This is a genomic window from Bacillus sp. LLTC93, assembly GCF_002993125.1.
In the GTDB taxonomy this organism is placed as follows: Bacteria; Bacillota; Bacilli; order Bacillales; family Bacillaceae; genus Bacillus; species Bacillus zhangzhouensis.
Genome location: NZ_PVME01000003.1, coordinates 1 through 57,671, shown reverse-complemented (window position 1 = coordinate 57,671; position 57,671 = coordinate 1). Strand labels below are relative to the sequence as shown.

General features: G+C 41.4%; 48 protein-coding genes (1 of these 48 running past the window's edge). All 48 read left to right on the top strand.

Annotated elements, in window-relative coordinates:
• Nucleotides 1-568 carry the 3' portion of a transcription termination factor NusA gene (nusA, locus tag C6W18_RS09750; protein WP_105927469.1) on the top strand. It extends 548 nt beyond the left edge of the window, so the window shows 568 of its 1,116 coding nt (coding positions 549-1,116); the start codon falls outside the window, past its left edge; its stop codon occupies nucleotides 566-568.
• 15 nt (nucleotides 569-583) lie between these two features.
• The gene (gene rnpM, locus C6W18_RS09745; protein WP_008344742.1) at nucleotides 584-868 is read left to right on the top strand and encodes an RNase P modulator RnpM; all 285 of its coding nucleotides are present in this window, start codon (nucleotides 584-586) and stop codon (nucleotides 866-868) included.
• The gene (locus C6W18_RS09740; RefSeq protein WP_034317646.1) at nucleotides 861-1,163 is read left to right on the top strand and encodes a YlxQ family RNA-binding protein; all 303 of its coding nucleotides are present in this window, start codon (nucleotides 861-863) and stop codon (nucleotides 1,161-1,163) included. Before rnpM ends, C6W18_RS09740 begins: the two co-directional genes overlap by 8 nt.
• Before the next feature lie 19 nt (nucleotides 1,164-1,182).
• The gene (gene infB, locus C6W18_RS09735; RefSeq protein WP_105927468.1) at nucleotides 1,183-3,300 is read left to right on the top strand and encodes a translation initiation factor IF-2; all 2,118 of its coding nucleotides are present in this window, start codon (nucleotides 1,183-1,185) and stop codon (nucleotides 3,298-3,300) included.
• Nucleotides 3,297-3,575 (top strand): DUF503 domain-containing protein, encoded by a 279-nt coding sequence (locus C6W18_RS09730; protein ID WP_058013967.1) that lies wholly within the window; start codon nucleotides 3,297-3,299, stop codon nucleotides 3,573-3,575. Before infB ends, C6W18_RS09730 begins: the two co-directional genes overlap by 4 nt.
• A gap of 17 nt (nucleotides 3,576-3,592) precedes the next feature.
• Nucleotides 3,593-3,943: a 30S ribosome-binding factor RbfA gene (gene rbfA / locus C6W18_RS09725; RefSeq protein WP_003210803.1), complete on the top strand. Its 351-nt coding sequence runs from the start codon at nucleotides 3,593-3,595 to the stop codon at nucleotides 3,941-3,943.
• Between the two features lie 68 nt (nucleotides 3,944-4,011).
• On the top strand, nucleotides 4,012-4,941 hold the full coding sequence (gene truB / locus C6W18_RS09720) for a tRNA pseudouridine(55) synthase TruB (protein ID WP_105927467.1): 930 nt from the start codon (nucleotides 4,012-4,014) through the stop codon (nucleotides 4,939-4,941).
• 18 nt (nucleotides 4,942-4,959) lie between these two features.
• Nucleotides 4,960-5,925 (top strand): bifunctional riboflavin kinase/FAD synthetase, encoded by a 966-nt coding sequence (gene ribF / locus C6W18_RS09715; RefSeq protein ID WP_105927466.1) that lies wholly within the window; start codon nucleotides 4,960-4,962, stop codon nucleotides 5,923-5,925.
• 140 nt (nucleotides 5,926-6,065) lie between these two features.
• The gene (rpsO, locus tag C6W18_RS09710; protein WP_008354438.1) at nucleotides 6,066-6,335 is read left to right on the top strand and encodes a 30S ribosomal protein S15; all 270 of its coding nucleotides are present in this window, start codon (nucleotides 6,066-6,068) and stop codon (nucleotides 6,333-6,335) included.
• A gap of 181 nt (nucleotides 6,336-6,516) precedes the next feature.
• Entirely contained in the window at nucleotides 6,517-8,634 is a 2,118-nt protein-coding gene (pnp, locus tag C6W18_RS09705; RefSeq protein WP_105927465.1) for a polyribonucleotide nucleotidyltransferase, read from the top strand.
• 126 nt (nucleotides 8,635-8,760) lie between these two features.
• A complete protein-coding gene (locus C6W18_RS09700; RefSeq protein WP_034317628.1) occupies nucleotides 8,761-9,714 on the top strand; it encodes a polysaccharide deacetylase family protein in 954 nt (317 codons plus the stop codon).
• 33 nt (nucleotides 9,715-9,747) lie between these two features.
• Nucleotides 9,748-10,977, top strand: a complete 1,230-nt coding sequence (locus tag C6W18_RS09695) for a M16 family metallopeptidase (protein ID WP_034317625.1) — start codon at nucleotides 9,748-9,750, stop codon at nucleotides 10,975-10,977.
• A gap of 73 nt (nucleotides 10,978-11,050) precedes the next feature.
• A complete protein-coding gene (locus C6W18_RS09690; RefSeq protein WP_105927464.1) occupies nucleotides 11,051-11,977 on the top strand; it encodes an aminoglycoside phosphotransferase family protein in 927 nt (308 codons plus the stop codon).
• A 71-nt stretch (nucleotides 11,978-12,048) separates the two neighbouring features.
• Entirely contained in the window at nucleotides 12,049-12,321 is a 273-nt protein-coding gene (locus C6W18_RS09685; protein WP_105927889.1) for a YlmC/YmxH family sporulation protein, read from the top strand.
• Nucleotides 12,322-12,647: 326 nt separating this feature from the next.
• Nucleotides 12,648-13,550 (top strand): dipicolinic acid synthetase subunit A, encoded by a 903-nt coding sequence (dpaA, locus tag C6W18_RS09680; RefSeq protein WP_034317620.1) that lies wholly within the window; start codon nucleotides 12,648-12,650, stop codon nucleotides 13,548-13,550.
• Nucleotides 13,547-14,140, top strand: a complete 594-nt coding sequence (dpaB, locus tag C6W18_RS09675; protein ID WP_034317617.1) for a dipicolinate synthase subunit B — start codon at nucleotides 13,547-13,549, stop codon at nucleotides 14,138-14,140. The genes dpaA and dpaB overlap by 4 nt, the downstream gene beginning before the upstream one ends.
• Before the next feature lie 139 nt (nucleotides 14,141-14,279).
• Entirely contained in the window at nucleotides 14,280-15,299 is a 1,020-nt protein-coding gene (gene asd, locus C6W18_RS09670) for an aspartate-semialdehyde dehydrogenase (protein WP_105927463.1), read from the top strand.
• Nucleotides 15,300-15,391: 92 nt separating this feature from the next.
• The gene (gene dapG / locus C6W18_RS09665; RefSeq protein WP_105927462.1) at nucleotides 15,392-16,606 is read left to right on the top strand and encodes an aspartate kinase; all 1,215 of its coding nucleotides are present in this window, start codon (nucleotides 15,392-15,394) and stop codon (nucleotides 16,604-16,606) included.
• Nucleotides 16,607-16,636: 30 nt separating this feature from the next.
• Entirely contained in the window at nucleotides 16,637-17,503 is an 867-nt protein-coding gene (dapA, locus tag C6W18_RS09660; protein WP_034317608.1) for a 4-hydroxy-tetrahydrodipicolinate synthase, read from the top strand.
• Nucleotides 17,504-17,674: 171 nt separating this feature from the next.
• Nucleotides 17,675-19,342 carry a ribonuclease J2 gene (gene rnjB, locus C6W18_RS09655; RefSeq protein WP_034317604.1) on the top strand — a complete coding sequence of 556 codons (1,668 nt, stop codon included), beginning with the start codon at nucleotides 17,675-17,677 and terminating at the stop codon, nucleotides 19,340-19,342.
• 120 nt (nucleotides 19,343-19,462) lie between these two features.
• Nucleotides 19,463-20,191 carry a ClpP family protease gene (locus C6W18_RS09650; RefSeq protein ID WP_105927461.1) on the top strand — a complete coding sequence of 243 codons (729 nt, stop codon included), beginning with the start codon at nucleotides 19,463-19,465 and terminating at the stop codon, nucleotides 20,189-20,191.
• Nucleotides 20,188-20,424: a YlzJ-like family protein gene (locus C6W18_RS09645; RefSeq protein ID WP_105927460.1), complete on the top strand. Its 237-nt coding sequence runs from the start codon at nucleotides 20,188-20,190 to the stop codon at nucleotides 20,422-20,424. Before C6W18_RS09650 ends, C6W18_RS09645 begins: the two co-directional genes overlap by 4 nt.
• A gap of 110 nt (nucleotides 20,425-20,534) precedes the next feature.
• Nucleotides 20,535-22,904: an FtsK/SpoIIIE family DNA translocase gene (locus C6W18_RS09640; protein ID WP_142392794.1), complete on the top strand. Its 2,370-nt coding sequence runs from the start codon at nucleotides 20,535-20,537 to the stop codon at nucleotides 22,902-22,904.
• Nucleotides 22,905-23,068: 164 nt separating this feature from the next.
• Nucleotides 23,069-23,794 carry a GntR family transcriptional regulator gene (locus C6W18_RS09635; protein WP_105927459.1) on the top strand — a complete coding sequence of 242 codons (726 nt, stop codon included), beginning with the start codon at nucleotides 23,069-23,071 and terminating at the stop codon, nucleotides 23,792-23,794.
• Nucleotides 23,795-23,897: 103 nt separating this feature from the next.
• The gene (gene bcbE, locus C6W18_RS09630) at nucleotides 23,898-25,127 is read left to right on the top strand and encodes a bacillibactin exporter BcbE (protein ID WP_189318091.1); all 1,230 of its coding nucleotides are present in this window, start codon (nucleotides 23,898-23,900) and stop codon (nucleotides 25,125-25,127) included.
• A gap of 315 nt (nucleotides 25,128-25,442) precedes the next feature.
• Nucleotides 25,443-28,559, top strand: a complete 3,117-nt coding sequence (locus C6W18_RS09625) for an MMPL family transporter (protein ID WP_105927458.1) — start codon at nucleotides 25,443-25,445, stop codon at nucleotides 28,557-28,559.
• 145 nt (nucleotides 28,560-28,704) lie between these two features.
• Nucleotides 28,705-29,985 (top strand): EF-P 5-aminopentanol modification-associated protein YfmF, encoded by a 1,281-nt coding sequence (gene yfmF, locus C6W18_RS09620; protein WP_105927457.1) that lies wholly within the window; start codon nucleotides 28,705-28,707, stop codon nucleotides 29,983-29,985.
• The gene (yfmH, locus tag C6W18_RS09615) at nucleotides 29,982-31,274 is read left to right on the top strand and encodes an EF-P 5-aminopentanol modification-associated protein YfmH (RefSeq protein WP_105927456.1); all 1,293 of its coding nucleotides are present in this window, start codon (nucleotides 29,982-29,984) and stop codon (nucleotides 31,272-31,274) included. The genes yfmF and yfmH overlap by 4 nt, the downstream gene beginning before the upstream one ends.
• A 152-nt stretch (nucleotides 31,275-31,426) precedes the next feature.
• Nucleotides 31,427-31,903: a MarR family winged helix-turn-helix transcriptional regulator gene (locus tag C6W18_RS09610; RefSeq protein WP_105927455.1), complete on the top strand. Its 477-nt coding sequence runs from the start codon at nucleotides 31,427-31,429 to the stop codon at nucleotides 31,901-31,903.
• Nucleotides 31,881-35,000 (top strand): MMPL family transporter, encoded by a 3,120-nt coding sequence (locus C6W18_RS09605; protein WP_105927454.1) that lies wholly within the window; start codon nucleotides 31,881-31,883, stop codon nucleotides 34,998-35,000. The genes C6W18_RS09610 and C6W18_RS09605 overlap by 23 nt, the downstream gene beginning before the upstream one ends.
• A 29-nt stretch (nucleotides 35,001-35,029) precedes the next feature.
• The gene (gene ymfI, locus C6W18_RS09600; protein ID WP_105927453.1) at nucleotides 35,030-35,758 is read left to right on the top strand and encodes an elongation factor P 5-aminopentanone reductase; all 729 of its coding nucleotides are present in this window, start codon (nucleotides 35,030-35,032) and stop codon (nucleotides 35,756-35,758) included.
• 73 nt (nucleotides 35,759-35,831) lie between these two features.
• Nucleotides 35,832-36,089 (top strand): DUF3243 domain-containing protein, encoded by a 258-nt coding sequence (locus tag C6W18_RS09595; RefSeq protein ID WP_034317570.1) that lies wholly within the window; start codon nucleotides 35,832-35,834, stop codon nucleotides 36,087-36,089.
• 131 nt (nucleotides 36,090-36,220) lie between these two features.
• Complete coding sequence (locus C6W18_RS09590; protein ID WP_034317567.1) at nucleotides 36,221-37,012, top strand: DUF3388 domain-containing protein; 792 nt, start codon at nucleotides 36,221-36,223, stop codon at nucleotides 37,010-37,012.
• 23 nt (nucleotides 37,013-37,035) lie between these two features.
• Nucleotides 37,036-37,950, top strand: coding sequence for a helix-turn-helix domain-containing protein (locus tag C6W18_RS09585; RefSeq protein WP_105927452.1), 915 nt, complete (start codon nucleotides 37,036-37,038; stop codon nucleotides 37,948-37,950).
• A gap of 74 nt (nucleotides 37,951-38,024) precedes the next feature.
• Complete coding sequence (gene pgsA / locus C6W18_RS09580; protein WP_105927451.1) at nucleotides 38,025-38,606, top strand: CDP-diacylglycerol--glycerol-3-phosphate 3-phosphatidyltransferase; 582 nt, start codon at nucleotides 38,025-38,027, stop codon at nucleotides 38,604-38,606.
• A 16-nt stretch (nucleotides 38,607-38,622) separates the two neighbouring features.
• Complete coding sequence (locus C6W18_RS09575) at nucleotides 38,623-39,873, top strand: competence/damage-inducible protein A (RefSeq protein ID WP_105927450.1); 1,251 nt, start codon at nucleotides 38,623-38,625, stop codon at nucleotides 39,871-39,873.
• A gap of 177 nt (nucleotides 39,874-40,050) precedes the next feature.
• The gene (gene recA, locus C6W18_RS09570; RefSeq protein WP_034317559.1) at nucleotides 40,051-41,094 is read left to right on the top strand and encodes a recombinase RecA; all 1,044 of its coding nucleotides are present in this window, start codon (nucleotides 40,051-40,053) and stop codon (nucleotides 41,092-41,094) included.
• Nucleotides 41,095-41,394: 300 nt separating this feature from the next.
• Entirely contained in the window at nucleotides 41,395-42,957 is a 1,563-nt protein-coding gene (gene rny, locus C6W18_RS09565) for a ribonuclease Y (RefSeq protein ID WP_003211958.1), read from the top strand.
• Between the two features lie 89 nt (nucleotides 42,958-43,046).
• Nucleotides 43,047-43,841: a TIGR00282 family metallophosphoesterase gene (locus tag C6W18_RS09560; protein WP_034317556.1), complete on the top strand. Its 795-nt coding sequence runs from the start codon at nucleotides 43,047-43,049 to the stop codon at nucleotides 43,839-43,841.
• Between the two features lie 202 nt (nucleotides 43,842-44,043).
• A complete protein-coding gene (gene spoVS / locus C6W18_RS09555) occupies nucleotides 44,044-44,304 on the top strand; it encodes a stage V sporulation protein SpoVS (protein WP_003211281.1) in 261 nt (86 codons plus the stop codon).
• 203 nt (nucleotides 44,305-44,507) lie between these two features.
• A complete protein-coding gene (locus C6W18_RS09550; protein WP_105927449.1) occupies nucleotides 44,508-47,552 on the top strand; it encodes an efflux RND transporter permease subunit in 3,045 nt (1,014 codons plus the stop codon).
• A 175-nt stretch (nucleotides 47,553-47,727) separates the two neighbouring features.
• Entirely contained in the window at nucleotides 47,728-48,792 is a 1,065-nt protein-coding gene (gene tdh / locus C6W18_RS09545) for an L-threonine 3-dehydrogenase (protein ID WP_105927448.1), read from the top strand.
• Nucleotides 48,792-49,970, top strand: coding sequence for a glycine C-acetyltransferase (locus tag C6W18_RS09540; RefSeq protein WP_105927447.1), 1,179 nt, complete (start codon nucleotides 48,792-48,794; stop codon nucleotides 49,968-49,970). Before tdh ends, C6W18_RS09540 begins: the two co-directional genes overlap by 1 nt.
• 161 nt (nucleotides 49,971-50,131) lie before the next feature.
• Nucleotides 50,132-51,658: a tRNA (N6-isopentenyl adenosine(37)-C2)-methylthiotransferase MiaB gene (gene miaB / locus C6W18_RS09535; RefSeq protein WP_105927446.1), complete on the top strand. Its 1,527-nt coding sequence runs from the start codon at nucleotides 50,132-50,134 to the stop codon at nucleotides 51,656-51,658.
• Between the two features lies 1 nt (nucleotide 51,659).
• Nucleotides 51,660-52,094 (top strand): regulatory iron-sulfur-containing complex subunit RicA, encoded by a 435-nt coding sequence (gene ricA / locus C6W18_RS09530; RefSeq protein WP_034317546.1) that lies wholly within the window; start codon nucleotides 51,660-51,662, stop codon nucleotides 52,092-52,094.
• 271 nt (nucleotides 52,095-52,365) lie between these two features.
• Nucleotides 52,366-52,911, top strand: coding sequence for an outer spore coat protein CotE (gene cotE / locus C6W18_RS09525; RefSeq protein ID WP_003212450.1), 546 nt, complete (start codon nucleotides 52,366-52,368; stop codon nucleotides 52,909-52,911).
• A 125-nt stretch (nucleotides 52,912-53,036) separates the two neighbouring features.
• Nucleotides 53,037-55,613: a DNA mismatch repair protein MutS gene (gene mutS / locus C6W18_RS09520; RefSeq protein WP_105927445.1), complete on the top strand. Its 2,577-nt coding sequence runs from the start codon at nucleotides 53,037-53,039 to the stop codon at nucleotides 55,611-55,613.
• Nucleotides 55,614-55,634: 21 nt separating this feature from the next.
• A complete protein-coding gene (mutL, locus tag C6W18_RS09515; protein WP_105927444.1) occupies nucleotides 55,635-57,515 on the top strand; it encodes a DNA mismatch repair endonuclease MutL in 1,881 nt (626 codons plus the stop codon).
• Nucleotides 57,516-57,671 lie beyond the last annotated feature (156 nt).

Genomic DNA, 57,671 nt, shown 5'->3' with positions numbered 1-57,671 from the left:
CAAAGTAGAAAAAACAACAAAAGGACCACAAATTTATGTGTCTCGAACACATCCAGGTCTTTTAAAGCGTTTATTTGAAATTGAAGTGCCAGAAATTTATGATGGTACTGTAGAGCTTAAATCGGTTGCTAGAGAAGCTGGGGACCGTTCTAAAATATCTGTTCGCACAGATGATCCTGATGTTGATCCAGTTGGTTCTTGTGTTGGGCCAAAAGGCCAGCGTGTACAAGCAATTGTCAACGAGCTAAAAGGCGAAAAAATTGACATTGTCCATTGGTCTAATGATCCGGTTGAATTTGTTGCCAATGCATTGAGCCCATCAAAAGTGCTTGATGTCATTGTTAATGAAGAAGATAAAGCGACAACAGTGATTGTTCCTGATTATCAGCTATCATTAGCCATTGGTAAAAGAGGTCAAAATGCGCGCCTTGCAGCGAAGCTGACTAGCTGGAAGATTGACATTAAAAGCGAAACAGATGCAAGGGAGCTCGGTATTTTCCCAAGAACTGAAGACTCTGAATCTCTTTTCTTAGAGGCTGAACCAGTAGCTGAGGAATCTGACGAATAAGAGGTGATATAAAAGGTGAAAAGCCGAAAAAAAATCCCGCTTAGAAAATGCGTCGTGACGGGAGAAATGAAACCAAAGAAAGAGCTAATTCGTGTTGTTCGTTCTAAAGAAGGTGAAGTGTCTGTTGATGCAACCGGAAAAATGAACGGGCGCGGAGCTTACCTTTCTCTCGATAAAGAAACCATTCTTGCGGCAAAGAACAAACGCAGTTTACAGCAGCAATTTCAGACACAGATTGACGAACACATATTTGAAGAATTACTAGAACTAGCTGAAAAGGTGAAAAAACCAAATGACTGAATCTAAGTGGTATCCTTTGCTTGGTCTAGCAAATCGAGCTCGTAAAGTCGTGTCAGGAGAAGATCTGGTGATCAAAGAAGTTAGACATGCGCGTGCTAAGCTGGTTCTTCTTGCAGCAGATGCCTCACCGAACACAGAGAAAAAGGTATCTGACAAATGCAAATTTTATAATGTTCCGGTTAGAAAAATTGAAGACCGTTCCGTTCTCGGACGTTCTATTGGGAAAGAAGCTCGCGTAGTTGTCGCTGTCACTGACCAAGGCTTCGCTAAGAAGCTCATAAGCTTGCTCGATTAATTTATTTGGGGGTGAACGAATGGCTAAAGTGAGAGTATATGAATATGCAAAAGCCATAGATGTTTCAAGTAAAGATATTATAGCAGCGCTTAAGGATATGAACGTGGAAGTGAACAACCACATGGCGACGCTTGAAGACGACACTGTGAAAAAGCTAGACGCTAAATATAAAAAAGCCAAAGCAAAAGAGACAGCTAACGAGAAACCCGCAGAACAAAAAAACCAATCATCTAACAAAATCAATGATAGAAAGAAGAATGACGTGCAGAATAATCAATTTAATAAAAACAAAAAAAACAACAACCAAAACAAAAACAAAAACAAACGCGGTGGCAACAAGTCACAGCATCAGCAAGCTAGACCTGTGAAGCCTAAAAAAGAGCTTCCTGAAAAAATTGAATTTACAAATTCAATGACCGTTGGCCAGCTTGCCGAAGAGCTTGGAAAAGAATCAGCTGAAATCATCAAGAAGCTGATGATGCTTGGTGTGATGGCAACTATTAACCAAGAGCTTGATAAAGATACAGTTGAATTGATCGCTTCTGAATATGGTGTTCCAGTAGAGGAAGTCATCATTTTAGAAGAAACTGAACTTGAAAAGTATGAAGTTGCAGATAAAGAAGAAGATATGCAAGTACGCCCTCCAGTTGTTACGATCATGGGACACGTTGACCACGGGAAAACAACCCTTCTTGACAGCATTCGTAAAACGAAAGTCGTTGAAGGCGAAGCTGGTGGAATCACGCAGCATATCGGTGCATACCAAATTGAAGAAAACGGCAAGAAAATTACGTTCCTTGATACACCTGGACACGCAGCATTCACAACTATGCGTGCACGTGGTGCCGAGGTAACTGATACAACAATCCTAGTCGTTGCAGCAGATGATGGCGTGATGCCGCAAACGATTGAAGCCATTAACCATGCGAAAGCAGCAGAGGTACCAATCATTGTCGCTGTCAATAAAATTGACAAACCAACAGCTAACCCTGACCGTGTGATGCAGGAACTAACTGAACATGGCCTTGTACCAGAAGCTTGGGGCGGCGAAACGATCTTCGTTCCGCTATCTGCTAAAACAGGTGAAGGCATCGATGAATTGATCGAAATGATCCTTCTTGTCAGCGAAGTAGCAGAACTGAAAGCCAACCCAAATCGTGCGGCTAAAGGAACTGTCATTGAGGCTGAGCTTGATAAAGGAAGAGGGTCTGTTGCAACCCTTCTTGTTCAAACTGGTACACTTCAAGTAGGTGACCCAATCGTTGTTGGAAATACATTTGGCCGTGTACGTGCAATGGTCAATGACATCGGACGTCGCGTGAAAACAGCAGGACCATCTACACCTGTTGAAATCACTGGTTTAAATGATGTACCAAATGCGGGCGATCAGTTCCTCGTATTCAAAGACGAAAAAACAGCTCGTCAAGTAGGTGAAGCGCGTGCTTCAAAACAGCTTGATGAACAGCGTTCAGACAAAGCGAAATTATCTTTAGATGACCTATTTGAGCAAATCAAACAAGGCGAAGTGAAAGATATCAACCTGATCGTGAAAGCAGACGTACAAGGTTCTGCTGAAGCACTGACGGCAGCTCTTCAGAAAATTGAAGTAGAAGGCGTAAAAGTGAAAATCATCCATACGGGTGTTGGAGCGATTACAGAATCTGATATCATTTTAGCAAGTGCTTCTAATGCGATCGTGATCGGATTTAACGTACGTCCTGATGGAAATGCGAAGAGCACAGCTGAAACAGAAAACGTAGATATCCGCTTGCACCGCATTATCTATAAAGTCATCGATGAAATTGAAGCTGCGATGAAAGGGATGCTTGACCCTGAATATGAAGAAAAAGTCATTGGTCAAGTTGAAGTTCGTCAAACGTTCAAAGTATCTAAAATCGGTACAATTGCTGGTGGCTATGTCACTGAAGGAACGATCACAAGAGATAGTGGTATCCGATTAATCCGTGATGGCGTCGTCATTTTTGAAGGCGAAGTCGACGTATTAAAACGATTCAAGGATGACGTGAAAGAAGTTTCACAAGGCTATGAATGTGGTATTACCATTAAGAAATACAATGATATCCGTGAAGGCGATGTTCTGGAATCATTCGTTATGCAAGAAATCGAAAGAAAATGATCGGTTATACCGAATGTGAATGCATCATCTATGATGCATCCTCACTGAAGGAAAAACGTGCGGTTCTTCAGCGTATATTGACAAGAACGCGCCATAAATTCAATGTGACCATTGCTGAAATGGATTATCAGGATACATGGCAGCGTACATCAATTGGAATCGCCGTGATTTCTTCATCTCGGGTTCAAGTGGAAAAGGAACTTCAGCGTGTATTAAGCTTTATTGATTCTTTTCCTGAAATTGAACGTACGATCACGAAAACTGAGTGGTTTTAATTAGAGGTGATAAGATCATGAGTATGAGAGCAACCCGTGTGGGTGAGCAAATGAAAAAAGAATTGGGCGACATCCTTGGCAGAAAGCTGAAAGATCCAAGAATCGGCTTTTTGACTGTAACCGATGTCGAAGTGACCGGTGATTTGCAAATTGCCAAAGTCTACATTTCTGTTCTTGGAGACGAGAAGAAAAGAGAGGAAACCTTAAAAGGCCTAGCAAAGGCTAAAGGGTATATCCGCTCTGAAATTGGCAATCGAATTAGACTTCGCAAAACACCAGAACTACACTTTGAATTCGATGAATCCGTTGATTACGGTAACCGAATTGAAAGCCTGATTGCTGAACTAAACACAAAAGATCACGAATAAGACGTTGAAATAAGGATAGGCGATGATCGTCTGTCCTTTTTCATCGTTTATGAAAGGAGAGAACGCAGATGATAAATGGTGTTCTTTTATTACATAAAGAAAGAGGAATGACCTCTCACGACTGTGTGTTCAAAGTGAGAAAGATATTGCACACAAAAAAAGTCGGACATACAGGAACCCTCGACCCAGAAGTATCAGGTGTTCTGCCCATTTGTATTGGAAGAGCGACGAAAATCGTTGAGTATTTAACAGATAAATCGAAAACGTATGATGCAGAAATCACGATTGGCTTTTCTACGACGACAGAAGACCAAACTGGTGAAGTGGTTGAAGAAAAAAAGGTACAAACACCGATTTCAGAAGAAGAAATTGATACTGCGCTGAAACAGTTTGAAGGAACCATTGAACAAGTTCCTCCAATGTTTTCTGCTGTGAAAATTGGCGGGAAAAAGCTCTATGAATATGCGAGAGAAGGAATTGAAATTGAGCGGCCAAGCCGTGAAATTACCATCCACCGCATCGAGCGGACTACACCTGTCACATTTGAAGATGGAAACGTGTCATTCAGATTCACTGTTCTTTGCTCAAAAGGTACGTATGTCAGAACCTTAGCGGTTGATATCGGAAAAAAACTAGGGTTTCCGGCTCACATGTCACACCTCATTCGCACAGGCTCAGGCGACTTTACACTAGATGAATGTATCACCCTGGACGAGCTTCGTGATATGAGCGAGGAAGGGACGATAAATGAGCACCTTGTGCCGATCGAGCGTGCGCTCAATCATTTGCCGAAATGGGAGATAAATGATACATTAGCAAGTAAAGTGGAAAACGGTGCAGTCCTGCCAATGCCTGATGAATTTGCTCATTTTGCAGAGGAGGATCGTGTCGCTGTCTTTGCTCCTTCAGGTCGTTGCATGGCCATTTATATGAAGCATCCGACCAAACAGAACCTGATGAAGCCGGCGAAGATCTTATCTCAGGACAAGCAATCTTAAAGAAAAGGTGACCATCTCGTGAAGACTATACATATTTCACACCCACATACATTGAATCATAAGGATCAAGCCCCGTCTGTGATGGCTTTAGGGTATTTTGACGGTGTTCACCTCGGACATCAGAAGGTGATTGACGCAGCGAAAAGCATTGCGAAAAAAGAAGGATTGGCCTTAGCTGTCATGACCTTTCATCCGCATCCATCTCATGTTCTGCAAAAAGCACGTGAACCAAAAGACTTAATTACTCCGCTTGAGGATAAAATTGATTTCATTGAAAAGCTGGGCGCTGACTATTTATACATTGTGCAATTCAGCGAAAGCTTTGCAGCGCTGTCCCCTCAGGAGTTTGTAGATCAATATTTGGACGAACTGAATGTGAAGCATGCAGTAGCTGGTTTTGATTTTACGTTTGGCCGGTTTGGTGCAGGCACAATGGAGACGTTCGATGAATACGGAAAAGGGCGTATATCGGCAACCATCGTGCCTAAGCTGTCCAATCAAGACCGGAAAGTCAGCTCTACCCTCATACGCTCCGCATTAAAAAATGGGGACGTTGAATATGTGAGTGAGCTTTTAGGAAAACCTTATCAGCTGCGCGGCATTGTCATCCATGGAGACAAACGCGGACGAACGATCGGCTTTCCAACAGCCAATGTCGGTTTATCTGCCGAATACATTATTCCGCCAACCGGCGTATATGCAGTGAGAGCAGAAGTGAAAGGCAAAGTGTATGACGGCGTTTGTAACGTTGGCTACAAACCAACATTCTATGAAAAGCGTCCGGATCAGCCTGCCATCGAAGTGAATCTCTTTGATTTTAGCGAAGAAATTTATGGTGAACCGATTAAATTACAATGGTACAAGCGTATCCGAAGTGAACAAAAATTTAACGGAATCCAGGAATTAACGGCTCAAATTAGTCTAGATAAAGAAGAAGCGATTCAGTTTTTTCAAGATCAGCTCAACCAAACAAAAAAATCATAGAAAAGCGGCTCTACCATTTGCAAATTCAGCATTTTTTTAGTATGATAATTCCTGTAGCTTTAAAACCACTTACTTGGCAGGCCGACTTCACCGACGGTTGCGAGGTAGATGGGGCTAACATGATTTGGAGGTGAAACAGGATGGCTATTACTCAAGAGCGTAAAACTCAATTAATTAATGAGTTCAAAACACACGAATCTGATACTGGATCTCCAGAAGTTCAGATCGCTGTCCTAACAGAATCAATTAACAACTTAAACGAGCATTTACGTACTCATAAGAAAGATCACCACTCACGTCGCGGTCTTTTGAAAATGGTCGGTAGACGTCGTAATCTTCTTACGTATCTACGTAATAAAGACGTAACTCGTTACCGTGAGTTAATTAACAAACTAGGCTTACGTCGATAATCGTAAAAAGCGGGAGGATTCCCGCTTTTTTATCGTATAATCACTAATATTTTATGGTTAAAATGTTGAAAGAATGGCAAAACCCTTCTACATACAGCTTTCACATTGATATGTGAAAATCATTTTGTTCATAATAAGAAATAACCTAAAATTTTACGACAAGAGAGGAGTTTTTCTCAGAATGGGACAAGAGAAACATGTCTTCACCATAGACTGGGCTGGACGTCAACTGACAGTTGAAACTGGCCAGCTTGCAAAGCAAGCAAACGGAGCGGTCCTCGTACGCTACGGGGATACGGCTGTGCTTAGCTCAGCAACCGCTTCTAAAGAACCTAAACCACTTGATTTTTTCCCGCTCACTGTGAACTACGAAGAAAGATTATATGCAGTAGGTAAAATTCCTGGTGGCTTCATTAAAAGAGAAGGACGCCCAAGTGAAAAGGCAATCCTTGCGAGCCGCTTAATTGACAGACCAATTCGTCCACTATTTGCAGATGGATTTAGAAACGAAGTACAGGTCATTAGTATTGTCATGAGTGTGGATCAAGATTGTTCATCTGAAATGGCTGCAATGTTTGGCTCATCTTTAGCATTATGTGTGTCTGACATTCCATTTGAGGGACCAATCGCTGGCGTTACAGTAGGACGAGTTGATGGAAAGCTGATCATCAACCCAAATGTTGATCAGCTTGAACAAAGTGACATCAACCTTGTTGTGGCTGGAACAAAAGATGCGATCAACATGGTAGAGGCTGGTGCAGATGAAGTGCCAGAGGAAACGATGCTTGAAGCCATCATGTACGGTCATCAAGAGATCAAACGCTTAATCGAATTCCAAGAAGAAATTGTCAAAGCAGTTGGTAAAGAAAAAATCGATATTCCTCTATATGAAGTGGATCAAACGTTAGCAGATGAAGTAAAAGAACTTGCTGAAGCTGACCTACTGAAAGCGATTCAAGTACATGAGAAGCATGCTCGTGAAAATGCGATCAGTGCTGTGAAAAAAGCTGTGGTTGAGAAATTTGAAGAAGAAGAGCGTGACGAAGCGACGATCAAACAAGCGAAGGATGTACTAAATAAGCTTGTCAAAAACGAAGTTCGCCGCTTGATCACTGAAGAGAAAATACGTCCAGATGGACGCGGTGTAGATCAAATCCGACCACTTTCTTCAGAAGTAGGACTTCTGCCAAGAACGCACGGTTCAGGATTATTTACGAGAGGGCAAACACAGGCGCTCAGTATTTGTACATTAGGTGCACTTGGCGATGTACAGATTCTTGATGGTCTAGGTGTTGAAGAATCTAAACGCTTCATGCACCATTACAACTTCCCTCAATTCAGTGTTGGTGAGACTGGCCCAATGCGTGGTCCAGGTCGCCGTGAGATCGGACATGGTGCGCTAGGTGAACGTGCATTAGAACCAGTGATCCCATCCGAAAAAGATTTCCCTTATACGGTTCGCCTTGTTTCAGAGGTATTAGAATCAAACGGATCTACATCACAAGCAAGTATTTGCGCAAGCACACTTGCAATGATGGATGCAGGTGTTCCAATTAAAGCTCCAGTTGCAGGGATTGCAATGGGACTTGTTAAATCTGGTGATTACTACACAGTGCTGACAGACATTCAAGGAATGGAAGATGCACTTGGAGATATGGACTTTAAAGTAGCAGGTACATCAAAAGGTGTAACAGCGCTTCAAATGGACATTAAAATTGATGGTCTATCAAAAGACATCTTAGAAGAAGCTCTTCAACAAGCGAAAAAAGGAAGAATGGAAATTTTAGATAGCATGCTATCAACGATTCCAGCTTCTAGAGGAGAATTGTCACGTTATGCACCAAAAATCCTAACGATGACGATCAATCCTGATAAAATTCGCGATGTCATTGGACCAAGCGGTAAACAAATCAATAAAATCATTGAAGATACCGGTGTGAAAATCGATATCGAACAAGACGGTACAATCTTTATCTCTTCTACAGAAGAAGACATGAACCAAAAAGCGAAGAAAATCATTGAAGATCTTGTCAGAGAAGTTGAAGTGGGACAACTTTACTTAGGTAAAGTAAAACGCATTGAAAAATTCGGTGCATTCCTTGAAATCTTCAGTGGCAAAGATGGACTTGTTCATATTTCTGAGCTTGCGCTTGAGCGTGTTGGCAAAGTAGAAGATGTCGTGAAGCTTGGCGACGAATTACTCGTCAAAGTCACTGAAATCGATAAACAAGGCCGAGTGAACCTCTCTCGCAAAGCTGTCTTACGTGAAGAAAAGGAAAAAGAAGAAGAGCAGTCTTAAGTGAGAACAAATAAAATGTGTTAGAAGCCAGGTATTCGTGCCAGGCTTCTTTCTTTTCTTGCGGGTAACAATAGTTCTAGCTTGTTTCTCCCCATCATATTTTGTGGTAAAGGGGAGGGACAACCATTGAAAAAAACGATACCAATCATTGTGTTTGTATTTTTACTGCTCGTGTCATACCAAACAATGAAGCAGCCGGCTGCTGTCACATATATTGAATCAATGAAAGAGCATGCTGAGGTTGCATCTGTTTCGAAAGATATTTTGTATCAAGAGATTGAATCGAAGTCTTCTGACTATGAAGTAAAGGCGCAAAATGCTAAGATTGATAAAGTGTGGAAAAAGATGCCTGGTTTAAATGGACAGACTGTTGATATCGATGCTTCTTATGAAAAAATGAAGAAACTTGGGGCATTCGATGAAAAGCTGCTTGTTTTTAATGAAACAAAACCATCTATTCATTTACATGAACTTGGTGCTGAGCCCATTTATAAAGGGCATCCAGATAAAAAAATGAATGCATTCCTCATTAATGTGGCTTGGGGTGACGAGCATTTAACAAAGATGTTGAATACGCTAAAAAAGCATCAAGTGAAGGCGACCTTTTTCTTAGAAGGCAAATGGGTGAAAAAGAGCACAAACCTTGCCAAAAAAATCGTGGCAGATGGTCATGAAATTGGAAATCATTCATATAATCACCCGGATATGCGCACACTGACAAGAGAAAGAGCATTAGAGCAGATTACCAAAACAAATCGTCAAATTGAAGAATCCCTTGGAAAAAAACCGAAGTGGTTTGCGCCTCCAAGCGGTAGCTTTAAAGAAGAAACAGTAAAGCTTGCCGCAGAAGAAGGAATGGAAACCATCATGTGGACGGTAGACACCATCGACTGGCAAAAACCGTCACCAGACATTTTACAAAAACGGGTGCTTGGGAAAATTCACAATGGGGCGATGATATTAATGCACCCAACAGATGCAACGGCGAAAAGTCTTGACGCACTTATCACTCAAATCAAGGAAAGAGGATATGAATTAGGAACGGTTTCTGACCTCCTAAGTGAAAAAAGACATCCGTGATGCGATCTGTTTGTTGAATAGGAGGAGCAAAACTTGGTCAAAACGTATACATGCCAAAATGGAGTAAGAATTGTACTTGAAAACAATCCCACTGTGAGATCTGTCGCAATTGGCGTCTGGATTGGAACTGGTTCTAGACATGAGACACCAGAAATTAACGGGATCTCACACTTTTTAGAGCATATGTTCTTTAAAGGAACAAAGACGAGATCTGCACGTGATATCGCAGAATCTTTTGACCGCATTGGTGGTCAAGTGAATGCCTTTACGTCAAAAGAATACACTTGCTACTATGCAAAGGTGCTTGATTCACATGCTGGTTACGCCCTCGATGTACTAAGCGACATGTTCTTTCACTCCGCTTTTGATGAAAATGAGCTGAAAAAAGAAAAAAATGTTGTGTATGAAGAAATCAAAATGTATGAGGATACACCGGATGATATCGTTCACGATCTGTTAAGCAAAGCCATTTACGGTGATCATTCATTAGGGTACCCGATTTTAGGAACAGAGGAAACACTCTCTACCTTTAATGGTGACTCCCTTAGAGCATATATGGATGAATTCTACACGCCGGATCGCGTCGTCATCTCAGTTGCAGGGAATGTAGATGATACCTTCATTGGCGAGGTCGAAAAATTGTTCGGCTCTTATGAAGGAAAAGGGAAAAAGCAGCCTGTAGAAGCTCCGCAATTCCATTATGAGAAGCTCACTCGCAAAAAGGAAACTGAACAGGCGCATCTATGCATGGGCTTTAATGGTCTTCCTGCTGGAGATAAAGGCATCTATGACTTAATCGTCTTAAATAATGTTCTTGGCGGAAGCATGAGCAGCCGTTTGTTCCAAGATGTAAGAGAAGACAAAGGACTTGCTTATTCTGTATTCAGCTATCACAGTTCATTTGCAGATAATGGCATGCTGACGATCTATGGCGGGACTGGAGCAAAGCAGTTAAACCTGCTCTCTGAAACCATCTTACAAACATTAGACGTCTTAAAACGTGAGGGAATTACGCAGAAAGAACTTGAAAACTCTAAAGAGCAAATGAAAGGCAACCTCATGCTCAGTCTTGAAAGCACAAACAGCAAGATGAGCCGAAATGGTAAAAATGAATTGCTCCTTGGCAAACATCGTACGCTCGATGAAATTATTGATGAAATCAATCACGTCACATTAGACGGCGTGAATAATCTATCTAAACGAATCTTTACAGAAGATTATGCGCTCTCGCTTATTAGTCCAACGGGTGATCAGCCATCATAATGTAAACAACACGGCAGGCTTCTCATGAGGCCTGCCGTTTATTGTATATGAAGAAGAAAGGGGTCCTGCTTTGATGAAAAATGAACAACTGAAACAGCTCTCCCCGCTTCTGAAACAAGCCATCTCCTTCCAGCCGATGACATCTGGATTTTCGGGAGACCGCATATTTTTGGTCACAACGTCATCTAGCGAAAAGCTGGTGCTCAAGCTATCAGACATACAAGAGTATCCCCGCTTAAGAAAAAAAGCGTCAGTTCTGCGTAAGTTGAAAGAAAGAGGAATTCTTTGTTCTGAAGTCATTGAGATCGGAATGAGTGTTGAACAAAGCTGTTCCTATCGTATTCTCCCTTTTATCGAAGGAGAAAATGCCAGAGCATCCATCCATCTGCTCACAAACAAAGAGCAGTATGAAATCGGGAGACGGGCAGGCAGAGAGCTGAGTCTCATGCATACATATCCTGCGCCTTCTCTTGAAGTGCCGTGGGATGAGCGAGTGATGGCGAAACATGAACGGTATGTACATGCCTATCGATCAAGTGGAGTGACCTTTAACCATGATCAGTTCGTATTGGATTTTATCAAGTCGCATGCTGATGTGGTCAAAGGGCGACCTAACCGGTTCCAGCATGATGATTTTCATTTAGGGAATATCATCATAGAAGGCAATCAATATGCTGGCGTGATTGATTTCGATCAATTCGACTGGGGAGACCCCATTCATGATTTTTATAAGTTGTCTTTATTTAGTCGAGAGAACAGCATTCCATTTTCAGTTGGACAATTGGATCACTATTTGAGTACGCAGGCCACAAACGACGATTTCTGGCTTCTTTTTTCCATCTACACAGCAATGAGTTTTTTTTCGTCTATTGTTTGGACGCTGACCTTTGACCCGGCACATGTAAAAGACATGGTTGACCGAGTGGATAGAATGCTGACAGACCATGAGCGTTTTAATCAACTGATGCCGACTTGGTATAGCAATTGGCATCAGTCATGACATGTAACGAGCAGGACGGTCTATTTCTCCTTTCTGCTGCATATATGATATGGAAGGGAAGTGATGCCATTTTGAGGCTAAGTGAGCTGTCAGGAAAAGAGATCGTCGATATCAAAAGAGCGGAGCGGCTTGGCGTGCTGGGACAAACCGACCTTGAAATAAATGAACAGAACGGTCAGATTACAGCACTCATCATACCTTCCGTCAAGTGGTTCGGCTTTCGAAAACAAGGAAATGACATCCGCGTTCCGTGGAATCACATTCAAAAAATAGGATCAGATATGATCATTCTCGATGTGCCTGAAGAACTTCAGCCGCACGGGGAAAAAGAGCACCCATCATAAAGGGGGCTCTCAGCGTGTAGACAAACCCTCGCATTCTGTGTCAGTCCTGCGTGCCGGTGCTCACGAATGTCAAATTCGCTCCGCTCCAGTACTCGTCCTTCCTAGACTGCAAAGGTTTTCTATCACGCTGAAAAGAAGACAAAGGGCTAAAATGAAGATCATTTTAGCCCTTTGTCAACAATTTGAAAGAGCACCCATCATAAAAGGGTGCTCTTTTTCTTTTCTCTCCCTGATTTGTTCACAGGCTGAATCCTCTCCTCATATGCTGAAAGGGAGATTCAGAAAATATTACAGACTTTTTTAAATAAAGAAGGTGAACGGTCAGTATGTTGAGCGGTTTAACGGTTGCGGTGATCGGGGGAGATGCAAGGCAGCTTGAAATCATTCGCAAGCTGTCACAGCAGCATGCCAAAGTGTTTTTGGTCGGATTTGATCAGCTGGATCATGGGTTTATCGGTGCTGAAAAGCTTAAAATGTCAGAACTTCCATTTGAACAGGTAGACAGTATGATTCTGCCGGTATCAGGTGCAACAGATGAAGGCGTCGTTGCCACAGTTTTCTCAAATGAGCAGGTTGTGCTGGAAGCAGAATATTTAGAAAGAACCCCTGCACATTGTACCTTGTACTCAGGTATTTCTAATACGTACTTAGACAATCTGGCAAAGCAGGTGAACCGGAAGCTTGTGAAGCTGTTTGAGCGTGATGATATTGCCATATATAACTCTATTCCAACAGTTGAAGGGATTATCATGATGGCCATTCAGCAAACGGACTATACGATTCATGGATCACATGTGGCTGTTCTCGGGCTTGGAAGAACAGGGCTCACCATTGCCCGCACATTTCGGGCGCTAGGAGCGGATGTGAAAGTAGGTGCTGCAGATACAGCCCATTTAGCGCGAGCCTTTGAGATGGGACTTGACCCGTTTTCAATGGACCGATTAAAGGAAGAAGTAACAGATGTTGATATCATCATTAATACGATTCCAAGCCTTGTATTAGACTCGTCTGTCATCGTCAGCATGACACCGAAGACACTCATTTTGGATATCGCCTCCCGCCCAGGTGGAACAGACTTTGACTTTGCACAAAAGCACGGAGTGAAGGCGCTTCTTGCACCAGGACTTCCAGGGATTGTTGCACCAAAGACAGCAGGGCAGATCATTGCAAAAGTGCTTTCCGGGCTATTATGTGAACTTGCGGAGGAAAAGAGGGGGATGGAATCATGACAACATTAAAAGGAAAAAGAATCGGCTTTGGTTTAACAGGTTCCCACTGTACGTATGAAGCCGTTTTTCCACAAATCGAGGCACTTGTGAAAGAAGGGGCAGAGGTGCGTCCTGTGGTGTCGTATACGGTGCAAAACACGAATACGAGATTCGGAGAAGGAGCCGACTGGATTGAGCGGATTGAGAAACTGACGGGGTTTCAAGCGATTGACTCAATCGTCAAAGCAGAGCCGCTCGGACCAAAGCTTCCACTCGATTGTATGGTCATTGCTCCTTTAACAGGAAATTCCATGGCGAAATTCGCAAATGCCATGACAGACAGCCCTGTTTTAATGGCTGCAAAAGCAACCATTCGAAATCATCGTCCCGTCGTTCTAGGCATCTCGACAAACGATGCATTAGGCTTAAATGGTACAAATCTCATGAGGCTGATGTCGACAAAGAACATTTTCTTTATTCCATTTGGTCAAGATGATCCATTCAAAAAGCCGACTTCTATGGTAGCAAATATGAACCTTCTTTCTCAAACAGTAGAAGAGGCGCTTCATCATAGACAAATTCAACCGATTTTAATTGGACCAAACGAATAATAGATTCACTAGAAAATCATGAAAGATTCAAAAAAGATACTTCAAGCCTTGCTTTTCTATGGTAAAATAAAATGTAAAAAGTCATAGGATGGCCATCCGAAAGAAAAGAATCATGGATGGGTCGGAAGGAGTTTTACTGATGGGAAGAGGATTGCATGTAGCTGTAGTTGGAGCGACTGGAGCTGTCGGTCAACAAATGTTAAAAACACTAGCTGACAGAGATTTTGAAATGGATACACTTACTCTACTATCCTCAAAACGTTCTGCTGGTACAAAAGTGACATTCAGAGGTCAAGCGTATACTGTTCAAGAAGCAACACCTGAAAGCTTTGAAGGGGTCAACATTGCACTATTCAGTGCCGGAGGAAATGTTTCCAAGGCGCTAGCTCCTGAAGCAGTCAAACGAGGTGCGATTGTTGTAGACAACACAAGTGCTTTTCGTATGGACGAAAATATCCCTCTTGTCGTACCAGAGGTAAACGAAAAAGATTTGCATGACCATCAAGGGATCATTGCAAACCCTAACTGTTCAACGATTCAAATGGTGGCGGCATTAGAACCGCTTCGTCAGGCGTATGGAATGAAAAAAGTCATTGTGTCCACATACCAGGCAGTATCAGGTGCAGGACATGAAGCCATTGACGAACTATACAGCCAGACGCAAGCCATTTTAAATAAAGAAGATGTAACACCAGAAGTCATGCCTTATCAAATTGCATTTAATGCGATTCCACAAATTGATAAATTCCAAGACAATGGCTATACATTCGAAGAAATGAAAATGATCAACGAAACGAAAAAAATTATGCATATGCCAGAGCTAGAAGTAGCGGCAACATGTGTGAGACTTCCAATTGAAACGGGTCATTCAGAATCCGTTTACGTTGAACTAGAATCAAATGATGCAACGGTTGATGACATCAAGTCCATTCTAAAAGATGCACCAGGTATTACGTTGCAAGATGATCCGTCTCAGCAAATTTATCCAATGCCTGCAGATGCTGTTGGAAAAAATGACGTATTTGTCGGCCGCATTCGGAAAGATTTGGACCGTCCAAATGGCTTCCATTTGTGGATTGTATCTGATAACCTGCTGAAAGGCGCTGCATGGAATTCAGTTCAAATTGCAGAAAGCTTAAAAGCTTTAAAATTAGTTTAACATTCAATGGATGATGAGGACGAACAGAAGAGAGTTAGGCATCTTTCGCCTGCTCTCTTCTGTTACGTCAGAATGAACTTGGAGTGAAAACAGTGAAAATAATTGTCCAAAAATTTGGCGGTACATCTGTCAAAGATGATCAAGGAAGAAAACGGGCACTTGCACATATCTTATCTGCAAAAGAGAAAGGCTATAAATCGGTTGTTGTCGTATCGGCAATGGGACGAAAAGGCGATCCTTATGCAACAGATACGCTGCTTGGACTGCTTTATGGCAGCGCCCAGCATATGACGAATCGAGAAAAAGATTTACTCGTTTCTTGCGGCGAAAATATATCAGCTGTTGTGTTTTCAAGTATGCTGAATGAAAACGGGCTAAAGGCTGTTGCGATGACTGGATCACAGGCAGGCTTTGTGACGGATAAAGAACATACAAATGCGAAAATTATTGACATGAAGTGTGAACGCCTTGAGGCGGCACTTTCTGAGCATGATGTGGTTGTTGTCGCTGGTTTCCAGGGAGCTGCAAAAAATGGAGACGTGACAACGATTGGACGAGGTGGCAGTGATACGTCAGCTGCTGCGTTAGGCGCTGCATTGCAAGCAGATTTTATCGATATTTTTACAGATGTAGAAGGGGTGATGACAGCAGATCCCCGCATTGTAAAAAATGCAAAACCGCTGAGAGTCGTGACATATACTGAAATTTGCAACCTCGCATACCAAGGGGCGAAAGTCATTCACCCAAGGGCTGTTGAAATTGCCATGCAAGCAAAAGTACCAATGAGGGTCCGCTCAACATACTCTGATGATGAGGGTACACTTGTGACGTCACACTACTCAGATAAAATGAGTCATGATGTGTATGACCGCCTCATTACGGGTATTGCACATGTCAATGATGTGACGCAAATCAAAGTCCCGGCAAAAGAAGGGCAATACAGCGTGCAAACAGAGGTTTTCAAAGCAATGGCAAACGCACAAATCAGTGTTGATTTCTTCAACATTACACCGAGTGAAATTGTGTATACAGTGACAGGTGCAATGACTGAAAAGGCAACGTCGATATTAAAAGACCTCGGCTATACACCGATTGTGACAACCAATTGCGCGAAGGTATCAGCTGTTGGAGCAGGCATCATGGGTGTACCAGGAGTCACATCTAAAATTGTTTCGGCTCTATCAGAGCAAAACATTCCGATTTTACAATCAGCTGACAGTCATACGACCATTTGGGTGCTCGTGCACGAAGAAAACATGAGAGCGGCTGTCAATGCCCTGCATGAAGTGTTTGAACTTTCAAGATAAATGTGATTGAATCATGATGAGGTGAAAAAAATGAATTTCGGAAATATCGCAACAGCTATGATTACACCTTTTGATAAAAAGGGCAACATTGATTTCCAAAAGCTATCAATTCTCATTGATTACTTGTTAAAAAACGGCAGTGACTCTTTAGTCGTTGCAGGTACAACAGGCGAATCGCCAACTTTATCGACTGAAGAAAAGGTCGCTCTTTTTCAGCAATCGGTGAAATTAGCAAATGGTCGTTGTAAAATCATTGCAGGAACAGGCAGTAATAATACAAATGCGTCTATCAAACTAACAAAAAAAGCAGAAGAAGCGGGCGTTGATGCAGTGATGCTTGTCGTACCTTACTACAACAAGCCATCACAGGAAGGCATGTATGCACACTTTAAAGCAATTGCCGAGTCTACATCTCTTCCTGTCATGCTTTACAATGTACCAGGAAGAACGGCTGCTTCATTAGCACCAGAAACAACGATTAAGCTTGCGCAAATACCAAACATTGTCGCGATCAAAGAAGCAAGCGGCGATCTAGATGCCATGACAAAAATCATTGCAGAGACGCCAGAAGATTTCGACGTATATTCAGGTGACGACAGCTTAACACTTCCTGCTGTAGCTGTTGGTGCAAAGGGAGTCGTCTCTGTGGCGTCTCATATCGTAGGACTTGATATGCAGCAAATGTTGAAAAGCTATGCTTCAGGTCAAACAGCCAATGCAGCATTGATCCATCAAAAGCTGCTTCCAATCATGAAACAGCTTTTCACAGCGCCAAATCCAACGCCTGTCAAAACAGCCCTTCAACTGAAAGGTCTAGATGTCGGATCTGTTCGTCTCCCTCTTTTGCCTTTGTCAGAAGAAGAGAGACTGGATTTGAGCAGCGTATTAAATAGCTGATCAAAACAAAAAATTTCGTAAGCGGTCATTCTCAGATGTCCCTGAGTATGACCGTTTTTTATACATAAACACTATCTTAAAATGTGACTGCATCTTGTTTTCTAAAATTAGATTCAGTTATAATAGCATTAAGCGATGATGGACGGGCTTGAGACTAGGAGGATAAGAATTTTGAAAAAGAAAAATACAGAGAACGTAAGAATTATTGCACTGGGAGGTGTTGGAGAAATCGGGAAAAACTTATATGTCATTGAAATTGATTCAGACATATATGTTGTAGATGCAGGTTTAATGCATCCAGAAAACGAAATGCTGGGCATTGACGTGGTTATTCCTGATATCTCTTATTTAACTGAACGAGCTGATCGGGTGAAAGCAATTTTTCTTACCCACGGACATGATGAGGCAATCGGAGGCGTATTCCATTGCTTGAGTAAATTGTCTGTACCAGTCTACGGAACGAAGCTGACCCTTGCGTTACTTCGGGAGAAATTAAAGCAATATGGCTTCAACCAAAAAGCTGATTTGCGCGAAGTACATGCGAAATCGGTTATTACATTTGAAACAACAAAAGTATCATTCTTTAGAACGAATCATAGTATTCCTGATTCAGTCGGGATCAGCTTCAAAACCTCTCTTGGTTCAATTGTATGCACAGGTGATTTTAAATTTGATCAAACCCCAGCGCTTAACCAAGCCTGTGACATCGGAGAGATTGCGAAAATCGGAAACAATGGCGTTTTAGCCCTTCTTTCAGATAGTGTGAATGCTGAAAAACCAGGCTATACACCATCTGAGGCAATCGTCCAAGACGAAATCTCAAATGCGATGTACAATGCTGAGAATCGTGTGATAGTCGCTGTATCTTCATCAAATATTAACCGTGTACAGCAGATCATTAATGCAACCATTCAAAATGGGCGTAAGCTTGCAGTAGCAGGAAAGAATATGATGACAACTCTTCAGCTGGCAATCAAGCTCGGTTACGTCACAGCAGACGAAGAATTATTTGTGCCAGTACAAGAAGTGAAGAAAATGGCGAAAAACGATGTGGTCATCCTGACTGCTGGAAGCCATGGTGAGCCTCTTGCTGCTTTAACAAAAATGGCCAAACAAAATCACAAACAGCTTCATATTGAAAAAGGTGACACTGTTGTGATTGCGTCTACACCTCTTCCAGGACAAGAACTGACGTATTCAAAAACAGTTGATTTCCTCACAAGAAGCGGAGCACAGGTCATTTTTGCTCAAAAGCGCGTACATGTATCTGGACATGGCTGTCAAGAAGAATTAAAACTGATGCTGAACTTACTAAAGCCGACGTATTTAATTCCGGTGAATGGTGAATATCGTATGCAAAAAGCACATTCTCGTATTGCTGAAGAAGTGGGAATGAAACGTAGCGACATTTTCTTGATTGATAAAGGGGATGTTGTTGAATTCAGAGGACAGAACGTAAAGATCGGTGAAAAAGTTCACCAAGGTAACATTTTGATTGATGGTCTTGGCGTTGGAGATATCGGTAACATTGTTTTACGCGATAGACGCCTATTGTCTCAAGATGGAATCTTAATTGTGGTCATTACGCTCGACAAACAAAAGAAACAATTAATTTCTGGACCTGAAATCATCACAAGAGGATTTGTTTATGTAAGAGAATCCGAAGAGCTGATTGTGAAAGCAACAGAGATGGTAAAAGGAATTGTCAAAGAGCAAACGGAAAATTCTATTGTTGAATGGTCAACATTGAAACAATCCATGCGCGATGTATTAAATCAATTCCTATATGAAAAAACAAAACGTAAGCCGATGATCATTCCAATTATTATGGAAGTGTGATGAGAAAGCCCAAGGAGCATAAGCTCTTTGGGCTTTTTTGATGTGGCGCTAGGAAAGCGGATGGAATACGACCCTCTTGTCCATAATAGGAGGAGAGTTTTTAGGAAAGGATGGAGACAAATGGACGAAAAGAATGAACAGCAGTCTGAGCGAAAGCCAGAAGAAAAAGATAGCATTATGAGCAAAATACAACAGCTTGGTGAAACAGCAGTGCCACAGTTGCCACAGGATACAAATATACATTGCCTCACCATTATTGGACAAATTGAAGGTCACATGCAGCTTCCGCCACAAAATAAAACAACCAAATACGAACATGTCATTCCGCAAATTGTAGCAGTTGAACAAAACCCAAAAATCGAAGGGCTTTTAATTATCTTAAACACAGTGGGCGGCGATGTAGAAGCAGGTCTAGCCATTGCGGAAATGCTGGCGTCATTATCGAAACCGACTGTATCGATTGTGCTCGGCGGCGGCCACTCAATTGGTGTCCCAATCGCTGTATCGTGTGACTATTCGTATATTGCAGAAACAGCCACTATGACCATTCATCCTGTGCGTTTAACCGGTCTTGTGATTGGTGTCCCGCAAACCTTTGAATACTTAGATAAAATGCAGGACAGGGTTATTAACTTTGTCACGAGTCATTCAGACATTACAGAAGAAAAGTTTAAAGAGCTGATGTTCTCAAAAGGCAATTTGACAAGAGACATTGGAACAAATGTCGTTGGTCATGAGGCAGCAGAATACGGACTCATGAATGAAGTAGGCGGCGTAGGACAAGCGATTAAAAAGTTGAACGAGCTCATTGGAGACAGGGCATCTCAAAATGAGGGGCTGATCCAATGATTTTATATACACCTATGCCCTATGAAGCCATTTACGCTGAGGAACAAGGAGACCGCAAACTGCAGCAGGTAAACATTCAAGGCGTGCCAGTGATGGTTGAAATGAAAGAAGATGAAGCAGAAATTGTCCAAGTGATGAGCACCAATCCAATGGACTTTTTGAATCAAGAGCTTGCACCAGGCAAGCGATTGAAGTTACATTTAGGTACCAATCAAACCGACTCATATGAATGATTCTATGCTATAATAAAGGGAAAACTTACAACAAGATGCAGCCAAAACCAGGCTGCTTTCTTTCTGATCTTTCGGTAGGTTATATTTTCTTTCGTAGTAAGGTGATGAGTATGGCTAAAAAGAGGAAACGTAAAACGAGAAAAAAACAAAATAAACAGCTAAAACTGAAATATGAATTAAATGGGTTAGTCTGTATTGCCATAGCGATCATTGCCATTTTACAGCTAGGTGTTGTTGGACAAACCTTTGTACATCTATTCCGATTCTTTGCAGGTGAATGGTTTATTCTCTGCCTTATCGGATTATTTCTTTTTGGTGTGACGATCTTTTGGAAAAAACAAATTCCAGATATGTTGACAAGAAGAAAAGCAGGTCTATACTGCATCATTGCGAGCATCTTGCTGTTGTCACATGTGAAGCTTTTTCAGCACCTGTCATCTGCAGGCGTCATAGGCTCTCAAAGTGTGATCAGAAATACGTTTGAGCTTTTCTTAATGGACATGAAAGGTGAGACTGGGTCGCCTGATTTAGGAGGCGGCATGATCGGCGCCGTATTATTTGCTGCTTCGTATTTCTTATTTGCACAAGCAGGCTCTCAAATCATGGCGATTGTTCTCATGCTGATTGGTATTGTTCTGATCACAAATCGATCACTGCAAGAAATGGTCAAAAAAGTGACACTCCCTGTATCACAATTTATGGTGAGGCAGTGGAAGGCGTTTGTTCAAGATATGAAGGGGATCAGGCAGGCGAAAAAGAGCGCACCCTCTCAGAAAATAGGTGAAAAGAAAAAACGTTCACGCATTCAAGAGGATGACGAAGATGATCATATCTTGATCGAGGAGGAAACACCGGCTTCTGACAATAGTCAGCCCATTATTTCAAGCTTTGCAGACAGGGATGACATTCTCACCCCGCCGGTTCAAAAAGAGCAGGTAATAAAAGAATCAGAACCGCTTCAAAAGCCCGTGCAAAGTGCATCATCTCAAGATATGGCTGATGAACCAAAAGAAGTGCCGCCTATGACATTTACCGAACTTGAAAACAAAGATTACGAATTGCCGTCTCTTGATATTTTGGCAGAGCCGCAGCATTCAGGTCAGCAAACAGATAAGAAAAATATATACGAAAATGCAAGGAAGCTTGAAAAAACGTTTCAAAGCTTTGGTGTAAAGGCGAAAGTCACTCAGGTTCATTTAGGGCCGGCCGTGACCAAATATGAAGTATACCCAGATGTCGGTGTCAAGGTAAGTAAGATTGTCAACTTAAGTGATGATTTAGCTCTTGCCTTGGCAGCAAAAGACATTCGAATTGAAGCGCCGATTCCTGGAAAATCAGCCATCGGGATTGAAGTTCCTAATGCAGAAATTGCCATGGTTTCTTTAAAAGAGGTCTTAGAATCGAAGCAAAATGACCGTCCAAATGCAAAACTGCTCATTGGACTTGGCCGAAATATTTCCGGTGAAGCCGTGCTCGCTGAAATGAATAAAATGCCCCATTTGCTTGTAGCAGGATCAACCGGAAGTGGAAAAAGTGTATGTATCAATGGCATTATCACAAGTATTCTCATGAGAGCGAAACCTCATGAAGTGAAGATGATGATGATTGACCCGAAAATGGTAGAGCTAAATGTCTATAACGGCATCCCGCATCTTTTAGCTCCAGTTGTAACGGATCCAAAGAAAGCCTCACAGGCACTCAAAAAAGTAGTCAGTGAAATGGAGCGCCGCTATGAATTGTTTTCTCATACAGGGACAAGAAATATTGAAGGATACAATGATTACATTAAACGAATGAATCAATCAGAAGAGGCAAAGCAGCCAGAACTTCCTTATATTGTCGTCATTGTAGACGAGCTTGCAGATTTAATGATGGTTGCTTCTTCTGATGTGGAAGATTCCATTACAAGACTTTCCCAAATGGCTCGTGCTGCAGGTATTCATTTAATTATCGCAACACAAAGACCTTCTGTCGATGTCATTACAGGTGTCATTAAAGCCAACATCCCATCCCGTATCGCCTTTAGTGTCTCCTCCCAAACAGATTCTAGGACCATCCTTGATATGGGAGGCGCAGAGAAACTGCTCGGCAGAGGGGATATGCTATTTTTACCTGTTGGAGCAAATAAGCCGGTCCGTGTGCAAGGCGCATTTTTATCCGATGAAGAAGTGGAACATGTCGTTGATCATGTCATCACACAGCAAAAAGCGCAATATCAAGAAGAAATGATACCAAGTGAAGAACCTCAGGATCAGCTTGCGTCTGTGGATGACGATTTATATGATGAAGCAGTTGAACTGATTATCGGCATGCAGACAGCTTCTGTCTCTATGCTTCAAAGAAGATTCCGCATCGGTTATACACGAGCCGCACGTCTGATTGACGCAATGGAAGAGCGAGGGGTTGTAGGCCCATATGAAGGAAGTAAACCGAGAGAAGTTCTACTCTCAAAAGAACAATATGACGAGCTCTCTTCATAAATCGAAGAGAGCTTTCCTAAAATAAAGTCAACAATATAATGATTATGTTAACTGAATGTCAGACTATTTATTTATTTACAAAAACATGATATAGTTATGTTCATCTTATCTCGGAATAGAGATTTCTCATCTTATCATTTGCATTGATTAGACGGAGGGAAAACATGTCGACCAAAACAGACAATCGCCATTTATATTTGAAAGTGATTGACCGTATTAAAGAAGATATTCAAACAGGCGTATATGCCGAAAAAGAAAAGCTGCCTTCAGAGTTTGAGCTCTCAAAGCTTTTAGGTGTGAGCAGAGCGACACTGCGTGAGGCCCTTCGTATATTAGAAGAAGAGAAGTATTTAATTAGAAGGCATGGTGTGGGAACTTTCGTCAACTCAAGACCTCTCTTCTCAACAGGTATTGAACAGCTGACAAGTGTCACGAAAATGATTGAGCAGGTCAATATGACGCCAGGTACCATCTTTTTATCTTCGCAAGAAGGGGAGCCAACAGAGAATGATGTCATTCGTTTTCAGTGTGATGAATCTGATGAGATTTTTTCAATGGAACGGGTTCGAACGGCAGATGGACAGCCAGTCGTCTATTGTTTAGATAAGATTCCGGTCAAGCATCTCCCTGCTTCTTTTACTCATGAAGAAGAGTCACTTTTTGAGCTGTTTGGAAGAGAACCACACAGCGGGATTAAATATGCAGTTGCTGACATCGAACCGATTGGCTATCACGATCAGGTCTCACCGATACTAGAATGTGATCCTGAAACGGCGTTACTTTTACTGAAACAAATACACTATGATCAGGATGATCAGCCGGTCTTATACTCACTCAATTACTTTCGAGCGGATAAATTCAGCTTTCATGTCATACGTAAACGATTTTAACAAAGCAGTCGCTACCATAGGCGGTTGCTTTTTGTTTGTCCATACATAAAACCCGTAAAACTTGCCATCCTAATACATAACAGTATATAGAATTGGGTGAATGATGTTGGGCGAGAATACAGTCAGTAAAAAGAATATTATTGCATTATCATCAGTGCCTCTAATCATGACACTTGGGAACTCGATGTTAATACCAGTATTGCCTGAGATAGAAAAGAAACTCTCGATCACTTCCTTTCAAGTCTCACTCATTATTACGGTATACTCCGTTGTAGCGATCTTGTGTATACCAATTGCTGGTTATTTATCTGACCGGATTGGGCGGAAAAAGGTTCTCCTGCCGTGCCTCTTAATTGCAGGACTTGGGGGAGCTGTGGCAGCTGTTGCCTCAACCATCATGAAAGAACCCTACATGTGGATTCTGTTTGGCAGAGTCCTTCAAGGTGTTGGCTCAGCCGGAGCGGCACCTGTTGTCATGCCGTTTATAGGAGATTTGTTTCATGATGATGAAGAGGTAAGTGCGGGCCTCGGCGCCATAGAAACCTCTAATACAGCTGGAAAGGTACTAAGTCCTATTATTGGGGCACTTCTTGCTTCATGGTTTTGGTTTGTGCCATTTTGGTTCATTCCGTTCTTTTCGATCATAAGCTTTCTCATGGTGCTGTTTATGGTTGAGTCTGCGAAAAAAGAGGAGGAACCGCCTACATTTAAAGAATTTTTAAAATCAACAAAGACCATTTTTAAGCATGAGGGACGCTGGCTTTATGCCATTTTTGCTATTGGCGGTTTTATTATGTTTCTTCTTTTTGGTGTGCTCTTTTACTTATCCGATAACCTAGAGGTGGCGTATCAAATAAAGGGGGTCAAAAAAGGGCTGCTGCTTAGTATCCCGCTCCTTTTTTTATCGATAAGTTCCTACATTGCTGGGAAAACGATCGGAAAAGAAAAGGGGAAAATGAGAATCTTTCTAATCGTAGGTATGGCCCTTTTATCAATTTCCTATATTTTTTTATGGTGGAATCACAGTTTTTATGTCTTATTTATCTGTTTAAGCATTGGTGGAGTGGGGATTGGTATGGTTCTTCCTGCGCTTGATGCTCTGATTACAGAAGGAATTGAAAAAGAGCAGTGCGGAACCATTACGTCATTTTATAGCAGTATGCGGTTTATCGGTGTCGCTTTAGGACCTCCGATTTATGCCTATCTCATGGATAAAGGAGACTCAATCGTTTTTATTCTCTCGACCATATGCAGTCTCATTTCATTATTTTTAGTGCTCTTTTTCATCCAGCCAGATGAAAAGGATGAAAGTGAACAATTGAAAACGGTTTAAACATAGAAAAAGATGGTATTTTGCCATCTTTTTTCTTTTTTATAAATTGACATGTAAAATTTTGATAGTTAAACTAATGTATAGTAATATCTTTTAAATTATCCCAAATAGGAGGTGTAAAAAATATTCATTTTCTGCCGTTCTTTAGGCAGAAATTGAGCTCGTGGCTGATGATGGATATGTGTTTCTTCAACACGAACGGACAATTGAATAGGTCATCCTGCCATTAGCACGTTGAAGGAGACGAAGCCAGCACTTCAGACACGCTCAAATACAGCAAATTGATTGATGAACTAGAAGGAGCTTGAAGCAGCTATGTTGCAAATTATTAAAGCAAGATGGATTGTATTAGTGGTGTGGATGATAACAGCTGTTATTCTGTTTATTACTGCGCCCGATTTAGAGGAATTAACAAGAGAAAAAGGTCAATTAAAGGTTCCGGAGGGGACACCAACAGCTGAAGCACTTCACTTATTGGATAAGCTATCAGATCATAACGGGAAAAAAGATACTGGTGTGATTGTATTCTCCGAACAACATCTGTTCCCTGCGAAAGAGCAGGAATTAAAAAAGGCTTTAGCTGCACTCATGACACATGCCCCAGAACTCCACATTGACGGAATTACTTCGTATTTCCATGTAGAAAAGGACATTCAAAAACAACTTTTATCAAAGGATAAAAGTACACTTCTTGTTCCATTCAAATTCGACCACTACGAAACAAAAGCTGTGAAGATTAAAGAACAAATTGAGGAAGTTTTAAAGCCCTACGGCGTCTCATATGAAATGACGGGTCAAAAATTTGTGGATGCAGATGTTATTAAAAGCTCTCAACAAGGTCTGAAGAAAACTGAACTTATTACGATGATTTTTATTTTCTTTATTTTAATAATTGTATTCAGATCGATATTGGCACCTGTTGTTCCGCTCATTACGATTGGCATTTCTTACGCCGTTAGTCGGTGTATTGTGGCTTTTCTTGTAGAATATACGCAATTTCCTCTATCTAATTTTACTCAGATTTTTATGGTAGCCATTATGTTCGGTATAGGAACGGATTATTGTATATTGCTTTTAAGCCGTTTTAAAGAGGAAATTGGTCAAGGACGTGATGTCAAAGAGGCGATTATCATCACGTATCAATGTGCAGGGAAAACGGTATTTTTCAGCGGCTTAGCCGTGTTAGTCGGCTTCTCAAGTATTGGTTTTGCTAAATTCCAATTGTATCAGTCAGCCGTCAGTGTGGCCGTAGGGGTTGGCATCCTGCTAATTGCCCTTGTCACAATTGTTCCTTTTTTTATGACCGTCTTTGGAAAATCCCTTTTCTGGCCATCTAAACGAGAAAACATTCGACATCCGCAAAGTAAGATGTGGGAATGGGCTGGGCGTTTTTCATTTAAAAGGCCGCTAATTAGCTTAGGTTTAGTCGCACTTATCACTGTACCGCCTATCCTGATGTATGACGGCACCCTTTCTTATAACAGTTTAAATGAGATTGGGACAAAGTATGAGTCAGTGTCTGCATTTAATAAGATATCAGAGCAATTTGGCTTTGGTGAAGCGTTGCCGCTGAATGTGCTCGTCGAAAGTGACAATGAACTAGATAATCAAGAAAAGATTGTCACGATTGAAAAACTGACCCGTAAATTAAATGACATTGAGGAAGTAAAAGCGGTTCGCAGTGTCACTCGTCCTGTTGGAGACGGGTTAAGTCAGCTTTACGTCACCTCTCAAGCGAAAGAACTGGGAGGAGAGCTAGGCAAAGGTCATGAAGGAATCGGGAAAATTTCTGATGGCTTGTCCGAAACAAACCTAGCCCTTCTCAAACAAAAACCAAAAATTGAAGAATCTGCCAAAGGCATTGACCAGCTGATTGATGGTACAAAAGCTATCAAAAGCGGTATCGGAGAAGTAAGGAAATCCCTGATTTCTTTAGAAGATGGGGTCAGACGCAGTAAAGATGGAGTAGGCACCATTCGTAGTGAAATCAAAGAAGCGAAAAAAGAATTAGAACAACAATATCGCAGCAGTGAAGCCATGATTCAAGAGCTTGAACAAGTTGTGAGTACGCTGGAACGTCACGCGAAATCGAATCAACAGCTGATGACAACCATTAAAAAAGTAAAACAATCCTATGAGAATTTATCATTTGAAGCACTTGAAAATCGGCTTCCAGAAGTAAAAGATATGGATGAATATAAGGAAATCAAAAAAGTATTCAAAGACACGAAAGGAATGCTTGACCAAGCTGGAGATCAAATGAGTTTATATGAAGATGAAGCATCTGCCTTTAAACAAAAGATCAAGAAAGCAGATCAAGTCATTGAAACCTTATCAAGCAAGCAAAAAGAAGTAAAGCGTCAAGTACAAGCGCTTATGACAGGTCTGGATCAAATTTATAATGGTCTGGATGAAACAAATGAAGGGCAAAAACAATTAATCAAAGAAATGCCTAAAATCGAAGATGGTGCAGATCAGCTGACAGATGGCCAAAAAGCCATCAAAAAAGGATTTAACCAGCTATCATCAAAAATGACATTATTAACAGATGGTTTAGATGAAAGTATTTCAGGGCTTGAGCAAGTCAAAAGCGGCTTCACTGAGGCTGACAGCTACTTAAAGCAGCTTCAGCAAGCGCCAGATGAAGAAATAACGGGCTGGTTTATCCCAAAAGAAGTATTAAAACGCCAAGAGTTTAAGAGAATATTTGATACGTATATGTCTCCAGATCGTAAATTAACCACCTTTGAAGTCATTTTAAACGTGAATCCATACAGCAATGAAGCGATGAAAGGTGTAGCGAAAATCGAGGACACTCTTGATCAATATTTACCTGTAAGTGGACTGAAAAATGCCAATTACGGTGTATCTGGTATCTCAAGCTTAAATGTTGACTTAAAAGAAACGTCTGATGGTGACTTTATCAGAACAGTGATTTTCATGTTAATTGGCATCTTCTTTATTTTAATTTTATTATTACGGTCAATCGTCATGCCGATATACTTAACATTATCACTTATTTTAACGTATTTTACATCCATCGGTTTAACAGAATGGATATTTAAAACATTCTTTGGCTACGACGGTGTCAGCTGGGCTGTCCCATTTTTCAGCTTTGTCATTCTTGTCACACTCGGCATTGATTATTCGATCTTCCTTATGGATCGTTTTAATGAATGGAAGGGAGAGCATGTTCAAGCATCAATGATATCAGCGATGAGAAATATGGGCTCAGTCATTATTTCAGCAGTTGCCATTTTAGCAGGGACCTTTGCCGCTATGCTGCCATCGGGTGTGCTATCACTTGTTGAAATTGCAACGGTCGTACTCATTGGATTATTATTATATGCTTTTGTTGTTCTTCCACTCTTTATTCCGGTCATGGTTCGTATTTTCGGTAAATGGAATTGGTGGCCTTTTAGAATGAAATAACGACCGGCGTCTCTGCTTATAGCAGAGGCGTTTTTATTTCCTATCCTTTCCTCTGATTGATATAATGACTATTAAATGGCTGTTTCACGTATATATCAGCTATGTTCTAATACATAATAAATAGGATGAACAAAGGAGGTTTCTCATGACGTACTTACAAGAGAAGACATTGGACACACCTGGTCTTCATACTCATATTGTCAAAACAGAAAAATTTAAAACAGTGACAATCCTTTTTAAAATGCTTGCGCCTCTATCAAAAGATGACGTCACCATGCGATCTCTTTTCCCCCATGTGCTGTTAAGAGGGACAGAAAAAATGCCGAAAACAGGAGAGTTGCGTGCTTATTTTGATGAGCTCTATGGAGCAACAGTTTCGGCTGACATGGCGAAAAAAGGAGAGAATCACATCATTACATTCCGCCTTGAAATGGCGAATGAAAAATATTTAAAGGATCAAACACCTTTACTAGAAAAAGGGATTGCCTTGCTATCTGACCTATTATTTCATCCGCACGTTGAAGATGGGGTGTTTAGTCATTTATATGTAGAGCAAGAGAAACGTACATTAAAACAGCGAATTCAAGCAGTGTATGATGACAAAATGCGTTATTCGAACTTAAGGCTTGTGCAGGAAATGTGTAAAGGTGAACCATATGCACTCCACGTCAATGGTGAAATGGAAGACCTCGAGAATATTACAGCAAACACGCTCTTTGAAGCTTACGAGCATGCACTTCAATCAAATCAGCTTGATCTCTATGTTGTGGGGGATGTTGACGAACAAGACATCAACCGAATGGTCTCGCAATACTTCAAAACAACTGAAAGAGAGCCGATCAAACAAAACACCGAATCATCAAGGTCACAAAAAGAACCAAAAGAAGTCATTGATGAAGAAGACGTAAAACAAGGAAAGCTGAATATTGGCTTTCGCACGCATACAACGATTGCAGATGAAGATTATCCAGCGCTGCATTTGTTTAATGGCATTTTCGGCGGCTTCTCGCATTCAAAGCTATTCATTAATGTTCGGGAAAAAGAAAGTCTTGCGTACTACGCTGTGTCTAGACTTGAGAGCTTTAAAGGCTTGATGATGGTCATGTCAGGTATTGAAGTCGGTAACTACCAGCAGGCAGTAGACATCATTAAAGAACAATTTGATGCGATGCAAAAAGGCGATTTTTCAGAAGAAGCGATTGATCAAACAAAGGCAGTCGTCAAAAATCAGCTGCTGGAAACGATTGATACGTCTTATGGCACTGCGGAATATTTGTATCAGCATGCAGTCGTGCCAACGGGCGAGACCCTTGATTCCTTTTTAGAAGCGTTAGACCGAGTGACAAAAGAAGACATCATCAAAGTAGGTCAAAAAATCGAATGGGATACGACCTATTTTCTTAAAGGAACGGAGGGTGCTTCATGACAGTAAAAACAATTCAATTCGATCAGCTGCAAGAGACGGTGTATCATGAAAAAATGGAAAGCGGACTAGACGTCTATGTGCTGCCAAAGCAAGGGTTTAATAAAACATACGCGACCTTCACAACAAAGTATGGCTCTGTCGATAACGAATTTGTGCCGCTTGGCAAAGAAGACATGATCAGGGTGCCTGACGGAATTGCCCATTTCTTAGAGCATAAGTTGTTTGAAAAAGAAGATGGTGATGTGTTTCATACATTTAGTAAACAAGGGGCAGCTGCAAACGCTTTTACCACGTTTACGAGAACGGCCTACTTATTTTCAAGTACCGCAAATGTCGAACAAAACCTTGAGACACTCATTGATTTTGTGCAAGAACCTTATTTTACTGAAAAAACGGTCGAAAAAGAAAAGGGCATCATTGGTCAAGAAATTAATATGTATGATGACAATCCGGACTGGCGTTTATTCTTTGGTTTGATTGAAAATCTTTATCAAGAGCATCCGGTGAGAATTGATATTGCTGGAACAGTAGAGAGTATTGCTCCAATTACAAAAGACCATTTGTATGAATGCTATGAAACGTTCTATCACCCGAGCAATATGCTCCTTTTTGTTGTCGGTCCTGTTGACCCGAAGCAAATATTAGATCAAGTAAGAGCGAATCAAGCGAAAAAACCGTTTACAGACCAGCCAGAGATCAAGAGAAAAGAAATCAATGAGCCTGAAAGCGTGTACCGAAAAGAATACGAACTGAAAATGAATGTACAAGGCTCTAAATGTATGTTCGGTTTGAAAACAAAAAACCCGCATAAAAAAGGAAATCAGCTTCTCAAGCATGAGCTTGGGATGAACCTGATTTTAGAGACGCTGTTTGGAAAAAGTTCCTTACAATATGAACGGATGTATGAAAAAGGCTTGATTGATGAGACATTCAGTTACGATTATACGGAAGAGGGCGGCTTTGGTTTTACTTCAGTTGGTGGGGATACGAACGATCCTGATCAACTGGCAAAGGAATTAAAAGAAACCCTCCTTCAAGCAAAGAGCCTGATCACAGAAGAAAAAATTGAGCTCGCGCGCAAGAAAAAAATTGGCAGCTTTTTAAAAGCCATGAACTCTCCAGAATACATTGCCAATCAATTCACTAGATATGCGTTCTTAGAAATGAGCTTATTTGATGTCGTGCCAGTGCTTGAGCAAATTCAATTAACAGATATTCAGCAGATATTAGAGGAAGAAATTGATGAAGAGCGGATGTCTGTTTTCAAAGTCGTCCCGAAAACAAAATAAATGAAAAAAGACAAACTCAGGTCAAATGAGTTTGTCTTTTTTATGTTCAATTGAAGGAAGCGCTTGCTTTGTGAAGATAATGATTGACAATTGTTTTGCTTATTAGTTAAACTCTTTAATAGTTAAACACTTAAACTAAAAAGGAGCAGCGTATGGAACAAAAAAAAATTGCACAGCTCATTCAGAGGTATGCAGACGTCTATCTCATGTTGGAGAAAAAAGTATCGAGTATGATCACAGAAAAGCTTGATAAAGAGCTTACCCTTGATCAGTATTACTCGCTTCGATACATCAATTTACATCCAGGGTGTACATCAACAGACCTAGCTAATGTATGTAATGTGAATAAAAGTGCTGTGACATCAATGACAAACCGTCTATTCACAAAGAACTATATTGTTCGTGAGCACGATCAAGCCGATAGAAGAAATGTGCATCTGTACGTAACTCCAGAGGGCAAAGATGTGGTCAGCCGAATGGAAAAACAGCTTCAAGGTCTTGTTCGATCTTATTTTAAAAAGCTGGAAGAAAAGGAAATGGAATCATTTATTCAAACTTATGAAAAGATCTATCAGATTATCATCGAAGAGGAGGCACAAAGTACTAATGAGAGCAATCATAAAGGGTAGATGGCTTATCACGATCCTTTGGGTCGCATTAGCGGCAGTGTTACTTATCACCGCTCCTAATATGGCCCAATTAACAAAAGAAAAAGGGCAAATTTCTGTTCCAGATGGTTATCCGTCCTCATATGCCGATCAGCTATTAAAGAAAATGTCTGAAAACGGAGATACAGAAAAATCAATCGTCATTGTCTTTCAAGAAAAGAACATTGTCAAAGAAAGAGAAACATCTTTAAAAAAGGCAATGGAGATTTTAGAAAAGGATAAAGATCTCCACGTAGAAGACATCACTTCTTATTTTGAAGCGAACAAAGATATCAAAAAACAAATGCTCTCTAAAGATCAAACGACGCTCCTTGTTCCAGTTACATACGACTCGAACAAAATCAAAGCATCCGATTTTAAAGAAAGAGTCAATGAAAAGCTTAAGAGCCTGAACCTGAAATTTGAAATGACAGGGCAGCCGTTAATCGATGATGATGTGATCACAAGCTCGCAAGAAGGCCTGAAGAAAACGGAGTTCATTACAATTGGGTTTATCCTAGTCGTCCTTGTGCTTGTCTTTAGATCAGCGGTGGCACCGTTCGTGCCTTTAGTCGCAGTGGCCCTTTCTTACTTGGTCAGTCAATCCATCGTAGCTTACTTAGTCAAATATCTAGACTTTCCACTCTCGACCTTTACCCAGATCTTTATGGTCGCGATCATGTTTGGAATTGGAACAGATTACTGTATTCTACTTCTCAGCCGATTTAAAGAAGAGATTGCGCATGGAAAAGACAAAATTGAAGCCATTCTTATTACGTATAAAACAGCAGGAAAGACGGTCTTATTCAGCGGAATCGCTGTCCTTATCGGCTTTACATGTATTGGTCTAGCGCAATTCCAGCTTTATAAATCAGCGGTTGCCGTCGCAGTTGGAGTCGCTGTGCTCATCGTGGCACTGCTCACCGTAGTCCCATTCTTTATGGCGGTTTTAGGAAAAGTGTTATTTTGGCCGATTAAAGGCGATATTGCCCATCCGCAGTCAAAAATGTGGGAAACGGCAGGTCGTTTCTCTTTTAAGAAACCACTTTTCAGTTTATTAATCGTAGCGATTATTACGCTCCCGTCAATTTTTATGTATAAAGGAACCCTTTCTTATAACAGCTTAGATGAAATCGGTAATAAATATGAATCCGTCAATGCGTTCAATACGATTTCTGACAAATTTGGACCAGGGGAAGCACTCCCGGCAACGGTTGTGGTGAAATCATCTGATCTCCTTGATAATAACGAAGGGCTTATTGCCGTAGAAAAACTAAGTCGCGCGATTGAACAAACAGATGGTGTGAGTAAAGTTAGAAGTGCAACACGTCCTGTCGGTAAAGGGCTGAGTGATCTGTACGTGAAGTCACAAGCCAAAGAGCTGAATAATGGACTTGATAAAAGCAATGAAGGCTTGAAAAAAATTCAAGATGGGCTTACGACAATGAGTAAATCCATTGAGGATCAAACACCACAAATCAAATCATCTGGAAAAGGCATTAACAAATTGATTTCTGGTACCGAATCCGTGCAAACAGGCATTCAAAACGTGGAGAAAACGTTAAGAAAACTGAAAGACGGAATCGACCAAAACAAACAAGGTGTGGCAGCCATTAAAGAGGAAATAAAGGGTGCGAAAAAAGAATTAACGGATCAAGTCGCACAAGTGAATCAGCAAGTTGCCCTATATAAAAGCATTTCCAAAGAATTAAAGGCAGCTTTAGCACAAGTCGATACGACATCATCTGCTGCAGCGGATGTTAAAGCTTTGATCACTCAAGCGAATCAGCAATTCAGTACACTTGAAGAGCAAATTCCGCAGGTGAAAGAAAATCAATCGTATCAAGCCATCAAAGCTTCATATAATGAACTTTCTACTACCTTACAAGAAAGTGCCAAACAGGCAGACAGCTACGCAAAACAAGCAAAAGAAGCAAAAAAACAGCTTGAAGCAGCTGACGCTTTTATCGCAAAAGCTTCAGAGCAGCAAAAAGTGTTTACAAATAAAATTGATCAGCTCATTGCAGGCTTAGAAGAAATTGAAAATGGATTGGCTCAAACGTCAAAAGGGCAAGGACAGTTAGCTGATGGTATGCCAAAGCTTGCAAATGGAGCAGGCGACATCATTAACGGTCAAAAGCAAATGAAAGAAAAGATTGGTGGCTTTGGTGATGACCTCACCAAGCTGACAGATGGTCTGAACAAGAGTGTAGATGGACTTGAGAAAATTTCAAGTGGCTTAATGGGTGCAGGAGACTACTTAGACGAACTGAAAAATGCACCAGATCAAGACATGGCTGGCTGGTTTATTCCAAAAGACGTCCTAAAAAATAAAGCATTCAAGCAAGTATTTGATTCATACATGTCGGATGACCGCAAAATGACAAAGATTGATGTCATTTTAGAAAAAAATCCATATGGCAATGAAGCTTTGTCGACGATTAAGCGAGTGGAAGCTTCTGTCGAGCGGGCACTTCCTGAAACAAACCTAAAAGATGTATCATTTGGCGTTTCGGGCGTATCAAGTATGAACGCTGATTTAAAACAGCTGTCAGACCAAGATTTCAATAAGACGGTTCTTTACATGATGATCGGTATTTTCCTCATATTGGTGATTCTGTTCCGGTCGCTTGTCATGCCGCTTTACTTGGTTGGTTCACTCATTTTGACTTACTTTACAGCAATAGGTGTAACAGAATTTATTTTCACCCATTTCTTCGGATATCCGGGCATCAACTGGGCTGTTCCATTCTTTGGATTTGTCATATTAATGGCGCTGGGAGTAGATTATTCGATTTTCTTAATGGAGCGGTTCAATGAATACAAAACAAAAGACATTCAGTTTGCAATGACCGAATCAATGAAGAATATGGGATCTGTCATCATGTCTGCTGCCGTTATTTTGGCAGGAACATTTGCAGCGATGCTGCCTTCAGGTGTGCTGTCTCTTTTACAGATTGCAACACTTGTCCTCACAGGACTTTTACTGTATGCACTCGTTGTGCTACCATTATTCGTACCTGTTATGGTCAAATTGTTCGGATCAGCAAACTGGTTCCCATTTAAACGAAAAGAATAGGCATTTCATAAAGAAAGTAGGAACAAAGTATGAGTCGTTGGGCGCTTATTACTGGTGCCAGTGGCGGGATTGGGCAGGCGGCAGCCAAAAAGCTTGCCCAAGAAGGCTGCCACTTGATGCTCCATTATCACCAAAATGAACAGGCAGCCATGCGTCTCTCCGCTCATCTGGAAGAGACATATGAAATAGAGACGCACGTCGTTCAAGCAGATTTAGCTAAAAAGGGCGGAGCGGATGAGCTTGTCAGCCGTCTGCCATTATGTCCAGATATCGTTGTTTTAAATAGTGGAAAGAGCCATGTCGGTTTAGTGACAGATACAGAAAAAGAAGTTCTAGCCAGTATGGTGCAGCTTCATGTCACAAGTCCATATGAGCTCACCCAATCCCTTTTGCCTGCAATGATTCAGAAAAAAGCAGGTCATATCATTGCGGTTAGCTCCATATGGGGAGAAACGGGCGCATCGTGTGAAGTGCTGTACAGCATGGTCAAGGGAGCGCAAAATGCATTTATTAAAGGACTTGCAAAAGAGCTTGCACCAAGCGGAATTAGAGCAAATGCCGTCTCTCCTGGTGCTGTTCAGACGGACATGATGCAAAGCTTCACGCAAGAAGACGTTGCGATGCTGGAAGAAGAGATTCCGCTCGGCCGGCTTGCAGCGCCTGAGGAGATTGCAGATGTCATTTGGTTTCTCGCCTCAAAACAGTCAAGTTATATCACGGGTCAAGTTTTATCTGTGAATGGCGGATGGTACTGTTAAAAAACGTGTATAATTCGTCTCTCCATGACAAAAGCTATGGCTGTAATTCATCTTTTCGAATGGAGGAATCGACATGTCTGTACTTGAGAGCTGGGACCATTGGAAAAACTTTTTAGGTGACCGTTTAAATCATGCGCAGGATAAAGGTTTGTCAGATGATACAATCAACAACCTTGCGTATGAAATTGGCGGATATCTAGCGAACGAAGTGGATGCAAAGAACGAGCAGGAAAGAGTGCTTGCTGACCTTTGGAGCGTTGCATCAGAAGATGAGCAGCGTGCCATTGCAAATATGATGGTCAAGCTAGTTGAAAATAATAGCTCGCACTAAAGAAAAAGAGGGGTCGTTTGTGCCTCTCTTTTTATTTTAACCGTTTAGCAACATTGTGCTTTCTAAAAATGTGAAAATGCTTTATGATAAAGGAAGGTAAAAATTTGCCACAATGAAGGGGGTAATATCATTTGGCAAAGCTCGAATGGTATTTTGAATATGAGATACAGGTAAACCGTCCCGGACTGTTAGGAGACATTTCTTCTCTAATGGGGATGCTTTCAATTAATATTGTGACAATTAATGGTGTTGATGTATCAAGACGCGGAATGCTTTTGCGCTGTGACCACACAGATCAAGTGAAGCGCCTTGAATCAATTTTAAATACAATGGAAACGATAAAAGTAACAAAATTAAGACAGCCAAAACTTCGTGACCGCTTAGCTGTTCGTCATGGACGATACATCCAGCGGGATGCTGATGACAAAAAGACGTTCCGTTTCGAAAGGGACGAGCTCGGTCTTCTTGTTGATTTTATGGCTGAATTGTTTAAAAAAGAAGGACATAAATTGATTGGGATTCGCGGAATGCCGCGTGTTGGAAAAACAGAATCAATTGTTGCTTCAAGTGTATGTGCAAGCAAGAGATGGCTGTTTGTATCGTCTACTCTTTTGAAACAGACCATCCGCAGTCAGCTGATTGCTGATGAATACAGCCCAGATAATGTCTTTATCATTGATGGAATTGTGTCAACAAGAAGAGGTTCTGAGAAACACTTGCAGCTTTTAAGAGAAATTATGAGACTGCCTGCAACTAAAGTGGTCGAGCATCCAGACATCTTTATTCAAAATTCAGAATATACAATGGACGATTTCGACTATATCATTGAACTGCGCAATAGTGCAGACGAAGAAATTACATACGAGCACGCTGAAGAACCACAAGTATTTGATCATTCTGGTTTTTCTGGCTTCGATTTTTAATATGGTAATGGTAGGTGTTTGTTTTGACTGAATTGGGAAAACGGCTCATTGAGGCCAGAGAGGAAAAAGGGATGTCGCTGGAGGATCTTCAGGCGGCGACCAAAATCCAAAAGCGCTATTTGCTAGCAATCGAACAAGGAAACTATGATATTATTCCAGGTAAATTTTACGTCAGAGCGTTTATTAAACAATATGCCGAAGCCGTTGGACTAAATCCTGAACAATTGTTCGAAGAATTTCGTAAAGATGTACCAAGCACGTATAACGATGAAGTCTCTGATAAATTATCAAATATTAAACCGCAAAGAGAGCTGCCAAAGCCTGCCTCGAAGGTGCTGGAGCTATTGCCGACGATTTTAATCATTGGAGGCATACTTGTGGTGATCGCCATCATTTATGTGATCGTGCAAGCGGTCAATCATGATAGCGGACAGAAGAATAATCAGACAGCTCCTCAGAAATCAGAATCAAAATACGAAGTGTCTGAGGATTCATCACTCGCAAAGGATCAAAAGAAAAAAGAAAAAGCTTCGTCAGATGATAAAGAAAATACATCTAAAAAAGACGATTCATCAAAGGATGATTCATCAAAAGACGATGAAGCTGTTTCTGTGAAGGCGACGAATACAGAAGGGTCCACGACAACGTATGAAGTGTCGGGTGCAGATGATATGGAGTTAACCATTTCTGCAACACAAGCTTCATGGCTGCGCGTGAGAGACGAATCTGGAAAAGTGCTGAAGATGGGTGAACTGAAAGATGGCGAATCGTTTAAAACAGACCTGTCAGAGCTATCTCAGATCGATATCCGTCTCGGGAATGCGACTGGAATTGACATCAAGGTCAATGACGAGACACTTAAATACGAATTAGACCCTAAAGACACCATGACACAAAACATTGTGATTGTGAATAAAGGAAAGGAAAAGTCATCTTAAGCAAGTAGATGACTTTTCTTTTGTTCCTACTATTATATACATAAAAAAATTGCTTTATTGGAGGATTGGATTTCATGTTTAACTTACCGAATAAAATTACTCTTTCTAGGATCGCTTTGATCCCTGTTTTTATGATCATTATGCTAGCACCTTTTGACTGGGGTGTTGCACGCTTTGGTGATGTGAGTATCGAAGTGACTCACCTTGTCGGGGCGATCTTGTTTATTGTGGCTTCGACAACCGATTGGATTGATGGTTACTACGCACGTAAGTTTAATTTAGTGACGAATTTTGGTAAATTTTTAGATCCGCTTGCAGATAAATTGCTTGTGTCAGCTGCTTTAATTATACTTGTTCAATATGACCTCACACCGGCATGGATGGCGATTGTCATCATTAGCCGTGAATTTGCTGTAACAGGCCTGAGGCTCGTATTAGCCGGAGGCGGTGAAGTGGTAGCGGCCAATATGCTTGGAAAAGTGAAAACATGGGCGCAAATCATTGCGATTTCGGCACTTCTATTGCATAACCTGCCGTTTGAACTTGTATCATTCCCGTTCGGTGATCTTGCGATGTGGGTAGCGGTGTTCTTCACTGTTGTCTCGGGCTGGGATTACTTTGCGAAAAACTGGGAAGCTTTAAAGAATTCTAACTAAAAAGGACGTGTACGCTTTGAAGTCAGAGAGAAAAGCAGAAATTATTGCAGTCGGTTCCGAACTTTTGCTAGGGCAAATTACGAATACGAATGCACAATTCATCAGCAAACAGCTAGCTGAAATTGGTGTGAATGTTTATTACCACACAGCAGTTGGTGACAATCCAGAGCGTTTAAAACAAGCCATTCAAGTGGCGCAGGAAAGATCTAATTTTATGATCTTCTCAGGCGGTCTTGGACCAACAAAAGATGATTTAACAAAAGAAACCATTGCAAATACGCTCGGAAAAGAGCTAGTGCTAAATGAAGAAGCATTTGAATCGATTCAAGACTACTTTCGAAAGACCGGACGTGACATGTCACCGAACAACCGTAAGCAAGCACTCGTTCTAGAAGGGTCTGATGTGCTGGTGAATCGGTTCGGGATGGCACCAGGTATGTTTATTCAAGAAGAAGATACGTTTTATGTTCTACTTCCTGGACCACCAAGTGAACTGCACCCGATGTTTGAAAACGAGGCGAAGCCGCTGATTTCTGAGAAACTTGGCTTAAAGGAAAAAATCGTGTCTGTCGTGTTGCGTTTCTTCGGAATCGGTGAATCACAGCTTGAAACAGATCTTGAAGATTTAATCGATGCTCAGACCAACCCGACGATTGCACCGCTTGCAGCTGACGGTGAAGTGACACTAAGACTCACAGCCAAGCACGAGGATGAAAAAGAAACGGAGCGTCTGTTAAAAGAAACAGAAGCGCAAATTTTAGAGCGGGTAGGCGAGTACTTCTATGGATATGGAGATACATCTCTTGTCCGTGAAGCGTCCAAGGCCTTGCACGAACACGGGAAAACAGTAGCAGCAGCTGAAAGCCTGACTGGCGGCATGTTCTCCGAGTGGCTGACAGATCTCGAAGGGGCATCATCGATTTTTAACGGAAGTGTGGTTTGTTATACCAATCAAGTGAAGCAGCAGGTGCTTGGCTGCCGGGAGGAAACGTTGTCTTCTCATGGCGCTGTCAGCAAAGAGTGCGCTTTAGAACTGGCTGAGGGCGTTAGAAAGCTGACAGGAAGCGATATCGGTATTAGCTTTACTGGTGTGGCAGGACCTGCTAGCCATGAAGGACAGCCTGTCGGAAAAGTGTTCATTGGGCTATCCACTAAAGATCAGAAAGACGTGTTTGAATGGATGTTTACAGGCAGTCGATCAGGCATTCGGAAACGCGCTGTGAAATATGGTCTGCATCATTTGCTCAAATTATTAAAAGAGAGTTAATTTTGTTTTTTGTTAGGTTTACTCCTTTATAAAAGAGTGTTTTTTCTAATAGAAGCAGCTCTTTTCTTAAAAGATTTGCCAAGAAAAAATCGAATATGTGTTCGTTTTTTTCTTGGCAAATGACGTAAAACAAGGTATAGTATAGATAGTGGAATTGATAAAGGAGGAAACAATAGAATGAGTGATCGTCAAGCAGCCTTAGATATGGCTCTTAAACAAATAGAAAAACAGTTTGGTAAAGGCTCTATTATGAAACTAGGAGAGCGCACAGATACACGTATTTCAACAGTACCTAGTGGTTCGTTAGCACTTGATACTGCGCTTGGAATAGGTGGATATCCTCGCGGCCGTATTATTGAAGTGTATGGTCCAGAGAGTTCTGGTAAAACGACAGTGGCACTTCATGCAATTGCTGAGGTTCAGCAGCAGGGAGGACAAGCTGCATTTATCGATGCAGAGCATGCGCTAGATCCAGTTTACGCTCAAAAACTAGGTGTCAATATCGATGAGTTGTTACTTTCTCAACCGGATACAGGAGAACAAGCACTTGAAATTGCAGAAGCTCTTGTCCGCAGTGGTGCAGTTGATATTGTTGTCATTGACTCAGTAGCTGCTCTTGTACCAAAAGCAGAGATTGAAGGAGACATGGGTGATTCACACGTTGGTCTTCAAGCACGTTTGATGTCTCAAGCACTTCGTAAACTATCAGGTGCTATCAACAAATCGAAAACAATTGCCATCTTTATTAACCAAATTCGTGAAAAAGTAGGGGTCATGTTCGGTAACCCTGAAACAACGCCTGGTGGACGTGCACTGAAGTTCTATTCGTCTGTTCGTTTAGAAGTGCGCCGTGCTGAACAGCTGAAACAAGGCAATGACATTATGGGGAATAAAACAAGAATTAAAGTGGTGAAAAACAAGGTTGCACCGCCATTCCGTATTGCGGAAGTAGATATCATGTACGGTGAAGGGATCTCAAAAGAGGGAGAAATCATCGACCTTGGAAGTGAACTAGATATCGTACAAAAGAGCGGAGCTTGGTATTCTTACCAGGAGGAACGTCTTGGACAAGGCCGCGAAAACGCGAAACAGTTCCTTAAAGAAAACAAGGATATCCTTCTCATGATTCAAGAGCAAATCAGAGAACATTACGGTTTGGATACAAACGGAGTGAAAGCAACCGAAGAAGAAGGACAAGAAGAATTGGAATTTAAAGACTAAAAAGACGCTGAAAAGCGTCTTTTTTTTACAATTACATGACAAGTAGCGGGTCAAAAGTTCTGTCTTCGCTTGAAATAACGACTTACGCCTCAGTCTGACTAGCTTGACAAGTATTTCCGACACAATTACAATGGGAATGTATCACTTGTTTTTCTTAACATGATTGATAACTAATTTAAACTTGACAAGGGCAGTGAGGATCTCATTCCCTGTGAAGGCCCTGTATGTTGAGGCACAAAACAATGTACATGCCGACACTTTATTTGTAAAACCAAGTTCATAGCAAGAGGAGGTGAAAATATGTCGCCTACGATGTTTACGATCATCTCCATTTTGCTGAGCCTAATCTGTTTAGTTGTTGGCTACTTTGTTCGTAAAACCATTGCAGAAGCAAAAATATCCGGCGCAAGAAACATGGCCGAACAAATTGTTGAGGATGCAAAGCGTGATGCGGAAGCATTGAAGAAAGAAGCACTCTTGGAAGCGAAAGATGAAATTCATTCGTTTCGTGTAGAGGCGGAGCAAGAAGTTCGTGAAAGACGTAATGAGCTTCAAAGACAAGAAAACCGTTTACTTCAAAAAGAGGAAAATCTTGATCGCAAAGATGAATCTTTAGATAAACGGGAGTCCCTGTTGGAGAAGAGAGATCATTCTCTGAATGAACGACAACAACATATTGAAGAGATGGAAAGCAAAGTGGATGATATGATTCGTTTGCAGAAAGCCGAGTTGGAACGCATTTCTAGTCTAACTCGAGATGAAGCGAAACAAATCATTCTGGATCAAGTTGAAAATGAGCTTTCCCACGACATTGCAGTCATGACGAAAGAATCAGAAAACCGGGCGAAAGAAGAGGCTGATAAAAAGGCGAAAAACATTCTTTCACTTGCGTTACAGCGCTGTGCAGCTGATCATGTAGCTGAAACAACGGTATCTGTAGTCAATCTTCCAAATGATGAGATGAAAGGTCGTATTATCGGACGTGAAGGACGAAATATCCGTACGTTAGAAACGCTAACAGGTATTGACCTGATCATAGATGATACACCTGAAGCTGTCATATTATCGGGCTTTGATCCGATTAGACGTGAAACAGCGAGGATAGCTCTGGACAAGCTAGTCCAGGATGGCCGAATTCATCCTGCACGAATTGAAGAAATGGTGGAAAAATCACGCCGTGAAGTCGATGATTATATCCGCGAGATGGGTGAGCAAACGACATTTGAAGTCGGTGTTCACGGTCTGCATCCGGATCTCATCAAAATTCTCGGTCGCTTAAAATTCCGTACAAGTTATGGACAAAATGTCCTGAAGCATTCGATTGAGGTTGCACATCTTGCAGGTCTCATGGCTTCAGAGCTTGGAGAAGATGCAAAGCTTGCAAAACGAGCAGGTCTTCTGCATGACATTGGAAAAGCCATTGATCATGAAGTAGAAGGAAGCCACGTAGAAATTGGCGTTGAGCTTGCGACGAAATATAAAGAGCATCCTGTTGTCATCAACAGTATTGCCTCTCACCACGGTGACCAAGAACCGACATCTATTATCGCTGTTCTTGTTGCGGCAGCTGATGCATTATCTGCAGCACGCCCTGGTGCAAGAAGTGAGACGCTTGAAAATTACATTCGGAGACTTGAGAAATTAGAAGATATCTCTGAATCTTATGAAGGTGTTGAAAAATCGTTTGCGATACAGGCTGGACGTGAAGTACGTATTATGGTGAAGCCAGATTCAATTAATGATCTTGAAGCTCACCGTCTAGCAAGGGATATTCGTAAGCGAATTGAGGACGAGCTCGATTACCCTGGTCACATTAAAGTGACGGTCATTCGAGAAACTCGCGCAGTAGAGTATGCAAAATAGAGCGGTGCGCTTAGCGCCGCTTTATTTTTTTGTGTAAATATGCAACACTGATAGGAAGATCAATTTATAAGAGAAAGGGTTCAAAACGCATGAAAATATTATTTGTTGGAGATATCGTCGGTTCACCTGGCAGAGATACACTGAAAGAATACTTGCCAAAGCTTAAGAAAAAATATCAGCCGCACTTTACAATTGTCAATGGAGAAAATGCGGCTCATGGGAAAGGCCTCACTGAGAAAATCTATCACGAGCTGCTGCAAACAGGAGCTGACGTGCTCACGATGGGGAACCATACATGGGATAAAAGAGACATTTTCGATTTCATCGATGATGCAGCCAATATTGTTCGTCCAGCCAACTTCCCGCAAGGTACGCCTGGGAAAGGCCTCACCTTCATTAAAAAGCAAGGAAAAGAATTGGCTGTCATCAACTTACAAGGACGTACTTTTTTACCCCCAATTGACTGTCCGTTTCAAAAAGTCGATGAATTAATTGCAGAAGCATCCAAACGTACACCATTTATTTTTATTGATTTTCATGGTGAAGCCACAAGTGAAAAGCTAGCAATGGGCTGGTATACAGATGGTCGTGCATCATGTGTTGTTGGTACACATACACATGTTCAAACAGCAGATAACCGCGTATTGCCAAAAGGAACTGCGTATATTTCAGATGTTGGAATGACAGGTCCTTATGATGGCATTTTAGGGGTAGACCGGGAAACCATCATTAAACGATTCAAAACGAGCCTTCCTGTCCGTTTTGACATTGCAGAAGGACGCACTACATTAAGTGCTGTGATCGTAGAAATTGACGAACAGTCGAAAAAAGCTGTCAAAATTGATCGAATTTTGATAAATGATGACCATATTTTCTTTGAATAATTGTTCACATATTTATTTCAGAAAAATATTAATCAGAAAGAAGGAATATGCGCCCTCTATCGTGAATATAGTAAAAATGGTAGGTAGCCTGCTATTTTTGAAAAACATTTTGGGGATGGATTTTCAAAAAAATAGCATCATCTAACAAAGATTGTTCTAATGAACACTCACTTATCCATTGTAAATTTAAGGGGGAGCAGAAATGGAAATTTTAAAAGTTTCAGCAAAGTCAAATCCGAATTCAGTAGCAGGAGCATTAGCTGGCGTTTTACGTGAACGCGGTGCAGCAGAAATACAAGCAATCGGTGCTGGAGCGCTGAATCAGGCGGTCAAGGCTGTCGCCATTGCAAGGGGATTTGTGGCGCCTAGCGGAGTGGATTTGATATGCATTCCAGCCTTTACTGACATTCTTATCGATGGAGAAGAAAGAACAGCAATCAAACTGATTGTTGAGCCACGATAATTCTAATTTTATTATTTTCAACCTGCTTACATCATGTAAGCAGGTTGTTTTTGTTTACCACTATACATTTCTTATATAACATATTCAGTTCGTGAAATAGATAAAAAACTACATATTAGAGCTTGCATTTTTTCACCATGATGATAAATTAAGATTAAGTTGAAAATACTTCATCAAAAATAAATATTTAAGTAGGTGAAATAATGATTGAAGCTTTTTTGAAAAGAGGAAAGCTTGTTTTTATTTTATTTTTTATCGTTCTTATTGCCGGAGGCTATCTCTTTACGCAGCTTCCTAAACGAGAACTGCCAGAATTCCAAGCGAATATCGTGACTATCTCCACTGTTTTTCCTGGTGCTGATGCAAAACAGGTAGAAAGTGATGTAACCAATAAGCTGGAATCAGCCATTTCTGATATCAATGGTGTAGAGAAAACAAGCTCTGTTTCTGCCGTTGGTTTTTCAAATATTGTGCTTGAAATTGATGATCAAGCCGATTTTCAAAAGGTGGCAGGTCAAATTAAAAATGAAACCACGAGTGCAGCATCTTCCTTTCCTGACGGTGTGATGGAGCCAGATGTAAAGGATGAGTTTGGCAACGTGCCGGTTGGTTCATACATGATTGTGTCGAGTAAGTCATCTGACTTAACAAAAAGTCAGGAATCGCTGCGTGCGTTGAAGGAAAAAGTAGATGACATCAAAGGTGTTGACGGTGTCGTCATCAAAGGCTTCAATGACAAACAAGCGGTATTGAACTTAGATTCAAGTAAGCTTGAGGATGAGGGGTTAAATGTGACCGATGTCACAAATGCCATCAAGCAGGAATTTGACACTTCTCCACTAGGTGACATTCAGGCAGACGGAGAAAAGGTCAAGCTGTCCATTGATGCCTATGACCGCTTAGATCAAGTCAAAAAGATTGAGCTTTTCTCAAAAACGAATCGAGAGCCAGTCACAATTAGTCAGCTTGGCAGCTTAAAAGAAGTAGAAAAAGAGAAAAGTGATATTGTTTCATATAATGGAAAGCCCGCCTATTCGTTTACAGTCAATATAAAACCAGGGCTTGATATTCCTAAAATGTATGACAAAGTCAGTGATGTCATTGAAAAAGAGAAACAGCTGCCAAATGGTGTGGAATGGGTAGACTACTACTCACAAAAAAGTGAAGTAGATGCCATTTTTAACGATTTAATCAAAGAAGCCATCGTTGCAGTCATCGCTGTCATTATCGTCACCACACTTGGTCTCACCATTGGCGGTGCCTTTATCGTTTCACTAGCGATCCCGTTATCGATCACGATTGGAACCATTCCGCTGCCATTTTTACAAGTGGACCTTAATCAAATTTCAATTATTGGCTTTATCATTGCCTTAGGGATACTTGTGGATGATGCCATTGTCGTTAACGATAATATTTTGAGGCAGATGAAAAAATACGAAAGTCCGCTCAAAGGAACCATTGCAGGGGTGAAAGAGGTCGCAGGGTCCATTTTGACATCAACACTTGCGGTTGTGTTTGCCTTCTTGCCACTTGTTTTCCTATCTGGTGCGAACGGTTCATTTATTCGAGCATTACCGTCTGTTCTAGTGACAACTGTGCTTGCGTCTATGGTCATTTCTTTGACACTTGTCCCAGTCTATCAATATACAGCGAACCGGAAAAGAAAGAACAAGAAGATTCAAAAGGAGCCGGGATTCTTAGGCAATCCATTAAAGAAATTAGCAGATTTATATGCAGACCGCGTGCTGACAAAAATCGTGAGGCGTCCACTTCTCATTGGATTAAGTGGTTTGCTTGTTGCAACACTTGCCTTTTTACTTATCTTCGTCACACCATTTGAATTTTTCCCTGCGGCGAATAAGAAAGAGGTTGTTGTCACTGTCACACTTCCAAGTGAAACGACATTAGACAAAACAAATGAAACACTAGAGAAAATAGAACAAGAGATCAAACAGCAAAAAGGCATTGAAGAGACGGCCATTTTTGCAGGCGGTGGTTTGCCGAACTTGTTTAATGAAAGCATCTCAAATGCAAGTGACCATACGGGTCAGATTGTCGTGAGAGTAGACAATGATCAGATGACAAGTAAGGCATTGATTGACCGTATGACAGAGCCTTTGCGAGAGAAATTTAAAGATGCTGATATCTTTATGAAAACCATTGTTCAAGGGCCGCCAACCGGAGCGCCTGTGACTGTAACCATTGCGGGTGACTCTTTTTCAAAACTAATTGATGTCAAAAGAACGCTTACAAAAGAAATGAAAGAAAATGGGGCAAGCTTGATCACGGACGATGTCAATCAGCCAGTAAAAACCATCTCATTTGAATTAAACCGTGACCGTATGGCAGAGGACGGACTCAGCGCTCAGTTTGTCAGCAGACAGCTTGGTCTTGTGACAGAAGGAATTCCATTAGGTACCTTTAAACAAGGAACAGAGGACATTGATCTCGTGGTCAAACAGGATATGGATGCACATCAAAATGGCCTGAAGCTAAAGGAAATCAAAGTGCCTGTGAATACAAATGAGGGTGGTATGCCTTCGCTGGAGCCACTTAGCCGATATGTGAAAGAAAAAGAAACAGAGCAATACGAGAGTATTCCACATGAAAATGGTATTCCAACCATCACGTTAAAGGCGTACCCTGGAACGTCAGATACATTTAAAGACGATATGAAAGAAGTCGTCAATCAAGTCGAAAAAAGTGATACAGCGAAGGATTTGACCATTTCTCAAGGTGGAGAAAATGAAGATCAGACCCAATTCTTTATTGAAATTAGTCTTTTATTTGGGGTTGTCTTGCTGCTCATTTATGTGACGATCGCCTTCCAGTTCAATTCATTGATGCTTCCGCTTTTAGTGCTAGGAACCGTTTACTTAGCGATATCAGGAGCTATTATCGGGCTGTTTGTCACGCAAACGCCGTTCAGCTTTATGGCGACAATGGGGATTGTATCATTAGCTGGCATCGTGGTCCGAAATGCGGTTGTCTTGTTCGAATTTATTGAACAGCGGCGAAAACTAGGCTTTGATCAACGAACAGCCGTGATTGAAGCGGGAAGAGCAAGGATTAGACCCATTTTATTAACGGCATTTACAGCACTAGTTGCCCTTATGCCTGTTGCGTTAAGTAATGATCCACTCTTTAAGCCGCTTGCAATCTGCATTGTATCAGGTGTCTTTTTCTCAACGATTCTGACACTATTAATTGTGCCGGCCCTATATGTTGCCGTTTCAAAAAAACGCTGACAGCTAAAGCAAATCTCCTTCTATTCGGAGATTTGCCTTTTTTTTATAAAAAAAATCCCAAAAAATATGTGGAGTGTTCATTTGTCTCTATCTAGTGGACAGTGGTGTTTACGACTAAAATAAGACGTGTTAAAATCTGATTGGGAGAAGTTTTTTAACAAAGGGGTTGTACGTCATGTGTGGAACGATGAAAGCGATTGTTAAAAAAGAAAGCGCTTACGGAGCGGTGTTGATAGACATGCCGATTCCAGAAATCAATGATCATGAAGTATTGATCCAGGTGAAAGCCACATCGATATGCGGAACAGATGTGCATATTTATAATTGGGATGATTGGGCTAAGGGAAGAGTCAAAGCACCTTACATTTTCGGACACGAATTTACTGGGGAAGTTGTCAAAGTGGGCAAGCAAGTCTCACGCGCAAAAATAGGGGACTTTGTATCGGCAGAGACGCATGTTGTATGTAATCAATGCTATATGTGTTTAACAGGCCAGCAGCATTTGTGCAGTGAAACAAAGATTTTAGGGGTAGACATTGATGGCTGCTTTGCTGAATATGTGAAGATGCCTGAACAAAATGTGTGGCATAATCCAGCACAAATGCCTGTAGAGCTTGCGTCCATTCAAGAGCCGCTTGGAAATGCAGTTCATACGGTTTTGCACACATCTGTTTCAGGTAAATCAGTGGCGATTTTTGGCTGCGGACCAATTGGTTTAATGGCGATCGCAGTCGCAAAAGCCTCCGGGGCTGTCCAAGTGTTTGCCGTTGATAAAAACGAATACAGGCTTGAGCTTGCAAGGAAAATGGGCGCAGACCATATCGTGGATATCGGAAAAGATGATCCTGTTGCGATGATTAAGCAGCTCACGCGAATGGAAGGGGCAGACGTGATGTGTGAGATGTCAGGACACCCAGTTGCGATTAATCAAGCACTCGAAGCTTGTGCAAATGGAGGGAAAGTCAATATACTGAGTTTGCCAGAACGGCCAGTGACAATTGATATTACGAATCAAATTGTTTTTAGGGGATTAACTGTTCAAGGGATCACGGGGAGAAAAATGTTTGAAACGTGGCGTCAAGTATCAGAGCTTTTAAGAACGGATACAATTGATGTACAGCCGGTTGTCACCCATACGCTACCATTTGAAGATTTCGAAAAGGGGTTTGAACTCATGAGAAATGGTACATGCGGAAAGGTCGTACTTATGATGCCATCATATCAAAGGGGGAAGAAATGATGAAAGAATTCACGTATTTACAAGATGAATTAGAAGCAATGAAGAAGCAAGGCACCCACCAAACGCTTAAAGAGATCGACTCAAAACAATCATCCACGGTCACATTAAATGACCAATCCGTCATACAACTCTCCTCAAATAACTACTTAGGCCTCACCTCACATCCAAGACTGATGAAAGCAGCGAAAGAGGCGATTGATGAGTTTGGTGCTGGGACAGGATCTGTACGAACCATTGCCGGTACAATGACGATGCATGAACGTCTTGAAAAAAAGCTCGCTGCATTTAAAAAGACAGAGGCAGCCCTTGTGTTTCAATCAGGTTTTACGACCAACCAAGGGGTTTTATCAAGTATTTTAACAAAAGATGATATTGTGATTTCAGATGAGCTCAATCATGCCTCGATCATCGATGGCATTCGATTAACAAAGGCAGATAAAAAAGTATACGCTCATTCCAATATGGAAGAGCTTGAGAAAATTTTAAAGAAATCTATGAATTACCGCGTCCGGCTTATCGTAACAGATGGTGTATTCTCGATGGATGGAGATATTGCACCGCTTCCTGAGATTGTGAGACTCGCAGAAGCATATGACGCATTTGTAATGGTTGACGATGCACATGCGTCAGGAGTGCTTGGTGAAAACGGACGCGGGACAGTCAACCATTTTAAACTCGACGGCAGAGTGCATATTCAGGTTGGGACACTTAGTAAGGCTGTCGGTGTGCTTGGCGGCTACGTGGCTGGTTCTGCAGTTTTAATCGACTACTTAAAGCATAAAGCAAGACCGTTTTTATTCAGTACCTCACATCCACCAGCTGTGACAAGAGCGTGTGAAGAAGCGATTGAAGTACTCTTAGACGAACCAGAGCGAATTGATACGCTTTGGGAAAACGCTGCCTATTTTAAAGAAAAGGTTATCAGTCTGGGATTTCAGGTTGCACCAACAGAGACACCGATTATTCCGATAATGATTGGAGACGAGACACTTACTTTCCGTTTTTCAAAGGCATTAATAGAGCGAGGCGTCTTTGCTCAGGGCATAGCCTTCCCAACTGTGGCGAAAGGAAAAGCGAGAATTAGAGCCATCATCACAGCAGAGCACACAAAAGAAGAACTTGATCGTGCACTGACAATCATTGAAGAAGAAGCGAATAAACTGAACATACTTGATTGAGAGAGCGCGGGCTCTCTTTTTCTTTTTATAAAGAGAATGGTTATGACTGTCCTGCTAAATAGGCATTTTTCATAGAAAAACCGTATATGAATTTATTTTCAATTCATAACAAAATAGTCTATACTGTAGGGTGGAGCTTGGTTTGAAAGGAGTACAAATTCATGAATGAAGAACAGAGAAAAGCGAGCGGACAAGTAAGTTCATCGGACAAAAAATCCGAGAAGGACTACAGCCAATATTTTGAAGCTGTTTACATTCCGCCTTCCTTAAAAGATGCAAAAAAACGGGGTAAAGAAGAAGTTGAATACAATCAATTTCAAATTGATGAGCGGTTTCAAGGGTTAGGGAACGGCCGCAAGTTTTATATTCGCACTTATGGCTGTCAAATGAATGAGCATGACACAGAAGTGATGGCTGGTATTTTTATGGCGCTTGGCTATGAACCGACAAACTCTACTCAAGATGCGAATGTCATCCTTTTAAACACTTGCGCCATTCGTGAGAATGCTGAAAACAAAGTGTTTGGAGAGCTTGGTCATCTAAAAGCTTTAAAACGTGAAAAGCCAGATTTGATCTTAGGTGTCTGCGGATGTATGTCACAAGAAGAATCTGTCGTCAACCGTATTTTGAAAAAACACCCATTTGTTGACTTGATTTTCGGAACGCACAACATCCACCGCTTGCCGGAGCTTTTATCTGAATGTTATCTTTCAAAAGAAATGGTCATTGAGGTTTGGTCGAAGGAAGGGGATGTCATTGAAAACCTTCCAAGAGCCCGCCAAGGTAAAATCAAAGGCTGGGTGAACATTATGTACGGCTGTGATAAGTTCTGTACATACTGTATCGTACCTTACACACGCGGCAAGGAAAGAAGCCGCCGGCCAGATGAAATTATTCAAGAGGTAAGACGTTTAGCGGCAGAAGGATATAAGGAAATTACCCTTCTTGGTCAAAACGTGAATGCGTATGGAAAAGATTTTGAAGACATGGAATATGGTCTTGGCCATCTCATGGATGAGCTACGTAAAATCGATATTCCGCGTATCCGTTTTACAACAAGTCATCCGCGTGACTTTGATGACCATTTAATTGAGGTGCTTGCAAAGGGCGGCAACTTGCTCGATCATATTCACTTACCAGTTCAATCAGGAAGTTCTTCTGTGCTGAAACTAATGGCGAGAAAATATGACCGTGAACGTTACCTTGATCTTGTGCGCAAAATCAAAGAAGCGATGCCAAATGCTTCCCTGACAACAGACATTATTGTTGGGTTCCCAAATGAAACAGATGAGCAGTTTGAAGAAACCCTTTCCCTCTATCGTGAGGTTGAGTTTGATGCAGCTTATACGTTCATTTACTCTCCAAGAGAAGGAACACCAGCAGCCAAAATGAAAGACAATGTGCCAATGCGTGTGAAAAAAGAACGCCTTCAGCGCCTGAATGCACTCGTGAATGAAATTTCCGCGAAAAAAATGAAGGAATATGAAGGGCAGACTGTCGAAGTATTAGTAGAGGGTGAAAGTAAAAATAACCCTGAGGTCCTAGCCGGTTATACAAGTAAAAGCAAGCTTGTGAATTTTAAAGCACCAAAAGAAGCGATTGGCAACATCGTCAAAGTGAAAATCACACAAGCGAAAACTTGGTCTCTTGACGGAGAAATGGTTGAAGAAGCTATCGAGGTGAATTAAAATGACACTTTATTCAAAGAAAGAGATTGTCGAGCGCGCAAGAGAGCTCGCTAAAATGATTTCTGAAACAGAAGAAGTTGATTTCTTCAAAAAAGCAGAAGCACAAATCAATGAAAATACAAAAATTTCGACGATCATCAATCAAATTAAGGCGCTTCAAAAACAAGCTGTGAATTTAAAGCATTACGGCAAACACGAAGCCTTAAAGCAAGTCGAAGAAAAAATCGATGCCCTGCAAGAAGAGCTGGATGACATCCCAGTGATTCAAGAATTCAAAGAATCACAAATTGAGGTCAATTCCCTGCTTCAGCTTGTAGCGCACACGATTTCTAATCAAGTAACGGATGAAATCATTCTTTCAACCGGCGGTGACCTATTATTAGGAGAAACCGGTTCAAAAGTGAAAAACTCATCACCAAGTTGCTCCATTAAATGAGAAAACCCCGCAGATGCGGGGTTTTTTGTTACCTTACGATATTTAATTTCTGAAACAATTTAAAATTTGAATTCCCCGCTCTACACCAAAGCTCCATCAACCCCAAATCTTTCACTCTCCAACTTTTCCAATTTTCAAGGCAAGTTTATGGGCGACCATGCATACACTGAAACAGAAATGAATTTAATTGAACATGAAGCTCAAAATCGTGACACACTAGACGAATGCCCAGCATAAGATAAAACGATCAAGAACAAGGAGGCATGCCGGAATGTCTGAATACAGAGAGATTATTACAAAAGCGGTGGTTGCAAAAGGGAGGAAATTCACCCAAAGCACACACACCATTTCTCCATCGCAAAAACCAACCAGCATCCTAGGTGGTTGGATCATTAATCATAAGTATGATGCTGAAAAGGTCGGTAAAACTGTTGAAATTGAAGGAACATTTGATATTAACGTGTGGTATTCATATGCTGACAACACAAAAACAGAAGTGGTCACAGAACGTGTGAAATATGTAGACATCATCAAACTGAGATATAAAGATAAGAATTTCCTTGATGATGAACATGAAGTGATTGCGAAAGTGTTGCAGCAGCCCAACTGCTTAGAGGTGACCATTTCTCCAAATGGCAATAAAATTATCGTTCAGGCAGAGCGTGAATTCATTGCTGAAGTGGTAGGAGAAACAAAAATTGTTGTAGAGGTCAATTCAAGCTGGAAAGAAAAAGATGATCACGAGTGGGAAGAAGAAGTGGATGAGGAGTTAGAGGATATTCATCCAGAATTCCTAGCAGGTGATCCAGAAGAGTAATTGATGACTAGGGCGCATATCCCCCTAGTTTTTTTGTGCCTCGATCTAGGGGAAAAAAGGTACTTTTTTATGCTATAATGTAAGATGGTATGAATTCGAAAGTGATATAGTGAGGGATTAGAAATATGGCAAGTTATACGCCCATGATACAGCAATATTTAAAGATCAAGGCAGATTATCAAGATGCCTTTTTATTTTTTCGCTTAGGCGATTTTTATGAGATGTTTTTTGATGACGCAAAAGAAGCGGCACAAGAACTAGAAATTACGTTAACAAGCAGAGACGGCGGGACGATCCCAATGTGCGGCGTCCCTTATCATTCTGCTTCTGCATACATAGAACAGTTGATTTCAAAGGGCTACAAAGTCGCTATTTGTGAACAGGTGGAAGATCCTAAAACGGCAAAAGGTGTGGTCAAAAGAGAAGTTGTTCAACTGATTACACCAGGTACGGTCATGGATGGCAAAGGGCTTAGTGAAAATGAGAACAACTTTATTGCGTCTGTTTCCAGCTTTCAAAATGGATACGGCCTTGCGCTTTCCGATTTATCAACAGGGGAAAACATGGCTGCTTTCATCGATCGATTAGATGAGGTAGTGTCTGAAATTTATTCTGTCGGTGCAAAGGAAATTGTGGTTTCAAAGCAGCTGGATGAGGAAACAGTGAAGACCCTTAAAGAACGCTGTCATGCAACGATTTCATACGAAGATAGCGGCGAATTAATGGATGAGGCTGAACCGCTTGTTTCCCATCTTGACGAAAATCTGAGATCAGCATTTTTAACGCTATATGCCTACTTAAGAAGAACGCAAAAAAGAAGTCTTGATCATCTTCAGCAAGTTCAAGTGTTTGAGCTTGAACAAACGATGAAAATTGATCTTTACTCAAAGCGAAATCTTGAATTAACAGAGACGATCCGTTCAAAAAGCAAAAAGGGCTCTTTATTATGGCTGCTAGATGAAACAAAAACAGCGATGGGCGGAAGACTGCTTAAGCAATGGATCGATCGGCCGCTCATTCGCCTTTCGCAAATTAAGGAACGCCAAGAAATGGTGCAAATTCTCATGGATCATTTCTTTGAACGAGAGGATCTGCGTGAACGATTAAAGCAAGTATATGATCTTGAGCGTCTAGCGGGCCGTGTGGCATTTGGAAATGTGAATGCCCGTGATCTCATTCAGCTGAAGGAATCCTTAAAACAAGTACCGGCCATTAAAGAACTCGTCCATTCACTGCCAGAGGAAATGGCGAAATCAAGAGCGAATGATATTGACCCTTGTGGTGACTTGCTTGATTTATTAGAAGATGCTCTTTATGAGAATCCGCCGATGACGTTAAAAGAAGGCAATTTGATTAAAGATGGCTACAATGCAAAATTAGATGAATATCGTGATGCCAGCCGAAACGGTAAGGACTGGATTGCACGGCTTGAACAGCAAGAAAGAGAATATACGGGCATTCGTTCCTTAAAAGTCGGATTTAATAAAGTATTTGGTTATTATATCGAAGTAACCCGGGCGAATACGCATCTGCTGGAAGAGGGCCGTTATGAAAGAAAACAAACCCTTACCAATGCAGAGCGGTATATTACGCCTGACTTGAAAGAAAAAGAAGCCCTTATTCTTGAGGCAGAATCCAATATTAGCGAGTTGGAATATGAACTATTTTCAGCTCTTAGGGAACAAGTGAAAACATATATTCCTAGATTACAGCTGCTCGCAAAACAAATGAGTGAGCTGGATGCGCTGCAATGCTTTGCGACTGTTAGTGAAAAGCGCCGTTATGTCCGTCCGGAATTCTCAGAGGATGAGGTGGATGTCATTGATGGCCGTCACCCTGTCGTTGAAAAAGTGATGGATCACCAGGAGTATGTGCCGAATGACTGCTATATGGGAAGAGGCAGACAAACCTTACTCATTACTGGCCCGAATATGTCCGGGAAAAGTACGTATATGAGACAAATGGCGCTCATCTCAATTCTTGCGCAAATTGGCTGCTTTGTGCCGGCATCAAAGGCGACCCTTCCGATATTCGATCAAATTTTTACACGTATTGGTGCGGCAGATGATTTGATTTCTGGCCAAAGTACTTTTATGGTAGAGATGCTCGAAGCAAAAAATGCGATGGTGCATGCAACGAAAAACAGTTTGATTTTATTTGATGAGATTGGACGCGGGACAAGCACCTATGATGGAATGGCTCTTGCACAGGCGATCATTGAATTTGTTCATGATCATATTGGTGCCAAAACCCTCTTCTCCACACATTACCATGAGCTGACGGTACTTGAATCCCAATTAACTGAGCTGAAGAATGTCCATGTACGAGCTGAAGAGCATGAAGGAACGGTCGTTTTCTTACATCAAATCAAAGAAGGTGCAGCTGACAAAAGCTACGGCATTCATGTAGCGCAGCTTGCTGAATTGCCTGATGCCATCATTGATAGAGCCCAGACGATTTTAACAGAACTTGAGAGCGGATCACATGAAGTGGTTCCGCATATGGCTGCATCTCCAAAAATAGAAAAATCCAAGGAGAAACAACAGCTCTCTTTCTTTGAAGTGGAAGAAAAACCACAAGCCAAGGCTGTTCTTAAACACAAAGATCAAGCGGTGATCGACGAATTAAAGTCATTTAACTTAATGGATATGACGCCACTGGAAGCCATGACAAAGCTATATGAATTGCAAAAGAAATTATAATGTAAGGTGAGGTGAGCAGAAATGGCAAAGATTATTCAGTTATCCGATGACCTATCAAATAAAATTGCTGCTGGTGAAGTGGTCGAACGTCCGGCTTCTGTCGTAAAGGAGCTTGTGGAAAATGCGATCGATGCAAGTAGTACAGTCATTGAAATCGATGTAGAAGAAGCAGGTCTTTCTTCTATTAGAATCATTGATAATGGTGTTGGAATCGATGCTGAAGATTGTAAGCTCGCCTTCCAGCGCCATGCAACGAGTAAAATCAAAGATGAAAATGATTTGTTCCGTGTCAGAACACTAGGTTTTAGGGGAGAGGCGCTGCCAAGTATCGCGTCCGTCTCTCACTTAGAAATGAAAACAAGTACCGGTGAAGGAGCTGGAACGCACTTAGCTCTCCAAGGCGGGAAGATCATTTCAGAGCAAAAAACTTCGGGCCGGCGCGGCACCGAAATTGTGGTCACCAACTTATTTTATAATACACCAGCCCGCTTAAAATACATGAAAACCGTTCATACAGAGCTTGGTAATATATCGGATGTCGTCAACCGAATTGCACTTGCTCATCCAGAAGTATCGATTCGTTTGCGTCATCAAGGGAAAGTCTTACTTCAGACAAATGGAAACGGAGATGTGCGGCATGTGCTTGCGGCCATTTATGGAACGGCTGTGGCGAAAAAAATGCTGCCACTCCACGTACAATCACTTGATTTTGAAGTGAAAGGGTATATTTCCTTACCAGAAGTGACGAGAGCATCGCGGAATTATATGTCTTCTGTTGTAAACGGCAGATATGTCAAGCATTTCCCGCTCGTGAAAGCCATCCATGAAGGGTATCACACGTTGCTGCCGATCGGTCGCCATCCGATTACATTTATTGAGATGAAGATGGACCCCATTCTAGTGGATGTGAACGTGCACCCGTCAAAACTTGAAGTGAGACTTAGTAAAGAACAGGAACTTCATGAGCTACTCAAACAAGGAATTAAGGAAGTGTTTCAAAAGCAGCAGCTCATTCCAAGTGCTTCGGTGCCAAAAAAAGCACCAATGCCAGCCGTGAAAAATGAGCAGCAATCCTTAACCTTCGAATCAAAAAAAGCAAATACAGGCCGAACGGAAACACCTATATCCTATCAGCCGGTCCCTATCGAATCGGTTGTATATGAGACAAATCAAAATGAAACATACGGGATGCCTGTACTGGAAAGTACGGATGAAGAAAAGCCAGCTGCGAGTGTTCATGTAGAGGAATCGGCGGCTTCTCTTGAATATGATGAGGCAGTGCTAAAAGAAGATGCAGGCGAAAACATTTCAGAAAACGAGCGAGTCCCAGTGATGTATCCGATTGGGCAAATGCACGGCACGTATATTTTGGCTCAAAATGAACAAGGGCTCTATATCGTAGATCAGCATGCGGCTCAAGAAAGAATCAAATACGAGTATTATCGTGAGAAGGTAGGAGAGATCGAACAGGAAGTACAAGAAATGCTCGTTCCATTAACATTTCACTACTCTAAAAACGACATGCTGATTATTGAAGAGCATAAAGATATTTTAGCAAAAGTGGGCGTTTTCTTAGAACCCTTCGGATCAGGAAGCTACATCGTTCGATCGCATCCGCAGTGGTTTCCAAAAGGAGAAGAAGCTGAACTGATCGAAGAGATCATTCAACAAGTGCTGGATGAGAAGCGTGTAGATATAAAAAAACTGAGAGAAGAAGCGGCGATCATGATGAGCTGTAAAGGCTCTATTAAAGCAAATCGCCATTTGCGTCATGATGAAATCAAAGCTTTATTAGATGAACTCCGGCAAACGAAAGACCCATTCACATGTCCGCACGGCCGGCCGATCATCATTCATCACTCCACATATGAAATGGAGAAAATGTTTAAAAGGGTGATGTGATCAATTTAAAAAAGCGCTCTTAGAGCGCTTCAGACCGTAGACAAACCCCACCTTTACTTCAAGTAAAAGTGGGGTTTTCACTTATTTCGATAAAATCTATCTGGTGTCTTACGCTGGACATGGTTCTTTCCATGTCCAGTTTGCTAATTTTTTAAG

Excerpts from the sequence above, each read along its gene's own strand:
- C6W18_RS09740 (WP_034317646.1), top strand. The coding sequence starts at position 861 with ATGACTGAATCTAAGTGGTATCCTTTGCTTGGTCTAGCAAATCGAGCT.
- infB (WP_105927468.1), top strand. The coding sequence starts at position 1,183 with ATGGCTAAAGTGAGAGTATATGAATATGCAAAAGCCATAGATGTTTCA.
- C6W18_RS09730 (WP_058013967.1), top strand. The coding sequence starts at position 3,297 with ATGATCGGTTATACCGAATGTGAATGCATCATCTATGATGCATCCTCA.
- rbfA (WP_003210803.1), top strand. The coding sequence starts at position 3,593 with ATGAGTATGAGAGCAACCCGTGTGGGTGAGCAAATGAAAAAAGAATTG.
- truB (WP_105927467.1), top strand. The coding sequence starts at position 4,012 with ATGATAAATGGTGTTCTTTTATTACATAAAGAAAGAGGAATGACCTCT.
- rpsO (WP_008354438.1), top strand. The coding sequence starts at position 6,066 with ATGGCTATTACTCAAGAGCGTAAAACTCAATTAATTAATGAGTTCAAA.
- pnp (WP_105927465.1), top strand. The coding sequence starts at position 6,517 with ATGGGACAAGAGAAACATGTCTTCACCATAGACTGGGCTGGACGTCAA.
- C6W18_RS09690 (WP_105927464.1), top strand. The coding sequence starts at position 11,051 with ATGAAAAATGAACAACTGAAACAGCTCTCCCCGCTTCTGAAACAAGCC.
- dpaA (WP_034317620.1), top strand. The coding sequence starts at position 12,648 with ATGTTGAGCGGTTTAACGGTTGCGGTGATCGGGGGAGATGCAAGGCAG.
- dpaB (WP_034317617.1), top strand. The coding sequence starts at position 13,547 with ATGACAACATTAAAAGGAAAAAGAATCGGCTTTGGTTTAACAGGTTCC.
- asd (WP_105927463.1), top strand. The coding sequence starts at position 14,280 with ATGGGAAGAGGATTGCATGTAGCTGTAGTTGGAGCGACTGGAGCTGTC.
- dapA (WP_034317608.1), top strand. The coding sequence starts at position 16,637 with ATGAATTTCGGAAATATCGCAACAGCTATGATTACACCTTTTGATAAA.
- C6W18_RS09650 (WP_105927461.1), top strand. The coding sequence starts at position 19,463 with ATGGACGAAAAGAATGAACAGCAGTCTGAGCGAAAGCCAGAAGAAAAA.
- C6W18_RS09645 (WP_105927460.1), top strand. The coding sequence starts at position 20,188 with ATGATTTTATATACACCTATGCCCTATGAAGCCATTTACGCTGAGGAA.
- C6W18_RS09640 (WP_142392794.1), top strand. The coding sequence starts at position 20,535 with ATGGCTAAAAAGAGGAAACGTAAAACGAGAAAAAAACAAAATAAACAG.
- C6W18_RS09635 (WP_105927459.1), top strand. The coding sequence starts at position 23,069 with ATGTCGACCAAAACAGACAATCGCCATTTATATTTGAAAGTGATTGAC.
- bcbE (WP_189318091.1), top strand. The coding sequence starts at position 23,898 with ATGTTGGGCGAGAATACAGTCAGTAAAAAGAATATTATTGCATTATCA.
- C6W18_RS09625 (WP_105927458.1), top strand. The coding sequence starts at position 25,443 with ATGTTGCAAATTATTAAAGCAAGATGGATTGTATTAGTGGTGTGGATG.
- yfmF (WP_105927457.1), top strand. The coding sequence starts at position 28,705 with ATGACGTACTTACAAGAGAAGACATTGGACACACCTGGTCTTCATACT.
- yfmH (WP_105927456.1), top strand. The coding sequence starts at position 29,982 with ATGACAGTAAAAACAATTCAATTCGATCAGCTGCAAGAGACGGTGTAT.
- C6W18_RS09610 (WP_105927455.1), top strand. The coding sequence starts at position 31,427 with ATGGAACAAAAAAAAATTGCACAGCTCATTCAGAGGTATGCAGACGTC.
- C6W18_RS09605 (WP_105927454.1), top strand. The coding sequence starts at position 31,881 with ATGAGAGCAATCATAAAGGGTAGATGGCTTATCACGATCCTTTGGGTC.
- ymfI (WP_105927453.1), top strand. The coding sequence starts at position 35,030 with ATGAGTCGTTGGGCGCTTATTACTGGTGCCAGTGGCGGGATTGGGCAG.
- C6W18_RS09595 (WP_034317570.1), top strand. The coding sequence starts at position 35,832 with ATGTCTGTACTTGAGAGCTGGGACCATTGGAAAAACTTTTTAGGTGAC.
- pgsA (WP_105927451.1), top strand. The coding sequence starts at position 38,025 with ATGTTTAACTTACCGAATAAAATTACTCTTTCTAGGATCGCTTTGATC.
- recA (WP_034317559.1), top strand. The coding sequence starts at position 40,051 with ATGAGTGATCGTCAAGCAGCCTTAGATATGGCTCTTAAACAAATAGAA.
- rny (WP_003211958.1), top strand. The coding sequence starts at position 41,395 with ATGTCGCCTACGATGTTTACGATCATCTCCATTTTGCTGAGCCTAATC.
- C6W18_RS09560 (WP_034317556.1), top strand. The coding sequence starts at position 43,047 with ATGAAAATATTATTTGTTGGAGATATCGTCGGTTCACCTGGCAGAGAT.
- spoVS (WP_003211281.1), top strand. The coding sequence starts at position 44,044 with ATGGAAATTTTAAAAGTTTCAGCAAAGTCAAATCCGAATTCAGTAGCA.
- C6W18_RS09550 (WP_105927449.1), top strand. The coding sequence starts at position 44,508 with ATGATTGAAGCTTTTTTGAAAAGAGGAAAGCTTGTTTTTATTTTATTT.
- tdh (WP_105927448.1), top strand. The coding sequence starts at position 47,728 with ATGTGTGGAACGATGAAAGCGATTGTTAAAAAAGAAAGCGCTTACGGA.
- C6W18_RS09540 (WP_105927447.1), top strand. The coding sequence starts at position 48,792 with ATGAAAGAATTCACGTATTTACAAGATGAATTAGAAGCAATGAAGAAG.
- miaB (WP_105927446.1), top strand. The coding sequence starts at position 50,132 with ATGAATGAAGAACAGAGAAAAGCGAGCGGACAAGTAAGTTCATCGGAC.
- ricA (WP_034317546.1), top strand. The coding sequence starts at position 51,660 with ATGACACTTTATTCAAAGAAAGAGATTGTCGAGCGCGCAAGAGAGCTC.
- cotE (WP_003212450.1), top strand. The coding sequence starts at position 52,366 with ATGTCTGAATACAGAGAGATTATTACAAAAGCGGTGGTTGCAAAAGGG.
- mutS (WP_105927445.1), top strand. The coding sequence starts at position 53,037 with ATGGCAAGTTATACGCCCATGATACAGCAATATTTAAAGATCAAGGCA.
- mutL (WP_105927444.1), top strand. The coding sequence starts at position 55,635 with ATGGCAAAGATTATTCAGTTATCCGATGACCTATCAAATAAAATTGCT.